Origin of the sequence: Sorangium sp. So ce375, from assembly GCF_051473855.1 — a bacterium.
Classification (GTDB): Bacteria; Myxococcota_A; Polyangia; order Polyangiales; family Polyangiaceae; genus Sorangium.
Genome location: NZ_CP150335.1, coordinates 4,339,903 through 4,397,573, shown reverse-complemented (window position 1 = coordinate 4,397,573; position 57,671 = coordinate 4,339,903). Strand labels below are relative to the sequence as shown.

The window sequence follows — 57,671 nt, the reverse complement described above, 5'->3', positions numbered from 1 at the left end:
GGAGCGCGGCCCGATCCGGCGCCTGCTCGACCGCCTTCGACAGCACCGCGATCGCCTCGTCCGGCCGGGCCGGCTCGTCCAGGTAGAGCGCGGCCAGGTTCAGCGCGGCGGCCTCGAGCTTGGGATCGCTCGCGAGCGCCTTCTTGTACGACGCCTCGGCGCCGGGGCGATCGTTCGTCTTCTCGCTCGCGAGGCCGAGGTAGTAGTGCGCCTCGGCGCTGCCCGGCTCGTGCTCGATCGCCTGGAGGAGGTGCGGCTTCGCCTCCTCGTACTTCTCGTTCTTGATGTACGCGATGCCCCGGTCCAGCTCCGTGGACGACGCGCCCTTCGACGCCGCCGCGTCGCTCCCTTCGGGCGGATCGGCCAGGAGCGGGTCGCGCTGGGGCTCCTGCGCCCCCCCGCACGCCGCGACGCACGCGGCGAGCGCCATCGCCGACAGGATCTGCCGCGCGGCGGGCCTCACCGCCGTCCACACCGCGCGCGTAAACCACCTCTCGTTCATCCGACACTCCCTTCGCCGTCCAGGCCCTGGAGGACGGCGTGCAGCCGCTCCTCCACCTCTTGCGTCCGCTTGCCGTTCGCGATCTTCGTCCCGTCCGCGTCGCTCACGTAGAACACGTCGGCCACGCGCGTCCCCTCCGTGTTGATCTTCGCGACCGAGATCGACAGGCCGAGCTGGTAGAGCGCGTCCGAGATCGCGAACAGGAGGCCGGGGCGATCGCGCGTGAGGACCTCGATCACCGTGTGGTGCGAGGCGCGATCGTCGATGGAGATCTGCGTCCGGACCTTCGGCGTCGGGCGCTCGCGCAGCGCGCCGCCCCGGCGCTTCTTGGCGAGCTCGGCGCCGGAGAGCTGCCCCGACAGCACCGCCGTGATGTCGGCGACGAGCTTCGGGATGGCGCGGGCCACCCCCCCTACCCCTTCGGCGCGGTCGCGCACCCAGAACAGGTCGACGGCCTGGAGGCGCACGCCCGCGGGCGGGGACGAGCCCGCCCTCGCGCGGATCACGCCGCCCTCGTCCATCCCCTCGTCGTCGCACGCGCGCGAGTGGATCTGCGCCGCGTGGACCTCGAGGCGCGAGGCCGCGAGCGCGGCCGTGATCGCCGCGAGCAAGCCGGGGCGATCCGGCGCCACCACGCAGACCTCCGCGGCCTCCGGGTGGCGCGACGGGACGAGCGCGACCGAGACGCTGTTCGCGCCGGACTGCTGCTGCCGGGCGAGCTCGGAGTGCGCGGCGATCGCGGCCGGGCTGTTCGCGAGCAGGTAGCGCTCGGGCATCGACGCGAGGTAGCGGGCCAGGAAATCCCGCTGCGCGCGCCGCTCGGCCTCGCTCGCGGCCGGGAGGTCCTCGAGGGCGCCCACCGTGCCGCTGATCGCGCGGGCCATGCGCTGGTCGTCGATGTCGAACGGCCCGGCGTCCTCGCGCGCGCCGCGCAGGGCCTTGTCCGCGGAGAGGTACAGCTCGTCGAGCATGCGCGCCTTCCACGACGTCATCGACGTGGGGCTCGTCGTCGAGAGGTCGGCGACCGTGAGCAGGTAGAGATCGCGCAGCCCCTCGCGGCCGTGCACCTCCTGGCAGAACTCCGAGATCGTCGCGGGGTCGTCGAGGTCGCGCCGGGTCGCGATGAGGTACATCACGAGGTGCTTCAGCACGAGGTGGCACGCCTCGTCGATGTCCTCCTGAGGGAAGCCGAGCCGCGCCAGGATCTTCCGGGCCATCTCGGCGCCGCGCCCGCTGTGATCGGTGCCCCCGATCGCCTTGCCCACGTCGTGCAGCAGCGTGGCGAAGAACAGCATCGTCGGCCGCGTCGCCTCGGCGGCGAGCCGGCACGCGAGCCCGAACTCGCCCGCGAGCTCGCCGCGCACGAGCGCCGCCAGCCGATCGACCGCGGCGACCGAGTGAACGTCGACCGTGTACACGTGGTAGACGTCGTGGTGGACGCGCCCGACCACCGGCAAGAACTCCGGGATCATCGCGAGCAGGAGGCCGAGGTCGTGCAGCTCGCGGATGACCGAGCCGCTCTGCAGCTCCGTCTCCTTGCACGTGGCGACGAGGGTCCGGAACCGCTCGGCGGCCTCGGGGCTCTCGCGGAGCGCCGCGCAGAACGCCGGATCGCCGGCGGCGCGGACGATCGCCCCGCGCGCGTAGGGCAAGAGCGGCACGCCGCGCTCGACGGCCTCGGAGACGAGCCGCAGCGCGATCGCCGGATCGGTCCTCAGGAGATCCGGATCGCTCATCGTGATGCAGCCGTCGAAGAGGCGGACCCCGCCGCCGAGGTCCTCGTCGCGGCGGCGGCGCCGCGTCAGCGTCGGCGTGGCGCGCGAGACGATCATGTCGAGGGAGCGCGAGATGGTCCGGGCGCTCCGGTAGTAATCGCTCATCATCCGCTCGATCGCCTCGGGCGACACGGCGGGCTCGTCGGCGGGCGGCGCGCCCTTCCGCCCGGCGTCGGCCGGACCGGCGCCCTTGCTGTAGCCGAGCACGCCCGCGCACAGCTCCTGCTCGTCGAACGTCAGCCGGTCGGTCCTCCGCCCGGAGTGGGCGTGGAGCAGGTTGCGGATGCGCCAGAGCATCTCCGCCGCGCTCCGGATCTCCTCCGCCTCGCGGGCGACGAGCGCGCCGAAGCGGACGAGCGCGTCGAACTCGCCGACGCCGTAGCGCGCCTTCGCGGCCCAGCGGGCGACGTCGAGATCGCGCAGCCCGCCCGCGCCGTTCTTCACGTCCGGCTCCAGGAGGTAGACCGAGCCGCCGAAGCGCTCGTGCCGCTGCGAGATCTCCTTCCCGAGCCGCTCGATGAAGCGGGGGAGCTCCGAGTGCGCGAAGATGCCCGAGGAGGCGCGCTGCCAGAGCGCGTCCGACAGCGACGCGTCGCCCACGACGTGCCGCCAGTCGAGCAGGCTCGTCGCGGTGGGCAGATCGTCCCGCGCGCCATCGATGAGGTCGTCGATGGTGACGACCTGGTGCCCCACCGCGACCCCCATGTCCCAGAGCGGGTAGAGCAGCGCGTCCGCGATGGCGCTGGCGCGCTGGGCGTTGCGGGCGAGGATGCGCAGATCGAGATCGCTCCGCAGCGCGACCGCGTCGCGGCCGTAGCCTCCGACCCCGGCGATCGCGACAGAGTCCCACTCGGCGCGGCTGGGTCCGCCGGACTCGCGCAGCAGGTGGAAGAGGCGCGCCAGGAGGTCGTCGAGCAGGCGCGCGTGGCGCCGCCCCAGCGCGACCCCGACGGCGGCCGGATCCGCGGCCGGGGTGGGGCCGCTCGGCACCGTGCGATCGAGCGCGGCGCGCTCGCGCGCGTAGGTGGCGCGGAGCTCGGCGAGCCCGCTGGGCCTGGACGTGGGGGAGAGGTCGACGCTCATGCGGTGTGGCTCGGCTTTCTCAGGCGCCGGGGGCGCGGAAGGCGGTGACGTGCGCGTTCACCTTGACCGGGGTGAGGCCGGCGCCGCAGAGGCGCGGCGCCTCGCTCGCGGCGGAGAAGAGGAGCCCGCCCGGACCGAGCTCGGCCGCGAGGCGGCGGGCCACCGCATCGCCCGCGGGCTGCGCGAGATACAGGAGCACGTTCTTGAAGAAGATGATTTGGAACCCGCCGCTCGGCACGGCATGGACCAGATCGCAGACCTCGAAGGAGACGACGTCGCGGAGCTGCTGGTTCATGTGCAGCGCTCCGCCCTTCACTTCACAGTAGCGCTGAGCGAAGGGCGGGGGCAGCTGGTCGACGGCATCGGCGGAGTAGACGGCCTCGCGCGCCGCCTCGATCGCCGGAGCGGCGCGGTCGACCCCGAGCACGCTGAAGCGGCGGCCCGCGCTCGCGAGCACCATCCCCAGGGTGTAGGCCTCCTCGCCGGTGCTGCAGCCGGCCGAGAGGCCGGCGATGGGCAGGTCGGGCGGGAGCCTCGGCAGCACCGAGGTGGCGATCGCCTCCCAGATGATCGGATCGCGGTAGAAGCGCGTCTCGCCCACGCGGAGCGCGCTGACGATCTCCTCGATGGCCGCCCTGTCGTCTCGCAGCCGTTCGGCGGCGGCGAGCGGGGACACGCCGTGGCGCGCGGCCACGGCGCTGAGGACGGCGAGGACGCGCTCGCGCACCCACCCTGGGGCCGCGAGGCTGCGGCCCAGGCCGAACCGGCGCTCCAGGTCGGCGAGCGCGAGGTCGACGGCCCGCTGGGCGGACCGCGCCGCAGGACCTGCTCCCGCTCTCGGCGATCGGGCCATGGGACGGTCGTCGCGATCAGCCGAGGAAGCCGGCCTTCCTGGCCTGGGTTCCCTTGCCGCCGCCGTCGAGGGCGATGGCGAACACGTCCTTCAGCGCGAGCACGAACGTCTCGCCCTTGGTGCTGCGCGCCTTGAGGAGCCCGCCCGCGCTCGACACGGCCTCGATCTTCGTCACCGGGAGCGACACGCCGTCGTGCGCGGCGTAGAGCGTGAGCATGCGCCCTTCGGGGAGCTCGGCCCAGCCATCCTTGTCGGTCTTCGCCTCTGCGGTCTCGAGGGCTGCCTTGAGTAGGTCGTCGGTCATGAGCAACGTTTCCGTCCCGCGCCCTGCCGCGTCAAGCACGTGCTCGCCCTTACTGTGATGCAAGGCGATCGGCGTCCTGGGGGGCCTCCTCCGTGGTACCGTACTGCGCGGATGTCGAGAAGGCCGCCCAGCCAGCCGCCCCCCCACCGCGGGGCCCCCCCTGAGGCGCAGCAGGTGGGCAACATGCCGCCTGGGTGGCAGGCGGGGGATCACCTCTTCGTCGACGACATCAAGAAATCGTTCGGGCCGACGAAGGTGCTGCACGGCATCACCATGCACCTGCGGCGGACCGAGACGGCGGTGATCATCGGCGGGTCGGGCGCGGGCAAGACCACGCTGCTCCGGCTGCTCATCGGGCTGGAGCGGCCGACCACCGGCCACATCTGGGTCGACGGCGTGGACATGGGCGCCCTCGACGACTTCGAGATGAACCGGATGCGCCAGCGGTTCGGCATGGTGTTCCAGTACGCCGCGCTGCTCGACTCGCTGACGATCTTCGACAACGTGGCGTTCCCGCTGCGCGAGCACCGGAAGCACATGTCGAAGCGGGACATCCGCGACAAGGTCGTGGGCATGCTGAACTCGCTCGGCCTCGAGAACAAGGAGGACCGGATGCCGTCGGAGCTGTCCGGCGGGCAGCGCAAGCGCGTGGGCCTGGCGCGCGCGCTGATGCTGGAGCCCGAGATCCTCATCTACGACGAGCCGACAAGCGGGCTCGATCCGCTGACGAGCCGGCTGGTCGACGACCTGATCGAGGAGACGCGGGCGCGCTTCAAGGTGACGAGCGTGGTGATCTCGCACGACATGGCGAGCACGTTCCGCATCGCGCACCAGGCGTTCCTCGTGATCCAGGGGCGTGTCGTCGCGTCGGGTACGCCGGACGAGCTGGCGCACGGCGACAACGAGCAGGCGCGCCAGTTCATCGCGGCGTCAGGGGTGGCGACGAATGAGGTGGCGCGGGTGAACCGGCCTACGCTGGCGGACAGCCAGGGTGGGCGGGTGATCGAGTTCAGGAAGGCGGCGGAGTAGCCAAGGGGGGCGCGGGACGGGAGGGTCTGCCGGGGCGCTCGGGCCTACGCTCTTCGTCGCTGGAACGAGACGCTCTACAGGCGCAGCAGCGCGACGTGGCGGCCGCGCGGCGTCGTGACGTCGCTGAACCGGGGCGCGGTCCGGGCGAGGCGCCCGCGCGCGTCGAAGATCACGAGCGTCCCACGCTTGTGGCGCAGGCGTGCGAGGTAGCTGTCGAGCTGCGCGAGGCCCTCGCGGAGCGGGTCTTTCTGGCCCTTGCGCCACACCTTGAGCTCGAGCGCGCGCCGCTGGACGGCCCGGGCGCCGCCGGGCTTCTGGTAGGGGAATCGGACGAGCAGATCGATGCGCCCGCGGCCGACGCCATACTCGCGATCGATGGATCCGCCGCCGTTGACCGCGCGCTGGAGGAAGGCCATCAGGACGAGCTGCGGGGCGACCTCCGGATACGGCATCCCGGAGGCGAGCACCTCGCCGTGCTCGTGCCAGAAGGCGGCGAACGCGCGGAGCAGGCGCCGGAACGCGAGGCGGCCGTCGGGCAGGCGGAAGCGCTCGGGCGGGGCGTCGATCCGCTCCTCCGCCGACGAGGACAGGACGCGGGCGATCACCTCGCGGTAGATGGGGTTCGCGACGCGTAGAGGCTTGCCCTGGGCGATGAGCCCGAGATCGCGGGCATAGGAGACGTCGTCGTCATACGTATCGCCGCCGCCCTCGTACGTCCCCGCGAGCATGGGCTCGATCACGCGGCGGACGCGGGGCTCGGCGAGCTTGCTGACAAGCGAGTCGAGGTGGGTGGCGCGCGCGAGGATGAGGTGCTCCTTGGCCTTCTCGACGTGCGCCGAGGTGACGGGCTCGCTCGGCGGGATGGCGAGCTTCTCGACGATCTCGCGGCCGAGGGCGTTGACGAGCCACGGCTGGCCGACGGTGAGGTCGAAGGCCCGGGAGAGCGCCGCGTCGAGGAAGACCTGGCCGGTGTCCTCGGTGTGCTGAGCATAGAGCGCGCGGAGCTCTTCCTCCGAGAAGTCGCCGAGCCGCAGCGACTCGAGCTTGATGTTGAACGGGCTCGCGGTGCCGAGGCGCTGGGGATCGCCCCCGCTCGCGGCCTTGTAGTCGCGCACGTCGCGCAGGCCGCAGAGGATGATCGAGGCGGGGAAGTGCTCGGGGCGGCTGGGAAAGCCGGCGCGGAGCTGGCGCAGGACGCTGAGGAGGCCCTGGCCACGCAGGGCGTCGATCTCGTCGAAGATGAGGGCGAGCGGGCGCGGGCAGGCGCGCGCCCAGGCGGTGAGCGCCGCGGAGAGGAGGCCCTCGTCGCCCTCGAGGGAGAACGGCGGCGGCTGGAGCTCGGGCGGCAGCGCGATCTGCGCCGCGCGCGTGAGCTCGCGCAGGACGGCGCGCTGGGCGGAGCCGTAGTCGTCGCCGGCGGCGCTTCCCTCCTCGCAGGAGAAGAGGACGGCGGCGTGCCGACCCGAGGCGGTGAGCCGCTCGGCGACGGCGCGCAGGGCGGTCGTCTTGCCCGTCTGCCTCGGGGCGTGGACGACGAAGTACCCCATCTGCTCGACGAGCCTCGGGGCCTCGGGCAGGCGGCTCTCGGCCGGGATCATGAAGTGCAGATCGGGGCGGCACGGCCCTGTCGTGTTGAAGCGGCGCTTCACCCGCGCCAGCGTTGGGCCAGCGGCGGGGAGGACGCAAGGGCGCGGCCGCCAATCACGATCGTCGCGACTCGAGCGAGAAGGTGAAACGAATGGATCGGTGGTTCTGGATCGGGCTCGGCGGCGCAGCGGGGACCCTCGCCCGCTACGGGCTCTCGACGTGGTGCCAGCAGCGCTTCGGCGCCGAGTTTCCGTATGGGACGCTCGCGGTCAACGTGATCGGGTCGTTCTTGCTCGGCGCCATCGGAGAGATCGCCGCGACGACGGAGCTCCTGTCGCCGACGCTCCGCCTCAGCCTGAGCACCGGCGTGATGGGCGGCTTCACCACGTACTCGAGCTTCAACAACGAGACGATCCGGCTCATCGAGTACAAGTCGTGGGCCGCCGGGCTCGCCAACATCGCGATCACGCTGGTCGTCTGCTTGCTCGCCGGCGTGCTCGGGATGGTCGTCGCGAGGCGGCTGATCGCGGGCTGAAGGCGTGGAGACGGGCCGTGGAAGGCGGGCGACAGGCGCCGCCACCGCTGGTCTGACGGACGAGGATCAGCCGTCGGCGTCGAGGCTCGGCGCCGTCTCCCCCCGCGCCGGGGGTACGTCTCCCTGCGTCCCGCCGCCGGACGAGGGCTTCTCACCACCGGACGAGGGCTTCTCTCCCGCGGGCGGGGGCTTCTTGCCGGAGCTCCCGGAGCGGGCCTCGAACATCCATGCCGCCTTGTTCAGCTCGGGGACCAGGATCGCTCCATCGACCCGGCGCGCCGCGCGGAAGGCGCGGAGGATCTTCTCGATCACCACCGCGACCCTGCCGTCCTGCAGATCGAGCGCGCGCTGGGTCACCCGTCGCCCCGCGGCGATCTGGACGCTGGCGACGCCGCGCACCCGCTGCGCCGTGGCCCGGAGCGCGGCCGCGCACTCGGCGCCGACGCCGTAGTCCTCGAGGAGCTTCGCGTCCTGCGCCGGATCGGCCCTCCTGGTCTCGTCGATGAAGCTCGCGAGCGCCTCGAGGCCCTTGGCGAGGCTCTCGGGGGAGTCCGCGCGCCCCACGACGGCGTCGACCCGCGCCATGCGGCGCGCGCCGAGCGCGTTGCGCAGGCCGTCGTAGCAGAGGTCGCGCTCGCCGATGCCGTCGCGCATCGCGCTCCGCTCCTGCACCTCGAGCGCGGCCCTCGCGCCGGCCGCCTCGGTCGCCGCCGCGTCGTGCGACCGCTTCATCGCCTGGAGCCTGCCGGCCTCGGCGACGAGCAGCGGCAACAGCGCCGCGGGCATGCGCACCTTGCCGCGCTGCGCCTCGGACAGCGAGCCCAGGATCCGCCGCGCCGAGGCGACGAAGTGCGGGGCGTCATCGATGAGGCTCTGCGAGTCGATGCGCGTCCCCTCGGTGACGAGGTCCTCCTCGGGGATGCCCGCGTAGGTGCGCGCGGCGAACGCGCCATCCGCGGGGCCGAGCTCCCTCGCGAGCGCGTCGAGGGTGATGGTGGTGGATGAGACGATCGGTACCTCGGCCGGCGATGCCGCCGGCGCGGGCTTCTTGGTCTTGGAAATGGCCATGAGAGGAAAAGCTATGAGAAGGCGTCAATGAAAGGAAAGGGAGCACTCCAGCGAGCACGATCACGTCACGACGGCCCGATCCGATGAGGCGCAGGGGCGCGGGCTCACCATGCCCGCGGGACACGGCGTACAGCCGCCGGCGGGGATGCGCATGGCGGGATGCGGCGCACGCGAAGCGCAGGGTGAGCAGCGCCAAAACGGCCGGGGATCATGCGCGAGGCCGGCGGGCGAAAGCGCGGGGCGGCGGTCGCACCAGCGCACGACGTGACGGGACGCGCGCACGACGTGACGGGATGCGCGCACGACGTGACGGGATGCGCGCACCACGGGCCGGGATGCGCGCGCTACATGATGGGATGCGCGCACGGCGTGGCACGACACAAGCTCGGGCCGGAGCGGGTGTGCGCACGATGCCGAAGAAGCGCACAGGAACCCTCACACGCCGCGCGCCAGAGATGCCACGAGCCCGCGCACGACGCGGTGGGAATGCGCACACAACGCGGTGCGTCTTTTTGCTCCTCCACCCTCACTACAGGCGACGGTCGCCCGCGGAGGTTCCCGGAAGGCGACGCTCAGCGTTCGCGTTCCGCCGCGCGCAGCAGCTCGTCCCACGCCGGCACATCGAGGTTTGCGAGCGGCTGAGCGAACGCGGCGGCTCGCTGCGCGGCGGCTCGCGCGTCCCCGCTGCCCGCCCCCGCAAGGCGCCGCGCGAGCTCGCGGTGCGCTGCCACGGCGAGCACACGGCTGATGTGATCCTCGGCCGTGTCGCCGAGGAGCGTCTCGGCCTGGCGGGTGAGGTCACGCGCGGCCATGACAGCGCCATCGCCCTCCGGGTGGAGCGCACCTCGAAGCAGCTCGGTGAAGAGCAGCGCGCGAAGGCGTGATCGCCGATCCAAGCCCAAGCGCCCCCAGTCGGCGATCGGACCGCGCGCGTTGTCAAACCACGTGGCGGCACCTCCAGGATCCCCCGTGACCATCGCGAGGAGCCCGGACGTCACCGCATGGAACGCCGCTGCCCGGTGACCCCCTTCTAGATCGAGCTCCGAGCGCAATTGAACCGCTGCATGCCTCGCTCGCCTGAGGATCTTCGAGGCCCGATCCTCGTTTCCCCGAACGATCTCGACGAGCGCCACGGCGATCTCGCGACGGCTAGCGAGGCTCGCGTGCTCCGCCGGCCAGGCAGTATCCTCGACAAGGGCTTGCTCAAGCTCCCGGAGCGACGAATCGATGTTGCCGGAGAGGAACTCGATATCCGCGCAGGTGATGCGCCAGACCGCACCCACTCCCTCGAGGTGCTTCTCGTGCAGATCTTGAGAGGCCAGCGCACGGCTGTGCGCCAGCGCTCTGGCGACGCGACCGCGCTCGACCCGCCGGAGAATGTGCGACAGAAGGTTGGCGAATGGCACGTAAGTACGCCATCGATGGGTCCCTCCCTTCGGCTCCATGACGAGCAGCTGGTCGAGCAGCTCCGCATGCTCGAGGTGACCGAGGCACCACTGCACGAACGCGCTCGCCTGCCGCACGTCCGGCAACTCGATCGCGCCGGCACCCCCTCCACCGGGCTCGACGCCGACGAGCGAAAACGCCCGGTTCGCATGGACGACGGCGGCATCGGCGCGATCCTGCGCGGCCACCGCGATGGCGAGGTGCGAGAGCGCCACGGCGGTAAGTCCCGCGTCGTCGGCCTCGATGAGAGCTAAAAGGTCGGAGTAGAGCGCCTCGGCCTCGCCGAAGCGCCGCTCAGCGAGCAGCGCATTGGCGACGCGCAGCATCCGCCGCGCCCGGAGGGGCGGCGCGACCTCGGAGAGGCCGCGCTGCTCCATTGCGTGTAGCTCGCTCAACAGAGCGTCGGTCCCGCTCTGGACAAGGAAATCACTGACCCACGGCTCGACCACCAGATCGCCGCCGAAGAGCGCAAGCGGTGAGATGGCGCGCACGAGCAACAGCACGTCGCCGACGCGGGCGTTCACGCTCCCCGACGCCGTCGCTGATAAGGCGGGAAGCGTCACGCGGGCAACACCCACGAACGACAGGGACCCCTGCGCGCCGCTCTCCAGGCCGGCATCGCGCGCGCCCGCGTCCTCCTCGATGACGTACTCCCCGCTCCGGATCGACCACACATCCGGCGCCGCCGTCGCAAACACCTGTACGAGCGCGGTCGGCAGCATCACCACGACCTCACCGCGGGACGAACCGAGGACGTTGCGCTTCTCGTTCCACAGCGCGAAGAAGCGCGCCCACGCCTCCTTGTCCGCGTAGGCCGCGCGTGACGCGTCGACCAGGTGGATCGCGCCACTGAGCTCCTCGGGCGGGTCGAGGAGCGGGAGCAGGACGCGATCCGCGAGCTCGCCGTCGGTGAGCGGTGCGTCCTCGGTCCGCGCGTTGTATGGATCCAGCCTGACGAGACGGACCTCGGCACGCCCGCCCCGCGGGAGCTCCGCGGAGAGCTCAGCGACCAACTGATCCGCAGCGCGAGGGCTCGCGCAGCGCGCCAGGTACAGATGGAACCGCCGCGAGAGGGTGAGCGCCCGGATCAGCCGCGAGCGCTCCCCGCCTGCGGCGCCGGTCATGCGCCCTGCTCCAGCGCGGCGTCCCTCGCGTCCGTGGATGGATCGGCGAGTTCACGCATTCCAGCAACGGACGGATGGACGTCGACCCACTCCTCATCGTTGAGGTAACGCAGGATGATGTTGTTCTGGAGCAGGTGGTCGGCGGCCTCGCGCTCCTGATCGCTCGTGGTGATGAGCCGCTTCGTGCGCTTCACCGTCGCGAGCCACGGGATCGCACCGCTGTCGTAGACGATGCCCCGGTAGGCGTTCCCCGCGCGGTGGAGCTCCCGCTCGAGCGTCTTCCCATCGACGGGGAACGTCTCCAGCTCGAGGAGCGCCTGCAGCAGCCGAATGATCTCGCGCGGGTAGCCGCCCGACCACAGCGCGATGTCGCGGATGTGATTCCGGAGCGCGGCTTGGCCGAAGATCTCGTCGAGCGCGGCCTCGTCGATGCGCCTCTTCACGAGCTCCGCGATCACCTCGATCCCCTCGGGGTGAAGCCTACCCTCGGCGTCCCGGACCTTGATCATCGGCAGGAACAACACGGACGGTTCGACCATGCGGCGCGCGAGCGCCGGCGGGATCGTGTAGAGCACGTGCACCGGCAGCTGGAGGTAGGGCGCACCGGTGGAGAAGATGCGCTCGGCGCTCTCGAGCACCGGCTTCCAGGTGAGACTCGTGCCGCGCAGCTTCTCCAGCGAGTCGAAGAGGATGACGATGCCGGAGCGACCGAGTTTACGAGCGCGCCACTCGAGCTCCCGCAGCTCATCGTGCACGAAGCGGACGAACGTGGACGGATGCCTGGCCACGATCTCGCGGACCCGGTGGTGTACGGTCGGGTTCGTCTTCAGGTTGAGCTCTACGCCAGCCTTCGCCCCCGCGTCGACGCCCGCGGTGAGCTTGCCGATCTCCACGTCGGTCCGCGAGAGCCACGCCCACAGCCGCCGGTGAGGCCCGCCCGCCAATGAGCTGGTCGCGTCGCCCCCCTCCGCGGCCAGGACAGCACGCTCGGTGTGGAGCAGCACGAGCGCGAGCACGTCCGAGATGTCGATCTCCACGGTCAGGTCGAGGACGTCGTCCGCGTCGATCAGGACCGTCAGGAGGTTGCGCCGCTCCGGATCGGAGAGCCTGGCCGCGAGGCGCTGGATCTCGGTGCTCTTCCCTGTGCCGCGGAGGCCGGTGAAGAGCTGGCAGACCGGCGTCCTAGAGAGCTCGATCTGACGCGCGAGCTTGTTCGTCCAGTGAGCCCCGCGGACGCCGCGGACGTCGATGTCCACGTTGCGCGCATCGCCCGGCGACAGCGGCTCGTCGGGGTTGCAGCGGTTATAGAGCTCCTGGAGGCGCTCGAACTTCATCGCCGGGAAGGTACCCGACGGCACCATGCTCGGCAGGAAATTCGGGTGCATGACCGGGTACCCGAACGGGAGCCCGTCGACACCCCGGTCAGGCGATGCCGTATCAGGCGACGAGCCCGCGCTCCCTGCTCGCCTCGTCCACCCGCACGAAGCGCGCCCCTTGCCGCCGGGTCTCCTCCACGAACGCCCCCCAGCGCCTCGATCCGCCTGCCGAGCGCGACGCGGAGCTCCGGCTGATGCGGCGCGAGCGCCCTGAGGCCGTCGCCCCGGTCGAGGAAGTCCATCCCGTCCAGTTCCAGGTTGACCAGCACCTCGTCGGCGCAGGCGCGCGCCAAGAACCGCGCCCCGGTCGCGTCCGCGAGCGCCACGCTCGTACCGATCACCGGCAGCCGCGGCCCGGGCGTCGCCTGGATCGGCAGCTGGACGAAGCGCCGTGCGCAGCGCCGGTACCACGGCGGCGCCGGCCGGTACGGCCGGCGCGGCGCCCCGAGCACGCGCGGCGTGTCCAGGATCGCCGCGAGCTCACTGATGGTGAGCGGTGAGTCCTCCGTCCGGCCGCTGTACGGCTCCAGCCGCACGAGGCGAACCTCGGCACGCCCGAACCGCGGGAGCTCGTCGGAGAGCGCCGCCACGAGCTGCCCCGCCGCCCGGGGGCTCGCGCACGGTGCGAGGTATCGGTGGAGCCGACGCGAGAGCGCGAGCGCCTGGAGTAACCACGAGCGCTCTCCGCCCGCGGCGCCGGTCATACGCCCTGCTCCGGCGCGGCGTCCTTCGCATCCGGGGATGGCTCGGCGAGCTCCCGCATTCCGTCAACGGACGGATGGACGTCGACCCACTCCTCATCGTTGAGATAACGCAGGATGACGTTGTTCTGGAGCAGGCGGTCGGCGGCCTCGCGCTCCTGGTCGCTCGTTGTGATGAGCTGCTTCGTACGTTTGACTGTCGCGAGCCACGGGATCGCACCGCTGTCGTAGACCACGCTCCGGTAGGCGTTCCCCGCGCGGTAGAGCTCCCGCTCGAGCGTCTTCGCGTCGACGGGGAATGTCTCCAGCTCGAGCAGCGTCAGTAGCAGCCGCACGACCTCCCGAGGATAGCCCCCCGACCATAACGCGATCGCACGGATCCTGTCCCGGAGCGCGGTCTTGCCGAAGATCTCGTCGAGCGCAGCCTCGTCGATACGCTTCTTCACGAGCTCGGTGATGACCTCGACCCCCTCGGGGTGGAGCGTTCCTTCCTTGTCCCGGACCTTGATCATCGGCAGGAACGCCACAGGTGGCTCGACCATGCGACGCGCGAGCGCCGGAGGGATCGTGTAGAGCACGTTGACCGGGAGCCGGAGGTAAGGCGCACCAGTCGAGAAGATGCGCTCGGCGCTCTCGAGCACCGGCTTCCAGGTCAGGCTCGTGCCCCGAAGCTTCTCCAGCGAGTCGAAGAGGATCACGATGCCGGAGCGCCCGAGTTTGTGCGCGCGAGCCTCCAGCGCCCGGAGCTCGTCGTGCACGAAGCGGACGAAGGTGGACGGGTGCCTGGCCACGATCTCGCGAACGCGCTGGCGCACGGTCGGGTTGGTCTTGAGGTTGAGCTCGACGCCCACCTTCGCGCCCGCATCGATCTCCGCGCTCACCTTGCCGATCTCGACATCCGTCCGCGACAACCACGCCCAGAGACGCCGGTGAGGCTTATCTGTTAGGGCATCCTCCGCATTGCCTCCCTCGGCGACCAAAACGTCACGCTCCGTGTGGAGCAGCACGAGCGCGAGGACGTCCGAGATGTCGATCTCGACGGTCAGGTCGAGGACGTCATCCGCATCGATCAGGACCGTGAGGAGGTTGCGCCGCTTCGGATCGGAGAGCCTGGCCGCGAGGCGCTTTATCTCGGTGCTCTTCCCCGTGCCGCGGAGGCCGGTGAAGAGCTGGCAGACCGGCGTCTTGGAAAGCTCGATCTGACGCGCGAGCTTGTTCGTCCAGTGGGCTCCGCGGACGCCACGGAAGTCGATGTCCACGTTGCGCGGGTCGCCCGGCGAGAGCGGTTCGTCGGGGTTGCAACGGTTGTAGAGCTCCTGGAGGCGCCCGAATTCCATCGCCGGGAAGGTACCCGACGGCACCACGCTCGGCAGGAAATTCGGGTACCCGACCGGGCTCACGGTCGGTGCCCCCCGGCGACTCCCTCGGTCACGCGATGAGCCCGCGCTCCCTGCTCGCCTCGTCCAGCCGCACGAAGCTCGCTCCCCTCCGCGCGATCTCCTCCACGAACGCCCCCAGCGCCTCAAGCCGCCTGCCCAGCGCGACCCGCAGCTCCGGCTGGTGCGGCGCGAGCGCCTCGAGGCCGTCGCTCCGGTCGAGGAAGTCCATCCCGTGGAGCTCCAGGTTGACGAGCGCCTCCCCGGCGCAAGCGCGCGCCAGGAGCCGCGCGCCCGACGCGCCCGCGAGCGCCACGCTGCCGCCGATGACCGGCAGCCGGAGCCCCGGCGTCACCTGGATCGGCAGCTCGACGAAGCGCCGGCCGCCGCGCCGGTACCACGGTCGCCCCGGCCGGTACGGCCTGCGCGGCGCCATGAGCACGCGCGGCGTGTCCAGGATCGCCGCCGAGCCCCTCCCCTTCGCGCGCTGCACGCCCATCGCGAGCGCCTTCGCGGCGTAGTACGGCGGGCACGGGAACACCGAGGAGTCGAACGCGACCCCCACCGCGTCGAGCGCGTCGAACAGCGCGTCGCTCACCGTGTACCCCGGCGCGCGGAAGCCCGTCGGACGCCGGCCGACCGCCTCCGCGATCGCCTCGGCGCCCAAGAGGACGTCCCGCGCGATCGCGGCGCGCGGGAGCCGCGAGAGGTCGTAGCGGTGCCCGTACGAGTGGTTCTCGACCGCGTGGCCAGCGTCGCTCAGGGCGCGCAAGGCCGCGGCGCTCTCGGGGCGCGCGAGGTCGCGGCCGATCGCGAACAGCGTGACAGGGATGCCGTGGGAAGCGGCGAAATCAGCGATGCGCGGCAGCGCCGTGTCGTAGACGGCGCTCAGCGCGATCGCCGCCCCGGAGCGATCCGGGACGGCGAGCCCGTGGATGGCGAGGTAGTTCGGGACCTCGTCGAGGTCGATCGAGACGGCGGCGAGGCGCCCCCGCATCGGACCGCGTCAGCTCGCGGCCATCTTCGCCACCTCGGCGGCGAAGTCGTCCTCTTTCTTGGCGATGCCCTCGCCGCGCTCGTACCGCACGAAGCGCGTGAGCGTGAGCTCGCCGCCGGCCGCCTTCGACGCCGCCTGGAGGAGCTTCTCGATCGTCTGGCCGCTCTCGCCGCGCGACGCGGCCTCCACCGACTCCTGCTCGAGGAGCGCGACCTCCGAGTACCACTTGTTGAACTTGCCCTCGATGATCTTCGGCCACGCCGCCTCCGGCTTCGGCTTCGGATCCTCGCGGAGCTGCCCCTCGAAGATCTCCTGCTGCTTGGCCTTCAGCTCCGCCGTGACCTCGTCGCGGCGGAGGACGAGCGGGCTCATCGCGGCGGCCTGCATCGCCGTCTCGTCGATGAACTTCTGCACCGCAGGGTGCTCCGCCACGGCCTGGCTCGACGCCTCGACCGCCACGAGCACGCCGATCTTGCCGCCGAGGTGCACGTACGCGTGCGTGACGCCGTGCTTGCCCGCCGGGATCGACACGCGGTCCCAGCGGCGGACCGCGACCTTCTCGCCGATGCGCGCGGTCAGCTCGGTGGCGGTGTCGGCGATCGACTTGCCGCCAATCGAGAGCTGACCCGCGTCCGCGCCCTCGGGCGCCTTCTCGACCGCAGAGAGCACGTCGCCGACGAACTGCCGGAACGCGTCGTTGCGGGCGGCGAAATCGGTCTGGATGTTGACCTCGACCATCGTCGCGCTGCGCCGATCGGCCGCGACCACGGCGCGGACCTCGCCCTCGGTGGCGGACGCCCCGGCCCGCTTGGCGCTCTTCGCGAGACCCTTCTTCAGGATGATCTCGACCGCCTTCTCCATGTCGCCCTCGGCCTCCGTGAGGGCGCTCTTGCAGTCGCTCATCCCCGCCTGGGTACGCTCACGAAGCTCCTTGATCGCCTGCGCATTGATGCCGGCCATGGCTCTTTCTCCTTCAACCTGAACCTAGATAGGAAGAGGCCGCGCCGAGCGGCCCCCGTTCACCACACGTCCGACTGGTGTTGCACGAACGGCCCGAGCGAGGGGCGGGTCGACCCGCAGAGGCACAGAAGGCGCAGAGGCGCGAAATTTTCATTTCTGTCCCTGCGCCCTCTCTGCTCTCTCGCGGCCTCCACCCCCCGGGCGACCGGCGACGTCGTCGTCACCCCGCCGCCCGAACGCTGGGCCGCTCCGGCGCGGCTCGCGCCGCGCTACGACGCCTGCTGCTGGCGCGGGCCGCCGCCGCCGCGGCCGCCGCGGCCGCCCTGGTAGACGTTGATCTCGTCGCGCTGGCCGCGACCGCCGCCCGCCTGCGGCTGCCCGCCCTCGCCGTGATCCTTGCGGCGCTGCGCGCCCTCGACGCACGCGTCCGCGACGCGGGCCGTGATCAGCCGGATCGAGCGGATCGCGTCGTCGTTGCCAGGGATCACGAAGTCGACGAGATCCGGGTCGCAGTTCGTGTCCGTGATGGCCACGACCGGGACGTTCAGCTTGCGCGCCTCGCTGATCGCGATCGACTCCTGGTGCGGGTCGATCACGAAGATCGCCGCCGGCAGGCCGCCCATCCCCTTGAGGCCGCCCAGGTACTTCTCGAGCCGCTCGCGCTCCTTCTCCAGGCGGACGACCTCCTTCTTGAGCAGCTGCTCGTAGGTCCCGTCCTCCTTCATGCGCTCGAGGGTGCGCAGGCGATCGAGGCCCTGCTTGATCGTCCGGAAGTTCGTCAGGGTGCCGCCGAGCCAGCGGTTCGTGACGAAGTACATGCCCGCCCGGCGGGCCTCTTCCTGCACGATGTCCTGCGCCTGGCGCTTCGTGCCGACGAACAGCACGTGGCCGCCGCGGCCGACGGCGTCGGTCAGGAAGTCGTACGCGCGCTTGAAGAGCCGCGTCGTCTGGTCGAGATCGATGATGTGGATGCCGTTGCGCGCGCCGTAGATGAACGGCCGCATCTTCGGGTTCCAGCGCTTCGTCTGGTGGCCGAAGTGCACGCCCGCGTCGAGCAGCGAGCGGAGCGGGAGCGGGAAATCTCCCGGCTGGGGGGCGGCGGCCTGCATGGTGTCGGCCGCGGGGACGGATGCGGAGAAGCTGGTATCGGTCACGGCAGTGTCCTTTCGGTTGTTCCGCCGCTCCCCCTCCCGAGACCAACCCCGTGCGCGGACAGGAGCGTCCGTGCTGCCGGGGCACCGGGTCGCGGAATGCCGTGGGTGCCAGGAGAGCGTGTGGATTCGGTCGCAGCGGCAGCGAAGGCGAGGATTCAGCCTCCGCTGTCCCCCTCGTCACGAGACCGTAAGAAGGGGGCGGTTTGCTACCCCGAGGCGCCTCGCTTGTCAAGCGACGAAACCGCCGGGTCGCCGGGCGGTGTTTGCGCTGGTTTGCGCTGGTTTGAGCGGGATTCCGCGTGCTCGCGCGTGTTCCCGTGTGCTTGCGGATGGAACGCGCGGAGCACGAGAGCGCCAGGGCGCGCCGTGGCCCGACATCCGCGATGGCGTACACTCGCCTCGTGCGAACCGCTTCACGAGGCTTTCTTACCGCACGTTTCGCTCCGGTCTGCGCAGGGATGGCGATCGTCTCCGCCTGCATCGCCTCGGCGCCCGAGGGCATCCGGCGGCAATCCGACGGCGACGGCGGCGATTTCGGCGTGGACCCGCAGGCCACATCGTCGTCCGCGGGCGCAGGGGTGCCCGGCGGCGATCCACACGCGCTGCTCGGCGCGGACCCGACGCACGGGCCGTTCAACGGAGGGCAGCGCGTCCTGCTCCACGGGAACGGCTTCAGCTCCAAGGTCCGCGTCTGGTTCGGCGACGTCGAGGTCGATCCGTCCGCGATCGTGGCCATCGATCCCGGCCGGGTGCAGGTCGCAGCGCCGCCCGGCACGGCAGGCCCGGTGGAGCTCGCCGTGCAGAACGGCGACGACACGTCGACCCGACGCGCGCTGCCGGGCGGCTACGTGTACGACGCGCTCTATGCGTCCCCGTCGAGCGGGCCGATCTCCGGCGGGACGACCGTCGAGCTCATCGGGCAAGGCACGCGCTGGGATGCGACGACGGTCGCGAGGATCGATCAGAAGCCGTGCACGTCGCTCGACGTCGCGGAGCCGACGCGGCTCGTCTGCACGGTGCCCCAGGGCACGCCGGGCGCGAAGACGATCTCGGTGACGACCGGCGACGAGACGATCCTCGTGCTGGACGGCTACACCTACGAGGACAGCGAGAACGGCTACAAGGGCGGGCTCAGCGGCGCCCCGCTCGCCGGACGGCTCAGGGTGCTCGTCTACAACAACTTCACGGGCGACCCGATCCCGGGCGCGCGCGTCGTCGTTGGCAGCGACCCGACGTCCGCGATCGAGGTCGATGCGTCCGGCGTCGCGGTGTTCGAGGACGCTTCGCTCGACGCCCCGCGGACCGTCACCGTGGCCGCGAAGTGCCATAGCCCGATCTCGTTCATCGACGTGCCGGTCGACACGGTGACCGTGTACCTGGATCCGGTGCTCACGCCCGCGTGCGGCGCGTCCGGCGATCCGCCGCCGCCGGTCGGCGGCAAGGTGGGCAGCGCGGGGGCGCTCGAGGGCGAGCTCGTCTGGGACCAGTCGCTGGATCCCGGGGGAGCCGAATGGGGCAACGTCCCGACCCCGCGGCGCGACACCGAGCGCAAGGCGGCCTACGTGTTCACGACGGGCCCCGATCCGCTGGCGCCCTTCAGGCTGCCGTCGGAGGTGCAGGCGCTGACGCCGGAGACGCCGGGAGAGCTCGGGCACAGGTTCACGATGTACCTCGCGCCCGGCAGCCGGACCGTCTACGCGCTCGCGGGCATCGAGGATCGATCGACGACCCCGCCGCGGTTCACCGCCTACGCCATGGGCGTGGTCCGCGGGATCCCGATCCTCCCGAACGAGTGGACGAGGGAGGTGTTCGTGCGGATCAACCAGCCGCTCGACCACGCCCTCTCGATGGACGTCAAGGCGCCGGCCAAGGGGCCGAAGGGGCCGGACCGGATCCAGGCGAACGTGTCGCTGATGATCGGCAACGACGGGTTCGCCACGCTCCCCATCGGCGCCCAGAGCCCGCTGATCCCGTTCGACGGGGGGCTGACGTTCGTGGGCGTGCCGTCGCTCGCCCGCGATCTGCTCGGCGCGCGCTACCACTCGTCGGCGCGCGCCGTGACCGGTCAGGCCGGGCTCGCGCCGCTGTCCGTCGTCGGGCGGGTCCTCTCGACCAGCACGAGCGAGCCGGTGCGCATCGGCGATTTCGTGGGGGTGCCGACGCTGGAGACGCCGGCGCAGAACAGCGCGTGGGACGGCGTCCACCTCGCGACGTCGTTCGGCGCGGGCGCGCCCGTCGATCTCAGCATCTACGACATCGCGAGCGGCAACGGCCTCATCCGGTGGACCGTGGCCGTGCCGGCGGGCTCGCGCGCCGTCGAGGTGCCGGACATCCGGCAGCTCGGGCTCGATCACGGGGCGCTGCCGCCAGGGCCGCTCACGATCGGCGTGTACGGGGCGCGGATCGGCGGCTTCGATTACGGTAGGCTCGTCTACCGGCAGCTCAAGCCGCAAGGGATGGACGCCTACTCCCTCGACAGCTTCAGCGCGCACCTGCAATGAGCGCGGCCCCCCACACGACGCGAGCGCGCACATCGACGCGCGCACGCAAGGAAAGGCGCCGCGCCCGATCGCGGCACGCTGCAGCCGCCGCGCTCCTCGCCGCCGCGGGGCTCGGGCTCGCGCCGAGCTGCTTCGACCGCGGCACGCGGTGGGGCGAACGGCCGGAGGAGCCGCCGGCTTGCGCGGCGGGCGAGGTGCGGTGCGGCGCGGAGCTCGCGCGCTGCGAGGAGACCGGCGCAGGGCTGGCCTGGGTGACGCTCGACGACTGCGCCGCTCGAGGGCTCGTGTGCGCGTCGGTCGAGCTCGGCTGCCGGGCGTGTGTGCCCTCGACGACGTCGTGCCGGGGGCAGGACGTCGTGGTCTGCGACCAGGACGGCAGCTTCGGGCGCGTGGTCGACACGTGCGACACGGACGCCGGCGAGGCGTGCCGGAGCGGGAGCTGCTTCCAGCTCTGCGCGGTCGCCGAGCTCGAGCGGAGCAACGTGGGCTGCGAGTACTGGGCGGTCGATCTGGACAACGCGCGGATCGACGCGACGAGCAACGCGGCGGCGCAGCAGTTCGCGGTGGTGATCTCGAACCCGCAGCCCGACGTCCCCAACGAGATCCGCATCTTCCAGGACGACGGCGCGCCCGGCGACGCGCCCGCGCCGGTGGAGATCGCGAGCGCGCTCATCGCGCCGCTCTATCTCCAGGTGTTCAAGCTCGGGCCGCGCGAGGTCGATGGCAGCCCGGAGGGCGAGTACAACACGGGCACGCACACGGCGCTCACGCGGCACGCGTACAAGATCACGTCGAAGTTCCCCGTCGTCGCCTATCAGTTCAACCCGCTGGAGAACGCCAACGTGTTCTCCAACGACGCCTCGCTCCTGAAGCCGCGCGAGGCGCTGACGTACAGCCCGGGCGCGATGGCGCTGGCGTACGTGGCCACCGGGTGGCCGCAGACCATCGCGGTCACGGACGATCCGGACACGAACTTCGATCCGCTGAACCCGATCGACCTGCGGGCGTTCTTGACCATCGTCGGGACGCGCGAGGGGACGACCGTGCAGGTGAAGACGACGGCCAAGGTCGTCGGAGGCGGGCCCGTCCCGGAGACACCCGAGGGGGAGTGGATCGAGGTCAAGCTCGGCGCGTTCGACGTGCTCAACCTGGAGACGGGCGGGTTCAACGCGGACTTCACCGGATCGATCGTGAGGGCCGATCAGCCGGTCGCGGTCTTCACCGGAGGCGAGGCCTCGGACGCGCCCCACTTCGACGAGCTCGCGGATCGTCGCTGCTGCGCCGACCACCTGGAGGATCAGCTCGATCCGATCCGGGCGGCCGGCAAGCGGTTCGCGGTGCCGCACACGCCGAGCCGGTCGCGGACCGTGAAGGAGGCCGGCGCGCTGATCGAGGTCGTGCCCGAGCCGGAGTACGTGAGGATCGTGGCGGCCAGCAGCGAGGGCGCGGTGATCGAGACGACCCTGCCGCCGCCGGACGATCGGATCACGCTGTCGTCGCTGGGCGAGTTCCGCGAGGTGACGGCGTGGGGCGACTTCATGATCGAGAGCTCCGAGCCGGTCATCGTGTCGCAGATCATGGCCAGCCAGAACGCGACGGGGGTCAAGCAGGGGCTGCCAGGCGGTGACCCGAGCCTGATCATCCTGCCGCCCATCGAGCAGTTCCGGCCGGACTACGTGTTCCTGACGCCGGACAAGTACGCGTTCGACTTCATCTCGGTGATCGCGCCTCGGCTGGCCGTCGTGCGGCTCGACGACGTGACGCTCGGGCCGGACGAGTGCGAGATCGCGCCCGCGGACGGGCTCACGGAGGAGCAGCGCGGGGGCCGCGCGCCGGAGTTGGTCGTCTACGACTGCCAGCTGAGCTTCGCGACGATCGATCCGGCGCGGCAGGCGCCGGACAACGTGCTGCCCGGGAGGCAGCGCGACGGCGTGCACCGGATCACGGCCTCCGCGCCCGTGGGGCTGATCGTGACGGGGTTCGACTCGTTCGTGAGCTACGCGTACGCGGGCGGCACCGAGCTCCGGGAGATCGCGCCGCCGAACTGAGCCGCGGCGCGGCCGCCGCCGTCAGCCGCCGCCGCCGAGCAGCCCCTTCAGCTTGGCCACGAGGCGCAGCGCGTCGAGCGGCGCGAGCCGATCGATGTCCACGGCGCGCAGGGTCTCGATGACGGCCGCCTGCTCCGGCGGCACCGCGGCCTGCGCCGGGACGAACAGGTCGAGCTGCGCGGCGCCGCCGCGCGTGCGGCCGCGGAGCGAGGCGTGCTTGCCGCCCGGCAGCGCGGCGCCCGACTCCAGCGTCGCGAGGATCGCGCGGGCGCGCGCGAGCACGCCCTCGGGGACGCCGGCGAGCCGCGCGACCGCCACGCCGTAGCTGCGGCTCGCGGGGCCCGCCTCGAGCTTGTGGAGGAAGATCACATCGTCGCCGTGCTCGCGCGCGGCGACCGAGTAGTTCGCGATGCCCGGCGCGCGCGCCGAGAGCTCCGTCAGCTCGTGGTAGTGCGTCGCGAACAGGGCGCGGCAGCCGATCGCGTCGAACAGGTGCTCCGCCACGGCCCAGGCGATCGCGAGGCCGTCGTACGTGCTCGTGCCGCGGCCGATCTCGTCGAGGATCACGAGCGATCTCCGCGTCGCGTCGCGGAGGATCTCGGCGGTCTCCCGCATCTCCACCATGAACGTGCTCTCGCCGCGCGCGACGTTGTCGCTCGCGCCCACCCGCGAGAGGATCCGGTCGACGAGGCCGATCTCCGCCTCGCGCGCGGGGACGTAGCTGCCCATCTGCGCGAGGACCACGATCAGCGCGACCTGGCGCATGAGCGTGGACTTGCCCGCCATGTTGGGGCCCGTGATCAGCCAGAGCCGCTCGCCCGAGAGATCGAGGCGGGTGTCGTTCGGCACGAAGTGGCCCGCGGCCGCGTAGCGCTCGACCACCGGGTGGCGGCCGTCGCGGATCGCGAGCGCCTCGCCGTTCGTGACGTGCGGCCTCACGTAGTCGTTGCGGTGGGCGACGTCGGCGAGGGCGGCGGCGACGTCCCACGCGGCGAGCTTGCGCGCGAGCGCGCGCAGCCGGCCTTCGCTCTTCGCCACGAGGGCCCGCAGCCGGTCGAAGAGCGCCGACTCCCGCTCCAGCGCGCGCGCCCCGGCGTGCTCGATCTTGTCGGCGAGCTCGTCGAGCTCGTCGCTCGTGTAGCGCTCGCCGGTCGCGACGGTCTGCTTGCGGCGGAAGGTCTCCGGGACCTTGGCGATGTGCGCGCGCGTCACCTCGATGTACCAGCCGAAGACGCGCGTGTACTTGACCCGGAGCGAAGGCGCGCCCGTCTGCGTGCGCAGCTTCGCCTCCAGCGCGAGGATGAGCTCCGTCGCGTTCTTCTCCACGGCGCGCGCCTCGTCGAGCTCCTTGTCGTAGCCCTCGCGGAAGATGCCGCCCTCGCGCGTGTTCGGCGGCGGCCGCTCGACGAGCGCGGCGGTGAGCTCGGCGCACACGTCGGCGACGACATCCAGCGCCGCCGCCTCGGCGAGGAGCGGCTCCGCGCCCGACTCGGCCGCGGCGCCCTCCTTGCTCCGCGCCGCAGCGCCCTCCTTGCCCCGCGCCGCGGCGCTCTCCTTGCCCCGCGCCGCGGCGCCGTCGTCTCCCCGCGACGCTGCCTTGCCGAGGTCGGGGATCGACCGGACCGCGGCGATCGCCGCCGGGGCCGCGGTGAGCCCGTCGCGCAGGAGGCCGAGATCGCGCGGCGTGGCCTCGCCGAGGAGCGCGCGGACGCTGAGGCGCTCGAGATCGCCGACGCCGCCGAGCGCGTCCCGCAGCTCGCCGCGGGCGCGCGGGTGCGCGACGAAGAGCTCCACCTCGTCGAGGCGCCGGCGGATGCCGGCCAGGTCCGCGAGCGGCGAGAGCAGGCGGCGGCGCAGGAGCCGGGCGCCGCCCGGGGTGACCGTGCAGTCGATGACCTCGAGCAGGGTGCCGCGGCGGCCGCCGTCCGCGGCGCGCACGAGCTCCAGGTGCGCCTGGGCCGTCTCGTCGATGCGCAGCGTGCCCGAGGTGTCGTGCGGGGCGATGCGGCGCACCGGGATGCGCGCGCCGGGGCTGCAGCGGCGTGCGAAGCGCAGCGCCCGCGCCGCGGCGCGCACCGCCGGGAGCGGGTGCTCGGCCAGCGCCGCCGCCGAGATCGGCTCGATCGCGGCGTCGTCGAGGATCGACGCGACCAGCGCGCTGTCGAGGTCCTCGTCGTCGCGCAGCGCCGCGCGGCAGGCGAGCGAGGCGGCGGCCGCGCGGACGTCCGGGAGATCGCGGGCGATCAGCGCCTCGCGCGGGTCCGCCCGGGCGAGCTCCGCGAGCAGGGTCGCGGCGTCCGGGACCGAGGTGGCGGAGAGCTCGCCGGTGGAGAGATCCAGCAGCGAGAGGCCGTACGGGCCCCCGGCCCCGAGGGCGTCGCCGCGGGGCACGCCGCCCCCGTCGACCGCTGCCAGGTAGTGGTTGGCGCGCGCGTCGAGCTGCTCGGTCTCGGTGACGAGCCCCGGCGTGACGACGCGCACGACCTGCCGCGGGACGAGCCCCTTGATCTTCGACGGATCGCCGCACTGCTCGCAGATCGCCACCTTGTGGCCGAGCGCGAGGAGCCGCGCGATGTACCCGTGCGCCGCGTGGTGCGGGACGCCGGCCATCGGGGCCTCCTCCGGCTCGCCCTTGTTGCGGCTCGTGAGGGTGAGGTTCAGCGCGCGCGACACGAGGACCGCGTCGTCGTTGAACATCTCGTAGAAGTCGCCCATCCGGAAGAAGAGGATGGCGTCGGGGTGGAGCGCCTTCGCATCCTCGTACTGGCGCATCACCGGGGTCAGCTTTTTCCTGGCCGCAGGCTGCTCGGACGGCTGCATCGCCGGCGTCTTAGTCTCGACCGCCGGTGAGGTCTACGCGGGATTCGCGCGTTTGTTCCGCTGTTTTCGTGGAAAACTCGGCGCGGAAACCGCAATGCCGAGGGGCGAGCTGCTCAGCGGTACCGGCGCGAAACCGCGACGTCGCTTGAGCTCAGCAGGAACAGGCCCTGGAGCGCGCCGTCGGTGACGGCGAGCTCGCCCGTGGCCGGGACGAGCTGGATGGCCTGCGGCTGGAGCTCCGCCGTGTCGCTGATGTCCGCGAGGTCCAGGCGGAGCGGCGTGAACGCCCCCTGGGTGGTGAAGCGGAAGTGCATCTCCTGCTCGGGCACGCCGCCCGTGACCGCGAAGCGGAACATCGGGTTGATGAAGGCGCCCAGCTCGCCGTCGGTGACGCGCCCGTCGCGCGGCGTGTGGACGACGCGCCCGTTGAGCCGCGAGAGGCGCGCGTCGCACGAGTTGCGGCAGGCGCCCGTCGCGGGATTGGCGATCACGTGGTGCAGGAAGCCGCCGCCGTTGCTCCGGACGACCCACTGGCCCCCGGCGCGGATGCCGAGCTGCACCGAGCCCGCGAAGCAGCACGCCGCGAACTCGACCGCGTCCCTCGGCTCGAGCTCGAGGTGGTCCTCGTAGGCCTCGACGATGCGCAGCGCCGGGCGCGACGGGACGACGCTGCCGTACTTCGCGTTGCACGCGTCGAACGAACACGCGGACGCGCCGTCGGTCTTCCAGTAGACGTCGTCCTCGTCCGGGAGCTCGGAGGTGATCTGCGCGAAATCGGCGAGCTGCGCGGAGCGGGCCTCGATCTCGCTCTCCGGGACGCCCGCGGCCGTGAGCTGCGCCTTCACGCTGGCCAGGCTCTGCACGCCGCGGCGGCAGAAGCGGGCGTCGGTGCCCCTCAGGTTGAGGTCGTCGTCGAAGGTGACGAAGGGCCGGGTGAGCGACGCGAGCACCCCCTCGTAGGTCACGGTCCACGTGTCGTTGGCGACGTGCACCCGCGGGTCCTCGAGGTTCATCGTCAGCGCGTGCTGCGGCCCGCCGGACCTCAGCACGAGCCCCTGCTCATCGAGCTCGCTGTCGGCGATGTCGCTCGACGCGATCGACTCGCGCTGCACCCCCACCGCGAGCGTGAGGTCAGGCGCGGACGGCTCGGGCGAGAACGTGGCGCGCATCTTCGGGCTCTCCTCGGAGAGCTGCACGACCGCGCCGTTGCGATCGTAGAGGATCGGCAGGCCCTGCACGCCGGGCTCGATCTGGCCGGAGCCGTCGCTCGCCACGATGTAGCTCTGCGAGCGCACCGCGTGCGGGAGGACGACGTTGCACGACGCCTCGTCGCTCGTCTCGAGCGGCGCGGCGCTCGGCGACGCGTCCTCGGCGCAGCCCGCGCGGACGCTCTCGCGCTCGGGCCCGCGGCAAGCGGCGTCGAGATCGTCGATGTCGACGATCGCGACCTGGCCGTTCGTGAGCGCCAGGTAAGCGAACGTGCCCCGGAGGTTCCGCGGGCCGGCGCCGGAGTCGCGATCGGGCGACGTGCGGTACCGCGTCGCGATGTCGCACGAGGTGACGCTGCTGTCGCACGTCTTGAGCCCCGGCGTGGGATCGCACCGGATCCCCTCCGGCACCACGCCCGTCGCCGGGAGGCTCCTCGGGACGTCGCGCTGCACGATCGCGAGATCGCGGACGGGCGCCGCCAGGCGGATGCGGTCGGGCGGCTGGAACGGGTTCCAGTCCGGATTCGGGCGAACGAGCGGCGACCGGTCCGACGCGCCGTCGCTGACGTCGAAGACCATCAGGCTGCCGTCGCCGGCGTCGACCGCGTAGAGGTAGCGGTTGAAGTCGGGGGGCGACGCCTGGCTGACCGCGAGGCGGCTCGTCGTGACGACGCGCCCTGGGTCGAGCGTCGACGCGGGCAGCAGCGGGGGCAGCTCGCGCGGCTCGCAGGGCGTCTGGAGGTCGACGACGTGGATCACCGGCGCGTCGAGATCGGCGACGTACAGCCGGTCGCCGGAGAGCGCGAGCCCCGCGGGCCGGGGCTTCTCGATGGCCTGCTCCGAGCTGGCCGTGGCCGCGGGCTGGGCGCACTCCTCGCCGTGCGGCGCCTCGTCGGGCGCCGCTGGCGGCGGGAGGGAGACCTCGAGAGGGACCCACCGCTCCACGTCGCACGGCTTGAAGCCGCCATCCTGGAAATCGTCTTGCTCGAGGAGGTTCTGCGCGTCGATCACGGCGATGCCGCCGAGATCGGGCAAGGTCACGACGAGCTTCTGCCGGCCGCGGCCCTCCATGTCCAGATCCCCGTTCGACGTGGAGCAGACATCGTCCACGAACGCGCTGGGGTCGCCGGGCTTGGTCGGCTCGACGTCCTTTGTCGCGGCGTCGCACGAGAGCCGTATGTTGCCATCGTCGTCCGCCGGGTCCGCGACGAGCAGCATCGCGCCCGGCGCCGAGGGGAGCGAGCAGGCCGGCCAGGAGCTGAGCGACGGGACCGAGCAGCCCTCGCGATGCAGCACCTTCGCCGAGGGGAGCGCGAAGATCCCCGCGCGCCCCGGCTCGGCGACGGCGACGAACGATGCGGTCCCCCCGGGCGTCGCGACGATGTCGACCGGCTGCGCGCCCACCGGGAGCAAGTTCGCGGTCGGCGTGCCCGGGTCTCGATCGAGGACCGCCGCGGACTCGGTTGTCATGTCGACGACCGCGACCTCGCCGGTCGTCGTCTGCGTCACGAGGCCGTAGAGGTGCGGGAGCGTGGCCCTACCCCCGTTCGCGGCGTCGACCTCGTAGTCGGTGCGCGATTCGACGGTGTGGTACGAGCAGTCCGTGATCGGCAGCGAGCGCATCACGCCCGGCTTCGCCGGATCCGGCCGGTCGATGGCGAGGCAGACGAAGGCGCTGCGGCCGGACTGCCTCAGGACCTCGACGGGGATAGGCGTGGCCTCCTCGGCGCACCCGGCGAGCGCGAGGGCGGCGGGGGCGAGGAGCGCGAGGCGCGGCTTCACTGCGACTCCCGGGGCGGAACGGGCGTGCCCACCGTGAGGATCATCGTGTTGAGCGTGTTCGCCTTGCGCATGTCGAGGTCGACAACGCCGAGGTACGAGTCGGTGAAATGCGCGATGTACATGAGGGAATAGGGTTCGCAGTCGGCGCTGCCTGCCTCGCAGACGCAGCGCGCCTTCTCGGGGCCGCACGTGGTGCCCGTGTCGAACGCGAGCGCCTGCGGTCCACGCCCGGTGGTGATGACGTCGTCGAGGCGGCGCGCTGCCGGGTCGTAGGAGAACGCGCGCCCCGCGTCGAACGCGAGCGCGAAGACCCTCCGGCGAGGCACGCCTTCCAGGTCGATCACCTGGCCGATCTCGACCCGGGACGGGTAGGCGTCGAGCGTGACGGCGCCGTGGATCGCGATCGCGTCGAACACCGAGACGCGCTTCCCGGAGGGCGCTTCCTTCTTGATCAGCGTCGTCTTCAGCTCGCCGATGAGCAGCGCGTTCGGGACGCGATGCGCCACGTACACCGCGATCGGGATGTCCACGCACCGCTCGAGGCACGCGTCGGAAGCGCCCCCGCAGTCCGCCTTGCAGTCCGCCTCGCACGCCTCCGGGTCGCTCTCCGCCTCGCAGGCCGGCGCGCAGTCCGCCTCGCACGCCGTTTTCGCCGGTCCGCACGCCGCTTCGCACGCCTGCCGCTCGCTCGCGTCGAGCGCGATGCCACGGGAGTCGGTGCCCCTCGCGAGCGCGGTGATGTCGGTCGGGGTCGACTCGAACAGGCGCGGCGGCGTTCCTGGAGCGGCTTGCTGATAACGAAGCAGGCCGAGCTCCGAGTCCGCGAGGTACGTGAGCGCGAACGCGGGCTGGTAGTCGCTCGCCCACCCTGCCTGCTCCAGCGCCACGAGCGCGCCCGGGCGCGGCACGGCCGCGAGCTCCGTCGGCCCGAGGGAGAGATCCGTGAGGACGTACCCCAGCTGCGGCCTCTCGGTCGCGCCCCAGGGGTTCACGATGACGCTCGCGGCGTTCTCCGTCTGGTGCGAGACGACGACGCTCGCCCCGTCCGGGCCGGCGGCGATGCCGAACGGCTCCAGGGGCAGCTTGTGCCGGTTGAGCTCCTGGCCCGGGTCTTCCCCGATGCGGTGGTCTCTGCCGCAGCGCCCGCCCGCCGCGGCCGCGCCGCAGTCCAGCTGAAAGCAGGCGTCGCCCTCGCCGCAGCGCTGCGTACCGGCCTCGTCGAACCGATCGTCGGCGACGTTGAACCGATCGTCGGCGACGTCGAAGAAGGTGACCGAGGGGTCGCCGCGCACGGGCACGAACAGGCGCGCCTGCCGCGCACCCGCGTCGGGGTCGGCGCCCTCACCGCTGAGCGGCCTGTGCACGAGGAGGAGGTTGGACGCGAACGCGCCGATGACGGCCGAGCTCCGGACGACCGCCTCGTCGCCCTCGAGGGCGGCGAGGTCGAGCGGCCCGCACGGCCCCGGGTAGAGCTGCGGCGCAGCGTTGGTCCCGAGGCCCACCGCCTTGCACGCGGAGCTCACGCTGGCGCCAGCGTCCGCGAGCGACGCCTGAAGCGCGAGCGCCCGCTTGCGCAGCCGCTGCAGATCCAGCGCCTGGACCGTGCCGCCGTTGTACTGGAGATCAAAATCCGAGTTCGCGACGTAGAGGACCCGTCCGCCAGGAGACGCCGCCAGGCCGGTCGGGAAATAGAACCCACCGACCGGCGGCGGGAGGCCCTCGCTATCGACGAAGCAGCCCACAACGCCGAGCCCGCCCACGATCGAGGCCGCGAGGCACAGGCCAACGATGCGAGGTGTCTGGAGAAGTGTGCGGGCGAGCTTCATGCGGGCGCGGAGACTAGTCAGCACCACGAGCACTGGCAACCCGCTCCGCTCGACGGGTTCGTTTGCGGCGGACGCGCGCCGAGCGCGGGGCGCTCGCGGCAGTCCTCCCGACGAACGAGCGGCGGGCCCCACAGGGCCCTCGTCTCTCGCGCGCGCCTGCCGCGGCGCAGCACGGCCTCCCCGGGCGAGCGCACCCAGCACGAATCGCGCGGCCTCCTTCGAACGAGGCGCTCTGCGCCGAGCCGGGCGAGGCGCTTTGCAGCGGCCGCCCGCCAGGGGGGTGGAGAGCCCTGCGGCGGGGTGCGATGGCGCTCCCCTGCGCCGGCCGGTGCCCAAGGTGCGCCCCGCGCTGCGTGGGCTCGGCAGGCCGAGCCCGACCAGGATCGATCGCCGTCGTCCGTCCCCCTGCACGTTGATCTCGGAGACGCGGCGCGCCTTTGCTACGTTGGTCGCCGGGACATGGCCGATCTCGCAGCCGCCCTTGTCATGGGAATCGCCCTTCTCGGGCTGATCTATTGGTATTTTCGCTCGAACAACGGCGACCGGGCCCGGCCTCGCGCGGTGACGACGCCGACGCAGGGTGGCCTGGGAGCCCAAGCCCTCGACGAGGGAGAGGGAGATTTCGAAGGTTCAACGACGAGACAAGACGCGGTCGGGCTGCGGGACGGCACGCACGTGCCCGCGGGCGAGGGCGCCCACGCGAAGTCCACGGGAGGTCACGGCCGCTCCGAGCGCGTCTCGAGCGCCGACTGGAAGCGCTCGAACGGCCCATCTCGCCGCGACGACGACGAGGATGCCTTCGACGACGATGACGACGACCTCACGCTGATCACGCTGGCTCCGCCGGAGGTGCTGCAGAGCACGATCAAGCGCGCGAACGCCCCGTCGTATGGCGGCGACGATGACGACGACGTCGATGACGACGAGGGGCACGAGCGCGAGGAGCCCTCCGCCGTCCCCATCATCTACGACGACGAGGCCGCGGTCGACGAGCCGACCAGCTCGTCGCCGCTCCTGCTCATCAGCGCCGTCGGGCAGACGGACCCGGGCCAGAAGCGCAAGAAGAACGAGGACTGCTACCTCTGCCTGGACGAGCACTACCTGTTCGCCGTCGCGGACGGCATGGGCGGCCACGCGGGCGGCGACGTCGCCAGCCGCCTCGCCGTCGACACGATCGCGCGGGCGTTCAAAGATCAGTCGTTCGTGGACACCGACACGGAGAGCCCCTACCCCGACGTCCCGCGTCGCGGCAGCGAGCTCGCGGTCGCGATCCAGCGGGCGAACCAGGCGATCTATGAGCGGGCCCACGCCGAGCGGAGCCTCACGGGCATGGGCACGACCCTCGTCAGCGCCCGGTTCTCCCCCAACAAGCAGCGCCTCTACATCGGCCACGTGGGCGACAGCCGCTGTTATCGCCTCCGCGACAACGAGCTGACGCAGCTCACCACCGATCACACGATGGGCGCCGCGGGGATCACCGGGCCGATGGCGAACCACCTGAGCCGGGCGATCGGGATCTCCCCTGCAGTCAAGGTCGATCTGATCATCGCGCGCCCCCACCCGGGCGACGTCTACCTCCTCTGCTCCGACGGCCTCTCGAAGATGACGAGCCACGAGGCGATCCGCGACATCCTGCTCGCCGAGCCCGATCCCGAGAAGGCGTCCCAGGCGCTCATCGAGAAGGCGAACGCGGGCGGCGGGCGCGACAACATCACCGTCATCCTCGTCCGCGTGAGCGATCCCAAGGACCTCGCGCGGCTCGCCTCACGCGCCGGCGCCACCGCCAGCGCCAGCGCCGGCTGACCGCTCGCCGGCCCCTTCCCGCCTCTCCCTTCCCCCCTCTCCTCCCTCATCCGGCGCGATCGACCGCGCACGGCGCTGGCCAGCGGTCCGCGCGGCGCGGTGGAGCACGCCCGCTGCGCGGAAGCCATTACAAACAGCGTATCTGGATTGCCACGAATTCCGCCCGACTCTCATGATCGGCGCGGTTGGCTGCATACGGAGGGGTGGTCACGCTCGTCACGGATCCGGACACCGCTCAACGCGCCATCACGATTTCGCGGCCATTACCATTCACCGGCTTCGATTATCACGTCATTCGACGCCTTCCTCGTTCGCACAAAGAAGCGACGTGGGCTCTTGACGTGCTTTGCCTCGAGGCCACTCCATGGCCGCCACGAATGGCTCGCCCCGCGGAGCCGCTGTTCGGGGATATGGCACGCTCCTTTCTCTGCATGATCGTCTTTGCCTCGTTGCTGTTCAGCGCCGCCGTTCGCGCGGACGAGCCGACGCGCCGCGCGCTGCGTCTGCGCTACAGCGAGGACGCGCAAGTGGCCTCGTGCCCTGGAGAGCGCGCGCTGCGCGAGCGGATCCGCCTGCGCATGGGGTACGATCCTTTCCGGGAGGACGCGATCGAAGAGGTGGCCGTCACGATCAGGCCACACGGCGCGCACGTCGTCGCGACGACCACCTACCGGAACGCGGACGGGCGGGTCTCCGCCCGAGGCTTCGACATCTCCCACGGAGACGCTGCCTGCGAGCAGCTCACGAGCACCGTCGCGCTCGCGATCTCCTTCGCGCTGACGCCGTTCGCGAGCGACGAGCGACCGCACGTCGAGGCGCCGCGTGGCCCCGAGATCGCGCCGGCGCGCCCGGACCCTGGGAGCCAGCCTGCCGAGCCATGGCGCTCGATGCTGGTCGGCGCTGGCGCGATGACGCGGGTCGGTGTGCCCGAGGGGCTCCTCGGCGGCGTGTCCTGGCTCGTCAGGGTCCGCTGGTCACAGAGCCTCTCCCTGTCGCTGGAGAGCCGGTACGCATTCGTCCTCTCGAAGAGAGGCACGCGCGGCGACGGCGAGGTGTCGAGCCCGGACACGCCGAGCTCCGGTGGGCGATCGAGCGAGAGCTCACCGTACATGCGTTCGAACACGAGCGTCGCGCTCGCCCCGTGCGTTCACACGGGCGACCTGCTCGTCACTTGCGGCCTCGTCGAGATGGGCGTGGAGCGAATGGGCGATCGGTCCGGCGCCGCCGCCGACGTGTCCCTGCTGTCCATGTCGCTCGGGCTCCGCGGTGGGATCGAGCTCGCGCTCAACGGCACGCTCTCGTTCTATTCCCACGCCGACGTCCTCGTCGCCTTCGGGCTCGACGACAACCGCCCCGCCGGCGCCCTGAGCCATCCCCGCCCGAGCGCAGCCATCGGCGCCGGGATACTCGCGGCGTTCTGAGCGCACGGAGGATCGCGCCGTCAGGATGGTGCGGACGGCGGAGCGGCACGGAGGCTGGCTGGAATTTTCGAGCGCCGGCCCTTCCTCGCCCCGCGCGGGGAGGTGCGACGCTGCGGAGCAGCACGGCGAGGGTGCGCGCTTCGCGCCTCGGTCCAGCCTCGGTCCAGCCTCGGTCCAGACCGCCCGCCGGCGCCCCGCGCGGCGCAGAACGCCTTCTCACTGGCACGAAGCCGCGAGATTCGCGTAGCCTATCCGGACGGTGCTCCTGGAGTCCACCGACCCGACCGACCGCTTCATGATCGAAGCCCGCAGCCGAAGCGGCGGCATGGGCGATATTTTCAAGGGCACGGATCAGACCTCCGGCGCGCCGGTCGCGCTCAAGATCCTGCGCGCCGCCGCCTCGCCCCAGGAGCGCGCCCGCTTCGCGCGCGAGATCTCGATCCTCGCCGATCTGCGGCACCCGAACATCGTCCAGTACATCGCTCACGGCACCTGGCTCGACGGGCGCCCCTTCTTCGCGATGGAGTGGCTGGACGGCGAGGATCTCGGGCAGCGCCAACGGCGCGCGCCGCTCGGCATGCGCGACTCGGTGGAGGTCGTCCGGCGCAGCGCCGCCGCCATGGCCGCCATCCACGCCCGCGGCGTCGTCCACCGTGACCTCAAGCTCTCCAACATCTTCCTCGTCCGCGGCAAGGGCACCGCGATCAAGCTGATCGACTTCGGCGTCGTGAAGCTGGCGGTCCCGGACGACTGCCCCACCGAGCGCGGCACGATCATCGGCACGCCGCACTTCATGGCGCCCGAGCAGGCGCGCGGCGAGACGGTGGACGCGCGGGCCGACGTGTACTCGCTGGGCGCCGTCCTGTTCCGCCTGGTCACGGGCAGGAACGTGTTCGAGACCGAGCACGCGATCGCCCTGCTCGGCCGCCTCGCGCTCGAGGATCCCCCGCGCGCGCAGCAGCTCCGCTTCGACGTGCCCGACGCCCTCGACGAGGTGATCACGCGCGCCATCGCCCGCGATCGCGAGCAGCGGTACGAGAACGGCGGCGAGCTGGCGCGCGCGCTCGCGCGGGTCGGGGAGCTCAACAACGATCCCCCCGCGACCGAGAGGTCCGCGTCGATCATCCGGCGCGCGGCCGCGCCGGAGATCGCGCAAGGCCCCGCCGAGCCGGGCGACGAGCGGCCGCAGGTGCGGCTCGCCGCGACCGAGCGGCGCGTGGTCGCCTGCGCGCTCTTCGAGCTGGGAGCCGGCCCGCTCCGCCCCGAGGTGGAGGCCGCGCTCCGCGAGGTCCTCGGCGACGACGCGCGGCTCGAGGCGCTCCTCGGCGGCAAGCTGGTCGCGGTGCTCGGCGTGGAGCGCTCGCGGGGCGACGAGGCGATGCGCGCCGCGCGGGCGGCGCTGACGGTCGCCCGATCGACGCCGGGCGCGCGGGTCTCGGTCGCGGTCGGGCACGCCGTCCGCGGCCGAGCGAACCTGACAGGCGAGGCGCTCGATCGCGCGGCGGAGCAGCTGGAGCACGCCGTGCCCGGCGCGGTCCGGATCGACGCGTGCGCGATCGCGGCGCTGGAGGGGCGGTTCGTGGTCCAGGAGGACGCGCGCGGCGGCGTGCTCGTCCACGAGGACGCGACCGGCTTCGACGCGCGCGGGCTCGTCGGACACCCCACGCCGACCCTCGGGCGCGAGCACGAGCTGGCGAGGCTCCAGGGCATCTTCAGCCAGATCGCCGAGGACGGCGCGCCGCGCGCGGCGCTCGTGACCGGCCTCGCCGGCATCGGCAAGAGCCGCGTCCGCGCCGAGCTGATCCAGCTCCTCGAGACGGCGCCGCACGCGCCCGTCATCCTGCTCTGCCGCGGCGATCCGACGAGCCAGGGCTCGGGGCCCGCGGCGCTCGGGCGCGCGCTGCGCGCGCTCATGGGCATCCGCGACTGCGAGCGCCTCGAGGATCAGGTGCAGAAGGTGAACGCCCACGTGGCGATGCGCCTGGCCCGGCCGCTCCGCTTCCTCGCCGGCTTCATCGGGGAGCTCGCCGGCGTGCCCTTCCCCGACGAGGGCAACGAGCCGCTGCGCGCAGCCCGCGAGAGCCCGCAGCTCATGGAATCGCGCACGCGGATGGCGGTGGAGGCGTTCTTCCGCTCGAAGTCCGAGACCACGCCGCAGATCCTGGTCATCGAGGACATGCAGTGGGCCGACCGCACCACGGTCGAGCTCGTCGACTGGCTGCTCGGCTGCGCCGATCTCCGCTTCGGGGTCTTCGGCTTCGCCCGGCCCGAGCTCTCCGCCCAGTTCCCGTCGCTGTGGGAGCACCGCGACGTCACCCGCCTCTCGCTCTCCCCGCTGTCCCCGCAGGCGGCGGATCGTCTCGTGGCGGCCGCCCTCCCGCAGGCCGACGCGGCCACGCGCGGCGCCATCGTGCAGCGCGCCGGCGGCTACGCGTTCTTCCTGGAGGAGCTCATCCGGTACGCGGCGGAGGGGCGCGACGGCGTGCCGCTCACCGTGCAAGCGCTCGTGCAGTTCCGCGTCGACCGCATGTCGAGCGGGGTGCGCGAGGTGCTGCGCGCCGCGTCCGTCTTCGGCCAGATCTTCTGGACCGCAGGCGTCGCGGCGCTGCTCGAGCGCGCCGTGGGCGCGGAGCTCGCCGAGCTGGAGGCCGGCGAGCTCATCGCGCGCCAGCTGGAGCCGCGGGTCCCAGGGCAGGTGCAGTGGACGTTCCGGCAGGCGCTCGTGCGCGACGCGGCGTACGCCTCGATCGTCGAGGAGGACCGCGCCGCGCTCCACCTCGCCGCGGCCGCGTGGCTCGAGTCCGCGGGCGTCGACCCGGGGCTCATCGCGCGCCACGCCGAGGCGGGCGGCGACAAGGCGCGGGCCGCGCTGCTCTACGCCCGCGCGACGCGGGACAGGGCGGCGAGCAGCGCGGAGCTCGACGAGGCGCTCGAGCTCACGACGCGCGGGCTCGACTGCGGGGCCGAGGGGACGACGCGCGCGGCGCTCCTCGTCCGCCGGGGGGAGATCTGCGAGCTCCTGGGCCGCCTCGGCGAGGCGCTCGACGCGGCGGAGCAGGCGTCGCGCCTCGCGCTGCCCGGCTCGGATCTGTGGGGCGAGGCGCAGGTCGTCACGGCGACGTGCATGATCGAGGCGGGCCAGAGCGCCGAGGGCGACGCGCGCGCCGCGTCCGCGCTCTCTCCGCACTTCGCGGCGGCGCTCGCGCCGTCGATCCGCGCGAGGCTCCACGCGTCGCGCGCCCGCGCCCTCGTGGACCTGAGCCGGCCCGCCGAGGCGCTCCGCGCGGCGCAGACGGCGATGGAGGTCGCGCGCGCGAGCGGCTCGACCGACGCGCTCCTCCACACCCGGGAGGCCCACCTCGCCGCGCTGATGCACGCCGGCGACCTGTCCACCGCCGCCGCTCTGGGCGCGTCGCTCGCCGCGGACGCCGACGGCGAGGGCGACGCCGTCGTCGCGGCCAAGGCCCGCCTGAACACCGGCTCGGCGCTGAACCAGCTCGGCCTGTTCGAGGAGGCGCAGGCGCTGCTCGAGCGCGCGCTGCTCGACGCGCGGAGCCGGAAGCTCCGGGCGATCGAGGGGTTCGCGCTCCACAACCTCGGCATGTCGTACGCGCGGCTCGGCGACATCGAGGAGGGCATCGCGTGCGAGCGCCAGGCGAGCGACATCGCCGATGCGTGCCAGATCTCGCGCCTCAGGATCGCCGGCCGGCTGTACGAGGCGCTCTTCCTCGTGTGGCGCGGCGCGCCCGGCGACCACGCGACCGCCTACGCCGTCGCGCGCTGGCTCTCCGAGGAAGCGGCGCGCCGCTCGGCCGCGCTGCAGGCGATGGCGAGCTTCGCGCTGGCCCGCGTCCAGCTGGCGCGCCGCGAGCCGAGGGCGGCGGTCGACGCGGCGCGCGAGGCCTCGCGCCACCTCGCGGCTGGGCCCATCGAGGAGTGGAGCGACGCGATTCGCCTCACGCTCGTGGAGGCCCTCCTCGCGATCGGGGACGAGCGGGAGGCGAACGCCGCGCTCGACGCCGCGTTCTCCGCCCTGGCCGCGCGCGTCGAAGCCCTCCGGGATCCCCGACAGCGCGACGCGTTCTTGCGCGGGAACGACGACGTCGGGCGGCTCATCGCCCTCGCCCGCGAGCGCCTCGGCCGGTCGCTGTCCGCGTCCTCGACGCCGCGGCCGCCGCAGGCGGGGGACCTGTCCGCCCAGCGAGCCGCCGCGGCGCCATCGCGGAGCAAGGTCACGAAGGCCGCCGCCTTGGGATGGAAGGAGCGGCCCGAAGCGCCGAGCAACGACCCTGCAGCGCACCGCGGCGCGAGCCCTGCGCAGAGCAAGGACGTACACGCCGAGGGCGCGGCGGCAGCAGCGCACGAGAAGGGCGCGCCACGTTCTTGACGTTGGGTGGCCAGGTAGCTAAGGCCATCCGCGATGCAAAACAACGCTCCTGAGCGGCCCGTCGCCCGCTGCTCCACGTCCTTCACCCCCGCGCGTCCGGCCGGCGCGAGCCAGGGTGCTGCGCTGGCAGCCCGCCCGACCCCGGGCCGGCGGCTCACGGCGCGCGTCCTGCCGCTGCTCGCCGCTGCGGCGCTCGGCGGCGCGGCGCTGCTGTCGGCCGCGCCCGCATCGGCGCAGTCGAAGATCGCCGTCGTCGACGTGCGCCGCGCCATGCTGGAGACCGAGGAGGGGCTCCGCGTCCAGGCGACGCTCAAGAAGCTGTTCGACAGCCGTCAGGTCGAGCTCGACACGAAGCGGCGCGCGCTCGACGACGAGCGCGACAAGCTCGACAAGGAGGCGCAGGCGGGCAAGACGCCGAAGGACGCGCTCCAGCGCAGGTTCGAGACCTGGCAGCGCCAGGCCGCCGAGTTCCAGGCGACGACGGTCGACTATCAGCGCGAGATGCAGCGCAAAGAGGGCGAGCTCACCACGCCGATCCTGCAGAAGGTGCTCGGCCTCCTCCGGCGCCTCGCGGCGCAGGAGGGTTACGACCTCATCCTCGATAAGTCGGCCGTGCCCTATTACCGCGCCGATCTCGAGCTCACCGATCGCGCCATCCAGATGTACAACAGCGGGCAGACCGGCGAGGCGCCGCCCGCGAAGGCCGCGCCGCCGGCTAAGGGCGCGCCGCCCGCCGCCCCGGCGAAGCCGGCCGCGCCGGCCAAGAAGTAGCGGCGCCACGTCGCGATCGCCCTGGAGCGGCCCGCGCGCGGCGCCGCTCCGCCCCTCCGCATCTCCCGCCCGCCTCCGCGGGTGCTCCCCCTCGATACGATCGCGCAGGATCGCGAACGCGCGCTGCAGCGTCTTCCTGCCAGCGTGCGACGGCTCCTCCGTCTCCGGGGAGCGCCCCTGCGTTGCCATCCCGCAGCGGAGACGTAGAGTAAGCCGCTCGGCAGGCGCTCGTGGCTCGCCGCGCGGATCGAGCTCAACTGTGCGGGGGCACGAAGCGCGAGCGCCGCGCGGCGGGACACCCTCGCACGGAGGTGGTTCGGTGGGCTCTTTTCTCGTCGGCCGGGGAGCGCGCCTCACGGCCTGCATCGGGCTCGGCGCCGCGGGCGCCCTCGCTGCGCCCGCGGCTTGCCTGTACCCCGAGTACACCTTCGATGAGCCCGAGCCTGCCGGAGGCGCCAGCAGCGGCTCCGGGGCGAGGGTCGAGGACTGCGCGAACGGCGACGACGACGATGGCCGGATCGACTGCGCAGATCCAGCGTGCGGCGACTTCGCGTGCACGGCGGCCGTGCCGGAGGGCTGGAGCGGCTACTTCGCGCTGTTCAACGGGGAGCCCGCGATGGACCCGGGCTGCCCACCCGAGTTCGCCGCGGGGCAGCCGTTCGCCGGCAACCGCGGCCTGTCCGCGCCACCGGCGAGCTGCGCGTGCTCGTGCGGTCCAGCGGAGGGGCAGGCGTGTGATCCGGTCGACGAGCTCACGATCACCGTCGCGGACGCGCCGTGCGGGTCGGAGCCACACTGCCTCTTCCCGCTCACGACGCCCGGCTGGCAGGCCGAGGTGTGCAAGGGCCCCGATGGAGTCTTCGGCGACAGGCTGACCTGCGGGCCGAGCAGCAACGCGGAGTGCTCGACGACGACCGGCGCTCCGTGCGCCGTGTCGGTCAGCGTGAGCCCGCTCGGTGCTTCCGGCGGCGAGTGCGCGCCGAACGCCGTGCAGGTTCAGAAGCAGGACCCCAGGTGGACACGGCTCGGCCGCGCGTGCGCGGCGGCCGAGCCGCTCGGCCGGGGCTGCAACCTCGGACAGGTCTGCGCGCCGAGGCCGGCGGCGCCGTTCGAGCGCGGCCTCTGCATCGCGAAGGACGGCGACGCCAACTGCCCGCCGGGCCCCTACACGGAGCGGCACGTCTTCTTCACCGACGTCGAGGACACCCGCAGCTGCGACGACGACTGCGCGTGCGGCGCGCCGTCGGGCGGGGCGTGCCCGACGACCGTCTCGCTCTACTCCGACGTGCAGCTGCACACCTGCTCGACGCAGGTGACCGAGCTTCTCGCGGGCAGCTGCGTGGACCTCGAGGCCCATCCCTCCGTCGTGGGCCGCAAGGTGACATCGCTCGGCGCGCCCGCCGGCGGCGCGTGCACGCCGAGCGGCGGCACGCCCAGCGGGGAGGCCCGCGGCGCGAACCCGCGGACGTTCTGCTGCGGCACCTGACGCGCCCACGACCCCCGAGGGCGCCCGGCCTCAGAAGCTGCCGGCGACGCTGAGGCCCGCGAGGTCGGCGCCGGGCGCTCGCGGCAGGACCTCCGCGCGCCGGACGCCCGCGCCGGCGCGCCGCCCGGCAGCAGCAGCGGCCGCGCGGGCGCCGGTGTCCGGCTCGGCCGCGGCTGCGCTGCCGCTCAGCACGAGCAGGGTGATCCCCGCGGCGACGCCGGCGACACCGAGCCCGATCGCCGCCTCGGCGACGCCCGTGTAGAGCCGGCCGCGCTCGGCGACGGGCCTGGCGGAAGGAGGGCAGCTCCTGTCGCCGCCGCAGCGCGCGTCGAGATCGCTCAGCGTGCCCGCGCGGAGGCCGAGGAAGACCCCACCCACGGCGCCGCTCGCGATCCCGGCGCCGAGCACCACGAGGCCCGGCACCTTCGATGGACGCGGCGCCGGCGCGCCCGTCGGCGGCGCCTCCGCTTTCGCGCCTCCCGGCAGCGGGCTCGCGGGCTGCGGCGCCGCGGGCGGATCGGCGATCGTGATCTCCACGGTCTTCGCGTCCCGCTCTTCCAGCGTCACGATCTCCCGCGCCACCTCGCGATCGCCGATCCGGGCCGAGATCACGTGCGGCCCGGGATCGACCGGGATGTCGGCGCTCATCTCCGAGGCGCCGAGCGCGGCGCCGTCGAGCAGGATCGTGGCGGTGAGCGCCCCCTCGCCGCGGCGGATCGCGAGCTTCGGGATCCGCGCCTCGAGGTCGTCGATCCGCGCGCCGACGTGCGCGCTGACGTCGTTCGCCCGGGGGTCCCCGTCGGCCGCAGCCGCGGCGATGCGGTAGTTGCCGAGCGCCGAGACGAGCTTGCCGAGCCGCGCCTCGCACTCCGCGATGTTGAACAGCACCTGCGGCGTCCGCCGGACGCTCGCGACCGCCTGGAACTTCGCGAGCGCCGCGGCGCAGTTGTTCGCCGCGCTCAGCGCGACGCCCTCCTGGAAGAGCGCCCGCGCCTCCGCGAGCTCGTCCTTGGACTGGGCCCTCGCCGAGGGAGGCGCGATCAGCGCGACGCCGAGCGCCGCGGCCGAGGCGACCCGCTGCCAGCTGCTCCTCCGAAGTCCCCGTCGCTCCATGGATCCCCCTGGCGGGCGCGGCGCCCCGCTTCGCCCTCGGCCCGGCGCGCCGACGTCCGCGCGCCGACGAGCTGCTTACCCTACGCGCCTGCGGGGCCGCGTCCAGCGGCCCGGGGCGCTGGACGCGCGCGCCGCGATGGGCCGCCAGGCCTGGATCGCCTCCTCCTGCACCACCACGAAGTCGTGCGGATCGAAGCGCACGAGCTGCCCGGTGCGGATGATCAGCTCGCGCTGGAGCTGCCGGCGCTCGCCGGGGGTGACCCGCCCCGTGTCGAGCTCGTCGAGCACGACCTCGGGCGTGTAGGGGCGCCCGCGGCGGTAGCGCGCGCTCATGTCCCAGCCCTGGCAGCGCTCGCGCCAGAAAGCCCGCCAGCGCGCGGCGTCCACCGTGGGCTGCTCCGCCATCTCAGGCGCCGGCGCCTCGGGCAGATCGTTGGGATCGCTGACCAGCTGCGCGAGCTTGAGCTCGCGAGGCTCACCCACGTCGGGCTCGGGCGGATCGGACACGAAGATCTCCTCGTCCTTCACCGCGACCTCCTCCCACATCCCCGCGCCGGTGATCCGCTCCAGCGCATAGGCCGCGGCGAGCTTGACGTCCTCGTCCACGTCGCGCTCGAGCAGATCGATGAGCAGCGGCACGGCGGCGGCCGCGCCGGCCCAGCCCACGGCGAAGATCAGGCCGCGGCGCGGCGCCTCGACGGCGCGCGAGGCGAGGAGCCGCGCGTCCGCCTCGTCGCCCGCGAGCGCCAGCAGGAGCGCCGCGGCGTCCGCGCCCTCCGCCTCGTCGAGCGCGGCGCGCAGCGCGAGCGGGGCGTGCGGGTGGTCCGAGAGCGCCATGGCCGTCCAGGCGGCCTCCCGGAGCGCCGGATCCGGCGCCGCGAGGGCGCGCTGGATCAGCTCGGGCAAGCGGGGGCCCGGCGTGCAGCCGAGGTGGTGGAGGGCGCACGCCGCGACGGGGACCGCGTCGTCCGACGCCGCCGCGACGAGCTCGTCCTCGGTCGCGAGGCCGCGGTAGGCGAGGACGTCGATCGCCATCGCGCGGACCAGCGGCTCGGGCTCGCGGAGCAGGCTGCGGAGCGCGAGCGGCAGGAGCTCGTGCGGGACGAGCTTCAGGGCAGCGCCCAGCGCGTCGATGAACGCCCTGTCCTTGCCGCTCCGGAGCAGCGCGAGCTCCGCCGCGGCGAGCGCGTCGCGGCCCGCGAAGCAGCCGAGCACCATCGCGCTCGCGAAGCCGACGCTCGCGTCCTTCACGGGGGCGTCGGCGACGAGCCGCGGCACGTGCTCGATCGCCGGCGCCCCGATCGCCGCGATCACGTCGATGGCCGCGAGCATGCGCCGCTCGAGAACCAGCGCCCCGCGGAACGGATCGCCGAGCAGGGGCGCCCGCTGCATGCCGACCATCGCGACCTCCTCGAAGCACTCGCGGGCGCGGGCGCGGAGGAACGCGAGATCGTCGATCGCGGCGCCGATCTCCTGCGCGAAGCCCGGCGGCGCAGGGTGCGCCGCGCCCTCGTCCGGGCGCGCCGCGGGCGGCCGCACCTCGGCGGCGGCGGGGAGCGCGCCGGGCGCGGGCGCCTGCTGCTTCAGCGCCTCGACGGCGGCCTTGAGCTCCTCGAACGTCCGCGGCGGCGGGATCGGCGGCGGCGGCTTCGCGACGAGCTCGGCCGGGGGCGGCTCCGGGACCTTGATCTGCGGCACGATCGACGCCCGTTGGACGGCGTGCAGCCGAGGCCGGTCGCGGCTCGCCAGGATCGGCGGCAGGTCGATCGGCGGCGCGGGCGGCACGAGGGCGAGCCGCGCCGCGGCTTGCTCGAGCCAGCCGCGCGCGGTCCGGAGCGACTCATCGACCGCCGCGAGGCCCGCGTCGAGCCCCACGGCTCCCCCGATCTGGGCGGCGACGCCGTCGACTTCCGCCAGGGCGACGCGCGCGGCGCCGGTGCGCTCTGCGCGGCCGTCGAAGGCGTCGTAGATCGCGCCGAGGGCCCGCTCCAGGGCGCGCGCCGGCCCGGTCAGGTCGGTCACGGGCTCGACGTCGTGCTCGAGCGAGAGCGCTGCGCGGCGGAGCGCGGCGTGCGCGTTCTCGAGCGTGTCGTGGGCGAGCAGGTCCGCGCCGGCGGGCGCGGAGGGCTGCCCCTCCTGACCGCCGGGCGCGACGAAGGGCAGGTACGAGAAGGACACGCGCCATGAATACACCTGCGCGAAGGAGGCCCCAAGGCGCGTGCTGAGGTAGCCTGGCCGGGCGATGAAAGCTCCTCCGCAGGGCGTCGACGACGTCGAGGCTTACGCGACGCTGGCCGCCCAGCTCGCCGACCCGAGCGCCGACCGCGCGGCGCTCCTCGCGGAGCACGGGCTCGACGAGGCCGGATGGGAGGCGCTCGACGACGCCTGGCAGGCGCGGCTCTCCGAGGCGGACGACGAGGACGGGGAGGACGTGGGCGTGCCGCCGCTCGTCGTTGCCTTCGCCGAGGCGTTCGCGAGGGCCCAGCGCGCGCGCGCGAAGAGCGAGCTGTCGTTCGAGCGCTTCCTCGAGGCCGCGCGCGAGTTGAAGCGGGGCACCGACATGGCGACGGTGCTGAGCCGCCTCGATCTGACGCTCGAGGACTACCTGGGCGCGCAGCAGCGATGGACCGCGGCGATGCTCGAGGACGAGGCGCTCATGGCGCAGTTTCAGCGGGCGATGAGGTAACGAGGACGGCCGCGCGGCGACGTCGGCCGGGCTGCCCAGCGCGCGGCCCGGCGGCGACGAGGGGGTATGTTCGTGGACATGGTGGAGGGCGAGGAGGAGATCCGATCGATGCCGCTCGAGGAGCTCGCCGCCGTGGCCGGGGCCCTCGAGGCGGGCCTGCCGCGGGACGAGGTGCTGGCCGACGCGGGGCTCTCGGCCGCGGCGTGGGAGGCGGAGCGGGAGCGGTGGATGTCGAGGCTCGCCGCGCAAGCCGCGCAGGGGCAGCTGGGAACGAGCCGGCGATACCTGGAGCTCGTCGCCGCGCAGAAGCGCCGCGCCGAGGAGAAGGCGCGGCGCGCGCGCAGGAAGCTGGAAGGGCCGATGCCGGTGGCGCCTGCGGCGCGCATCGCCCCGCTGCAGGGGGCGCCTCGGGAAGGGGCGACGCCGCTGCCTGCCGCGGGCGTGAGCGACGAGGGGGCTGCGCGCTCTCCCTGGGCGAGGCCGAGCGCCGTCGCACCGCCGCCGCCCGGGATGGTGCAGCCGTCGCCGCTGCCGGCCGTGCCGCAGCCGCTGCCGGCCGTGCCGCAGCCGCCCGTACCGGCGCCCTCGGCGATCCTGACGCTGCCATCGAAGCCGCCGCGAAGCCGCATGACGCTCCTCGGCACGACGGGCGTCCCGACCCGGGATGCGCTGCCATTCCGTCAAGACGTGTCGAGCGCGCCCGCAGTCGAGGGTACGGCGACGTCAGCGGAAGAGAGCCTGGAGATGGACATGACGAGCATCGGCAGGGTCATCGCGCCGGCCGACAAAGGCCTGCCGTTCTCGCGCACGGCCGCTGTCCCTCCGATCGATTCGGCCCTGCCCTTCTCCCACACGGCACCTGTCCCTCCGATCGATTCGGCCCTGCCCTTCTCGCGACCGGCCTCCTCCTCGCAACCGGCCGACAACGCCCTGCCCTTCTCGCGACCGGCCTCCTCCTCGCAACCGGCCGACAACGCCCTGCCCTTCTCGCGACCGGCCTCCTCCTCGCCGCCGCCCAACAACGCCCTGCCCTTCTCGCGACCGGCCTCCTCCTCGCCGCCGCCCAACAACGCCCTGCCCTTCTCGCGACCGGCCTCCTCGCCGCCGGCCGACAATGCCCTGCCCTTCGCTCGTCCAGCCCCGTCTCCCGCGCCATCGGAGCCCGTCAGGGGAGAGATCGCCCCGCAGCCACCTCAGATCCAGACAGGGCGCTGGGCACTGCCCTTCCTTCAACCGAGCTCCGTCCTGGATCCGCCCGCGAGCCCGTCGCCCTCGGAGCCAGCCACGCAAGCGCACGCCGGCGCGGAAGACGAGGAGACGATGCGCCGCGTGGAGCGGATCTCCCTCGCGCGGTACGCGCGCCTCTGCGCGGACGTGCGCGACCATCCGAATCACATCCCGCAGATCCAGAGCCACTACGGGTTGACCCCGCAGAGCTGGATCGCCCTCCACAGGTTGTGGAACGAGCGCTTCCAGTCCGATCCGGCGCTCAAGGCGCAGTGGCAGGCGCTCGTCGCGCAGAGCGCGCAGAGCTGACGGCACATGCGCGCGGACTGGCTTTCGGGCACATGCTGGATAAACGACTTGCCGTGAGATGGGTAATGCCTCGGCAGACGCGAGCCGTGCGCGCCGTCAATTCAGCCGCAAGAGCCTCCCCACGATCCGGAACAGTCCCCGCGACGCGGCGCTGATCCGGCTGCCCACGACCTCGATGTCGCCGTCCTGACGGATGCGGACCGCGCCGCGGCCGGAGCGGAGCAGCAGCTCCTGCTCCGCCTCGATGGCGACGGTGGTCGCCTTGAGGTGGAGCGTGTGCGGCCGCTGCGTCGTCAGGGCCGCGACGATCAGCGGGGGCTCGCCCTCGCAGAGCTCGACGAGCACGGCGTCGCCGCGGGCGCGGGCGTCGGCGATCACCTCGGGGTCGACGTCGGGCGCGATCTGGGCGTCGACGGGCCCCTCCGCGCCGCGGACGTGGATCGACGCCTTCCGCCCCGCGATCGAGGCGACGCGCGCGGTCCGCATCGCGGCGCCGAGCGGCTGCGCCTTCCGCGCCGGCAGCGGCGCCGCGGCCGGCTCGGCGAGCACGTCGTCCAGGGTCACGCGCGGCGACTCGGACGCCTCCTCGGCCGGGGACCCGGCGTCCGCCTCCTCCAGCGAGAGCGGCGCGCCGGCCTCCCGCGAGCCACCGTCGAACTGGGCCGCCATCAGACCTCCGAGACCTTCTTCGGCAGCTGGATCTTCGGCGCCAGGATCGTCACGAGCGGAGACGTGATGGTGACGCCGCCGCCGTCGATCACCACCTCGCTGGCGCCGCACTTGAAGACGATGGCGCCCTTCGCCTCCACCTTGTGGAACGCCCCGATGAACGTCGCAGGGCCCACGGCCTGCACCACGTGAGACCCCTTGAGCTTGTCGACGACCGCGCCGCCCACCATCGCCGTGCGCGAGCCGGCGATCGTCTCGCTCTCGCCCGCGTTGCTGAGGACGATCAGCCCCGTCGCCTTCTCGTTCTTCGAGCCGGTGACGCTCTCCGCGTAGCTGCCGAACGCGACCTGCACCGTCGCGGCGCCGACGTCGATCGTCTTCTTGCCCGTCACGTTGTTGTCGATGTCCTGGATCGCGCCCAGGATCTTCATCGAGCCCACGTCCTCCTTGTGGGTGCCCGTGACCTTGGCGGTCGAGTGCCCCGACCCCTTCTCGCGATCGGTCGCGTCGACGCCATCGACGGCGCCGTCCGGCCCGCCGGCGTTCTCCATCGACGAGCCGCCGCCGCCGCCCCCGTCCATGCCGAGGGCCGAGGCGAGCGCCTCCGGCTTCACGAAGACCTTCCCGGCGAGGCTGCTGTGCGCCACGTTCGACGCGATCGCGGCGAGCATGTTGGGCGGGCCGGAGCCGCCCGGCGCGCCGCCGGCGGCGCCGCCCCCGCCTCCGCCCCCGCCGCCGCCCATCGAGGCCGCGAGCTGGCCCGCGCCGGGGATGCCCGACGCGCCCGCGATCATCGCGGGCATGCCGCTCATGTCCCCGCCGGCGACGGCCTGCATCGCGCCCGAGACCCCCGCGACCTTCTGGGTCAGCCCGTTGATGGGCGCCATCACCTGGTTGATGGCGCCGTCGACCTGCCCCTGGATCGCCGAGATCGCGTTGTTGGCCATCACGCTCGCGAACTGCACCGCCGCCTGCGCCGCGAGCGCGAGCATCGCCTCGAGCGGGTTGCCGTCCATCTCGAACTGGTTCCCGCCGACGGTCGTCGTCGCGTTGCCCTTCGCCGTCAGCGCCGACACCGCGTTCACCTCGACGCTGCGGTTGCCTCCCACGGTGATCGTCTGATCCGCGCCCACCGTGCTCGACGAGCCCTTCGTGACCTTCGTCGTCTGGTTGCCGCCGACCTCGAGCGACGCGTTGTTCCCGACCACCGTGGTCTCGTTGTTGCCGATGTTCCGCTTGGCGTTGTTCGCCGCGACCGTCTTCATGTCGCGCTGGGCGTGGACCATGATCTCCTCGGAGCCCGCCTTGTCCTCGAAGCGGATCTCGTTGGCCCCGCCCCCGCCCGGCGTGCTCGAGGTCTGGATCGCCGTGCGGGTCTTGCCCTCCGGCAGCGCGTACGGCGGCATGGTGACGCCGTTGTAGAGGCGGCCCGTCACGATCGGACGATCCGGGTTCCCTTCGAGGAACTCGACGATCACCTCCCAGCCGATGCGCGGGAGCATCATCGAGCCGGACGTCTGGAGCTGCGCGACCCGCATCCAGCACGACGCCTTGTCGTCGGTCACGTCGCTGCGATCCCAGTGGAATTTTACCTTGCAGCGAGCGAACTCATCGGTGTGGATCGCCTCGGGCTGGGAGCCGGCAGGCGCCACCACCGTCGCGGTCTGCGGCCCTTCGATGAGCGGGATCGGGGTGATGCGCCGCGGCCTGTACTTCACGTCAGCCGGCACGAGGCGCGCCCGCACCCTGGAACGCGGCGCGGCGCGCTCGCCGCCCTGCGCGCCCTCGTCCCCGTGGACGTAGGTGTGCGTCACCGCGAAGAGGAAGTACTCGCCGTCGAGCTCGCCGGAGTCCGTGATCTTGAGCTTCTGGCCGACCGCGAGGCGCGGGCAGACCGCGTCGATCTCGATCGTGCGCCGCTCGACCTGCTCCTCCTCCAGCCGGATCTGCGCGAGCCGCTCCCCCTCGCTCGGCTCGAAGTAGCCGCCCGGGTAGTCGTAGCGCTCCAGCGCGTCGTTCTCGCCCGACGCCGCGCTCACCGTGAGATCGAGCTTCGGCCGCTTGAAGTCGAAATCGCGGAGGACGAACTTGCCGGAGCGCACCCGCTCGAGCTCGCGGATCGCGTAGATCGCGTCGCGCTCGTCGGCCGCGATGAGCCCGGTGCGCCGGCGGAACGGCAGCGCAGGGTCGCCCGGGATCGGCCCGGCGGCGGTGCTGTCGTCGTCGAAGACGAGGAGCTCGCCCTCGGAGTCCACCTCGACGAAGCTGTAGATGCCCTCGTGCTCCATGAGCCGCGAGATGAACGCGAGCGCGCTCTCCTGGTACTGCACGCAATATTCACGCTTCGGACAGTCGCCGCTCAGCCGCCACGCGATCCGGGTGATCCCGTGATCTTCGAGGACCTGCGCCACGATCTCCTTGGCGCTCATCTCCTGGAAGATCCGCGAGTCGACGCTGCGCGCGAGGAGCGCGAGCGAGGAGACGACGCGCACGGCATAGCGGACGCCCAGCAGCCCCTCCACGCCGGCCTCGGTGGAGCCGATCGAGGTCGCGGCCTCGACCGTGCCCGCGATGACGCGCGGCGCCTCTCCGGGCGCGCCGAAGGCGAGCGCCGCGGGCTTGCCGATCATCGCGTCGAGCTCCTGGTACGCGTGGAGGTACACCTCGACGTCGAGGACGAGCGGCCTGCCCGCCTCGTGCATCGACTCGAAGCGGAGCACCCGGGCCGCGGGGACCTCCTCGATCGTGAAGTGCGCAATCGTCTCGCGTGCCACGTTCGCCTCCTCCTCAGTTGTCGAGCACCAGCGCGGCGGTGTCGGAGACGTCGCCGTCGAGCTTCGCGGACACGCCGATGATCGCGACGCTCGCGGGCGTCAGCGAGAGGATCGACGCGCCCATGACCAGCGTGAGCGCCCCGCTCGCCTCGAAGACGGCGTTGTTCGCCTTGACGATCTGCGCGCCCCCCGCGAGCTCGGTGTAGGTGCCGAGCGAGCTCTCCACGCGATCGCCGTTCGCCACGTTGACGATCGCACCGCCGACCTTCACGTTCATCGATCCGCCGACCTGGACGCCGCGGCCCGCCTTGACCGCGATGACCTTCGCGCCGGTGGCCGTCTCGCTCCGGTCGCCCTGGACCGTCACGGAGCGGTGCCCCAGCGCGAGCTCGACAAGCGCCGCGCCGACCTCGTGGTTGAAGGCGGCCAGGGTCTGATCCGTGACCGAGCCGACCACGAGGTCGATCTGGTTGCCGGACACCGTGAGCGCGCTGTCGCCGGTGACGTCGCGCTTGTGATCCCCGCCGATCTTCATGTCGCGGTTCCCGCCGATCGAGAGCGTGTGGTCGCCGCCCACGTCGTCCACGTGGAAGGTCTCGATCTTCATCGACTGGTTGCCGGCGACCAGGATCGTCTGGTTCGACCCGATGCTCGTCGTCATGCTGTTCGTGACGTTCGTCGTCTGGTCGGCGCCGATCTTCTTCGCGTGGTTGTTGCCGATCGACTCGGTCGCGTTGTTCTTCACCTCGGTGGACATGTCCTTCGAGGCGTTGATGAACATCTCCTCGCCGCCCTTCGCGTCCGACATCCGGAGCTCGTTCGTGCTGCCCCCGCCCGGCGTCGTCGCGGTCTGGAGGGAGCTCTTCCCGGCCTCCTTCGGGAGCGCGTAGGGCGGCGGCGTGAGCGCGTTGTACATGCGACCCAGCACGAAGGGCCGATCCGCGTCGCCCTCGACGTGGCGCACGGTGACCTCCCACCCGACGCGCGGGAGCAGCATGGATCCGCCCGTCGGCACCTGGCTCGTGCGGATCCAGCGGCTCGACGTGTCGTCCTTCTTGCCGGAGCGATCCCAGTGGAAGGAGACCTTCACCTGTCCGCCCGCGTCCGTGTGGATCTCCTGCCCCGAGGGCCCGGTGGTGATCGCGGTCTGCGCGCCCGGGATGACCTGCTCGCGGGCGCGCCGCGGGGGCCGGTAGCGGGTGGTCCCGGTCGGCACGCCCCAGAACTCGCAGCTCGACCGGAGGTCGCGCGCGCCGTCGTCCGCGCCGGCGGTGCCGGAGAGCTCGAAATTCCGCGGCCGGCTGCCGGCGATGCGCGCGCGGACCACGAGGTACTCCTGGTTGAGCGGGTCGTAGGGGTGGCCGTCCACCGAGAAGCGCCGGCCCGGGAGCAGCGCGAGCGAGCCGGTCTCGCCGTGCACGACGTCGCGCTCCGCCTGCACCGAGTCGAGCAGCACCTTGGCGAGCCGCTCCGCCACGCTCGCGTCGACGGTCCGCGCCGGGTGCTCGTAGATCTCGAGCACGTGCTGCCCGGGATCGCTGCCCTCGGCCGACGCCTCCGGCCGGACCGCGGGCGCCTCCGGGTCGTAGTCGCGGACGAACACCTTGTCGCTCCGCACGGAGACGTCGCGCGAGAGGCGGACGATGCGATCCGCGAAGCCCTCGACGCCGAAGTCCTGGAAGAACGGGAGCGAGGTCGCGCCCTCGATGTCCTCGAGGCCGGTCGGCGAGTCGCCGAAGACGACGATGTCCTCGTCGCCCTTCGTGTGGATCGCGAAGTAGATCCCCTCCTCGGCGAGGAGGCGGTGCACGAAGTCGAGGTCCCGCTCCCGGTACTGGACCGTGTAGACCCGCGTCGGGTGGGGCTCGGTGACGCGCCAGTCCTGCTGGCCCGCGGGCACGCCCGCGCCCTCGAGGACCTCCTTCACGATGTCGACAGCGCTCTTGTCCTGGAAGATCCGGCAGTCGGAGCGCTGCCCGAGGTTCCATAACGCAGGCGCGACCTCGATCCGCAGCGTGGGCACGTCGTCGGGATCGGGCACGAGCTCGGCGACGACGATGGTCCCGGCGAAGGTGCGCGTCTGCGTGTCGTCGCTGCGCGACAGCGTGAAGACCGCGCGCTTGCCGAGGACCTCCTTCGGCCTGGGCAGCGCCGCCTCGTCCTCGAGCAGCTCGCACTCGAGGCGGGTGAGCGCCGAGAGCTGCTCGGTGAGCTCGAAGCGCAGCACCCGGTAGATCTTGCCCTCCACGCTGACGGAGGGGATCGCGAGGACATGATGTTCAGCCACTCTTCACCTCACTAGCGCCCGTGGACCTCACGATCCGAGCTTCATCGACGCGCCCATCTTGACCACCAGCGCGCCCTTGACCGCGATCTTGGACCCCTTGATCACGACCGGCCCGCCGCCGAGCTTGAGCTCGCTGCCGCCGCCCTTGAAGGAGCCGACGGCGCCGAGGAGGGTGATGAGCGGCGCCTGCACCACGAGATCGCCGTCCAGCTTCTGATAATGGAGGCCGCCCACCATGTTGGTGACGCCCAGCGCCACGTGAGAGAGGGAGCCCTTCGTGAGGTGGAGCTCGGCGGCCAGCGAGGTCTGGTCCTTGTTGGCCGTGATCTGCTCTCCGTGGCTTCCGTTGATGATCTGCGCCTTCACGGCGCCCACCGTCTCCGTCATCCCCCCGAGGACGTTGTCGTTGATCGAGGCCAGGCTTCCGGAGAGCTGAAGCGCGCCGACCTTGCGGCTCATGTCCCCGGTGATGGACTGCTCGATGCCGTTCGAGATCGTGATCTGGTTTCCGCCCACCGTATAGGCGCGGTTGCCGGTGATCTTCTCGACGTGGTTGCTGATTGCGTTGGTCGTGTCGTTGCCGCCGATCAAAATGCTCTGATTGCCGGTGATCTTGTGCGAGAGCACCGCGCCCACGTCGAGCGATTGATTGCCGGCCACGGAGATCGAGTCGTCGACCTTGACCGAGCGGGAGCCGTTCACGCTGATGTGCTGCTCCTCGTTGACGGTGACCTCCTCGACCTTGTCGTTCTTGATGGTGACGTTGAGGTCCTTCTGGGCGTGGATGCCGAACCCCTGGCTCCCCGCGGTGTCGGACATGCCGATCTGGTTGTGGCCGCCCGCGCCCGGCGACGACATGCTCTTGAGCGTGCCGGACGCCTTGGCGGCGGGGAGCGCGTCGGGCGGCGTCTTCTCCGCGTTGTAGGTCCTCCCGAGGACGAGCGGCCGGTCCGGGTCGCCGTCGAGGAAGGCGACGGAGACCTCCCAGCCGACGCGAGGGAGGATCATCGAGCCGCCCATCGCGATCTGCGAGACGCGCAGCCAGCAGCTCGACGTGTGGTCCTGCTGGCCCTGCCGGTCCCAGAAGAAGCGGACCTTGATGCGGCCGTATTTGTCCACGTGGATCGCCTGCTCCTGCGTGCTCGACCCCGTGACGACCGCCGTCTGGATGCCGCGGATGCGCGGCCGCCGCGCGCGGCGCTCGGCCGCGAAGGGCGCGCCCTTGGGGACGCCGCGGAAATGGTTCTCGACGTCGTAGTTCGTCGCGCCGCCGGTGAGCGTCTGGTTGCCGCGCGAGACGAGGTGGGTGACCACGAACTCGCCGTTCAGGCACGGCTCCGCGGCGCCCTCCACGGCGAACGGCTCGCCGACCTTGAGCCGGGCCGCGCGGCTCTCGCCCTCGCACACGTCGGCGTCGGCGGAGAGCTCGCGCAGGCGGGCCTCGGCGCGGCGGGCGCCCACGCTCCCCTTCGTGAAGCCGGCGGGGTACTCGAAGTAGGGCAGCGCGATTGCCTCCTTGCGGGGCAGCGCGGACTCCGGCTTCACGTCGGGCTTCTCGAAATCGTAGTCCCGGAGCTGGACGCTGCTCGTGCGCAGCGCGCGCGTCCTCGTGAGCTTGGCGAGCGGCAGGCTCCCGGGCAGGCCGCCCTGGGCCATGCGGAAATTCACCGGCATCCCCTCCTCCACCTCGAAGGCGGCGGGGTCGTCGGTGATGATCATCGTGTGCCCGGCGGCCTCGTGCCGGAAGTAATAGAAGAGGCCGTTGTCCTCGAGGAGCCGCGAGACGAAGTTGAGGTGCGACTCGCGGTACTGGACGATGAACTCGCGCGGCTCGTATTCCTTCGCGATCCGCCACTCGACCTTGTCGCCGAAGCCAGCGTCCTCGAAGACCGACTGCGCGACCTGGACGATGGTCTTCTCCTGGAAGATGCGGCACCCCTCGCGGTGCGCGAGCGCGGCCAGCGCGGGCCGCAGGCGGACGTCGAACTGCCGGCTCTCGCCCACGATGTGCGCGAAGCCGGCGCGATCGACGATGCCGTCGAAGAGGCGCTCCTCACCCGACGTGTCGACGACGCGCAGGCAGAGGCGGCCGCGCAGGCAGTCCTCGACCCGGAACGAGGCGTCCAGCGTCGCGAAGCGCACCTCGACCGTGTAGGGGGTGGAGATCGCCTCGACGGCCTCGAAGCGCGTCACGGAGACGTCCGCGGGGAGCTTGTCGCCCTCCAGGGAGAAGGTGGCGAAGGTGGCGGCCATTGGCGGCATGGTAGGCGATCGGCGGACGGCGCCAAGCCCCGGCGCTGGAACGCGACGCGAGGCCGACGCGGGGAGAGGGGCGTGGGGACGGGTCGTGCGGACCTATCGACAACGGATCCATGCAGCGACGATGAAGCAGCCCTCACGCCGCAGCCTGCGGGCGCGTCGAAGCCGTGCCCTCGATCCACGCGAATCGATGAAGCCCTGTGGCCGGGCATCGAACACGACGTTAGCCGTGCGCTCCTGCGCCGGCGCGGGCGGAGGGTGAACCGGTATCCAGGAGCGCCGATTACTCGATCACGATCGGCCGCGCCGGGACGACCGCGCGCGGCAGCTCTTCCTGCGCCACCCGGGCCTGCGCCTCGGGCGCAGTCACCTTCCCGGCGAGCGCGAAGCGCACCGGGATCTCCACCAAGGTCGAGAGCCGGCTCGCCTCCAGGGAGGCCCGCACCGCGAGGACGCCGTTCACCTGACGCACGCCCCCGAGCGGCGCGGCCAGCGACACCCCCGGGGGGAGCGGGATGCGCACGTCGACCTCGACCGGGCGGCCCAGCGAGTGGCGCAGCGAGACCCCGAGCTTCCCCGTCGTCCCCGCGCGCGGGCGCTTCGGCCAGGAGATCTCCGCCTGCACGGGGCTCGACGCCGCGGGCGGCGGTCGGCTCCAGCGCCGGAGCGCCGGGCGCTCCAGGCGCGCCACGACCGCGGACCCGGCCACCGCGAACGCCACCTCCGTCGCGCCCGCGTCGAGCGGCACCACGAGCCGCCCCGACGGCCCGACCTCCACGTCACGGCGCGCGCCGCCCGACGTCACCGTGACCCGCGCCGCCCCTCGCCCCTCGCCCCCGTGGGCCAGGAGCGCGCGCACCACGGCGAGCGTGCTGGCCGGCGCGCCGTAGCCGCCGCGCACGTCCCGCTGCACGCCCACCCAGCCGAGGAGCTTCGCGGGCGGCGCCTCGCTCCGGCCGAGCCCGGAAGCGCGGAGGAGCGCCGCGTAGACCACCGCGCGGGCGCTCCGGTCCTCGGCCTGACCCGGCGGCAGCGTGATGCCGCCGGTCGGGAGCAGCGCCACCCAGGCGCGCAGCCGGTCCGCCACGTTCGCGGCCAGCGCAGCCCGGTGCGGCCGCTCCGCGAGCGCGAGCAGGACGCGGGCGAGCGCCACGCGATCGCCGCTCCGGATCACCCCGTCCAGCGTCCTCGTGACGAGCGCGTCCCAGCACGCGTTCACCGCGCCCCCCGCCGGCGAGGGCTCGACATCGAGCGCGTCGAGCGCCACCGCGGGCTGCATGGGCTCGGGCGGGCAGTCCACGTCGATCTTCGGCAGCTCCTCCGCCACGGCCGCGGGCGCGAACGTGCGCGCCCGGAGCGCCGGGGGCCAGGAGGGCAGGTCCTTCTTGCTGCGCCTGTACGCGAGCAGCCGGCCCACGGCGCGGCGGCCGACGTCCTCCGCGCGCGCGACGAGCGGCGCGCCGTCGCCCCCCCGCGCGGCGGCCCAGCGGCCCACGAGCGCCGCGACCTCCACCGCGTCCGCCAGCGCCCCAGCGGACGAGAGCCGATCGGGATCCATCGCCTCGAGCGCCGCGGTGAGCGCGCCCGCGAGGCCGCGCTCGACGACGAGCCGGGGGCGGCCGGTGAGCTGGTAGCGCTGCGCGTCCGCCGAGACGCGCAGCGTGGCCGCGGCGCCGCCCTCGACGAGCTGCGCGATGTTCAGATCGGTGGGCTCGCCCGCCGGGCGCACGTCCCACGCGTGGACGAGCGTGTCGCCCGGGGTCCCCTGCGCCTTCACGGCGACCGCGAGCTCCGCCCGCCCCGCGCGCGGGGCGCGCACCCGCGCGCGCACCGGCGCAGCGCCCCCCGCGGGCACGTCGACCGCCACCGCCCGGCGCCGCGCGTCCGCGAGGGCGACCGCGCCGCGCGCCGTGAGCTCCACCGTCGCGCGGAGCGGCCTCGGCGAGCGGTTCCGGACCGAGACCTCCACGTCGACATCGTCGCCCTCGACCCACGCGGCGCCCGCCTCCACGCGCGCCGAGAGCGGCTGCGCGGTGGGCACGTCGAGCGTGGCCGTGGCCGGCGTGGCGCCGTCCGGCACGCCGACGAAGACGAGCCGGAAGGTCGTCTCGACGTCGCCGAGCGGAACGCGCATCCGCAGCCGACCATCCTTGTCCGTGCGCTGGGGCGGCGACCAGAAGAACACGCCCCGCGGCGCGCCATACGAGGTGCGGTGCGATCCGCCCAGGCGTCCGTGGCCTGAACCGAACCCGACGCCGGAGCCCACGCCCCCGCCGCCGGAGCCGATGCCGCTCAGGCCCAGCCCCTCGCCCAGCGACGTGCCCGTGAGCTCCTCCAGGAGGCTCTCCCACGCCGACACCGTGGCGTCGCCGACCTCCATGTCGAACTTCGCGTCGACGAGGCGGTCCTCGCCGACCGCCCTGGCGTACGGCGTGCCCGAGCGCAGCACGCGCTCGAACGGATCGCGCACGTCGTCGCCCGTGCCGATCCGGCCGTCGGGCCCGGGCGCCTGCAGGGCGAAGCCGCGCCGCACCGTGAGGAACGGCGTGGGCGGCGCGGTCGTCGCGGTGAACTGGATCGTGCCGCCCCACGGATCGAGCAGGAGCGACTCCTCGATCTGCTGGTCGCGCACAAGGCGGCGGAGCAGCGCGTTCGGATCGCGGAGCGCCGGCTCGTCGGCGTCGAGCAGCCGCTCGCGCCGGAACGCGCGCGCCGCGGCGAGGATGCGGAAGAGCTTGAGGCGGGTGACGCGGCGAGCGACGTGATCGAACGTGACCTGCGGGTCCACCGACAGGAGGTCCGCGAGCGAGAGCGGCTCGCCGCCGGGCGTCTCGGGGGGCGCGTCCATGGCGGCCGTGACGAGGGTCATCAGCTCGGGGTTCCACGAATAGGCGCCGCCGCCCGGCCCACGGCGGCGCACGTCGCTCAGCCGCTCCGGGTCGCTCGTGGCTTCGAAGACCGCCCCCTCGAGCGAGTGGAGCACCTGGCCGAACGCCTCGTCGAGCGCCGCCCGCGCGGAGCCGGCCGGATCGTTCGCCGGCGCGATCGCCCCGCGCGCCCGCGCGCCGAGCTCCGCGCGCCGGAGCGGATCGAGCGCGGGATCTCCCTCCAGGAAAGCGCTGCAGCGCTCGGGCTCGACCAAGCCCTGGCAGAGCCGCGCGCGCGTGTCGAGCGCCGCGAGGCCATCGACGCTGCCACCGCCGTGCAGGTCCACGACGACGGCCGCGACGGTCCCGGGCAGGCCGCGGCCGCCCCCGTCGGTGAGCGCGAGGTCCACGTCGACGGCGCCGCGCGGGGCCGCGCGGCCGCCGCCGATGCGGGCCTCGAGCCGAGGGAGGACGCGCGGCGTGACGAGCACCGCGCCGCCGACCTGCCGCGCGGCGGCGCCCGATCGGGGAGCGGCGGCGCTGAGCGACCAGACGCCGGCCGCGCCCTCGGGCAGGCCGAGCGCGCCGCCCTCCGGGCCCCCGGCGATCCAGGCGCTCGCCGCGCGGGCCGCGTTGTCCGCCTGGACGATCACGCTCCAGCCGGCGCCGTCCGCCGCCCTGCCGCCCTCCCGCCGCCGGTCGGCGCGCGCGTCCGCGCTGCCGCCGTGGATCGCGCGGGGCGCGGGCGCGTCGATCACGCGGAGCCCGAGCGCGTCGCCGGCGCGGGCGACGAGCCGCTCGGGCCGGAGCAGCGCCGTCGCCTCGCGATTGACCGAGACGCACAGCGCGAACGGCTCGCGCCGCGACGCGAGCGCCGGGAGCTCGCCCGCCGGCCGCACGCGCACCGCCGCCGCGACGCCGCCGGCGCACGGCCCCACGTTGCGGAACGCCCCGAGCTCGGCGGGCGCGTCCCAGGTCACCTCGGCCTCGCCGTACGCGTCGGTGGTCACGGTGGCCTGGAGCCCGTCGCCCTCGACGGTGAACGTGCCCTGCACCGGCTTCCACCGGGCATCGCGGACGCGCAGGAGCATGCGCTGAGCGGCGCCCGGGACGATCGCGCCCGCCTCGGGGAGCAGCGCCGCCTCCGAGGTGGAGCTCTCCACGGAGACGGCGGCCTCGCGCTGGAGCTCGTGCCCCTCGAACGTCGCGCGCGCGACGACGCGCAGCGTGGTCCCTGCGCCCTGCACCACGGTGGTGGGCGCCGCGGCCGAGCCTCGGATCTCGCCGGCCGCGTCGGTGCGCGCGAGCGTGCCGAGCTTCTCCCACGCGGCCCTGTCCTCGGGCGGGCTCGTGCCCTTCGGCCCGACCCAGGTCCGCACCGGCAGCCCGGCGACGGGCTGGCCGGCGCCATCGCGGATCCGGATCACGTAGGTTGCGCGATCCCCGGCGCGCAGATCCTGCTCGGACCACTCGGCCAGCATCTGCGGGGCGCCAGGCGTCTCCTCGCGCGGCGAGAGGGAGACCTGCGCGGCGTTCGACGAGGCCCCCGCCGCGCCC

34 protein-coding genes (2 of these 34 only partly in view) are annotated in these 57,671 nt (G+C 72.9%); 11 read left to right on the top strand and 23 right to left on the bottom strand.

Annotated features, from left to right (window positions below; genetic code table 11):
- The 4 genes in view from WME90_RS16365 to WME90_RS16350 are tightly spaced (at most 19 nt apart) and all read right to left on the bottom strand, a layout consistent with a single transcriptional unit that may run on beyond the window.
- Window positions 1–502 carry the 5' portion of a tetratricopeptide repeat protein gene (locus tag WME90_RS16365; RefSeq protein WP_437282058.1) on the bottom strand. 551 nt of this gene lie to the left of the window's left edge, so only the first 502 of its 1,053 coding nucleotides appear in the window; the start codon lies at window positions 500–502; the stop codon falls past the left edge of the window.
- Window positions 499–3,360: a [protein-PII] uridylyltransferase gene (gene glnD, locus WME90_RS16360; RefSeq protein ID WP_437282057.1), complete on the bottom strand. Its 2,862-nt coding sequence runs from the start codon at window positions 3,358–3,360 to the stop codon at window positions 499–501. Before glnD ends, WME90_RS16365 begins: the two co-directional genes overlap by 4 nt.
- A gap of 19 nt (window positions 3,361–3,379) precedes the next feature.
- A complete protein-coding gene (locus WME90_RS16355) occupies window positions 3,380–4,213 on the bottom strand; it encodes a CheR family methyltransferase (RefSeq protein ID WP_437282056.1) in 834 nt (277 codons plus the stop codon).
- 16 nt (window positions 4,214–4,229) lie between these two features.
- Window positions 4,230–4,517 (bottom strand): hypothetical protein, encoded by a 288-nt coding sequence (locus tag WME90_RS16350; protein WP_437282055.1) that lies wholly within the window; start codon window positions 4,515–4,517, stop codon window positions 4,230–4,232.
- 183 nt (window positions 4,518–4,700) lie between these two features.
- Here WME90_RS16350 and WME90_RS16345 point away from each other — a divergent pair, with 183 nt between their 5' ends.
- A complete protein-coding gene (locus WME90_RS16345; protein ID WP_437282054.1) occupies window positions 4,701–5,546 on the top strand; it encodes an ABC transporter ATP-binding protein in 846 nt (281 codons plus the stop codon).
- 74 nt (window positions 5,547–5,620) lie between these two features.
- Here the strand turns inward: WME90_RS16345 and WME90_RS16340 are convergent, their stop codons facing one another.
- Window positions 5,621–7,195: an ATP-binding protein gene (locus WME90_RS16340; RefSeq protein ID WP_437282053.1), complete on the bottom strand. Its 1,575-nt coding sequence runs from the start codon at window positions 7,193–7,195 to the stop codon at window positions 5,621–5,623.
- 89 nt (window positions 7,196–7,284) lie between these two features.
- Here WME90_RS16340 and crcB point away from each other — a divergent pair, with 89 nt between their 5' ends.
- Window positions 7,285–7,668 (top strand): fluoride efflux transporter CrcB, encoded by a 384-nt coding sequence (gene crcB, locus WME90_RS16335; protein WP_437282052.1) that lies wholly within the window; start codon window positions 7,285–7,287, stop codon window positions 7,666–7,668.
- A 66-nt stretch (window positions 7,669–7,734) separates the two neighbouring features.
- Here the strand turns inward: crcB and WME90_RS16330 are convergent, their stop codons facing one another.
- The 8 genes from WME90_RS16330 to rpsB all read right to left on the bottom strand — a co-directional run bounded on the left by WME90_RS16330 (window position 7,735) and on the right by rpsB (window position 17,870).
- On the bottom strand, window positions 7,735–8,736 hold the full coding sequence (locus WME90_RS16330; protein WP_437282051.1) for a hypothetical protein: 1,002 nt from the start codon (window positions 8,734–8,736) through the stop codon (window positions 7,735–7,737).
- A 572-nt stretch (window positions 8,737–9,308) separates the two neighbouring features.
- The gene (locus tag WME90_RS16325) at window positions 9,309–11,306 is read right to left on the bottom strand and encodes a hypothetical protein (RefSeq protein ID WP_437282050.1); all 1,998 of its coding nucleotides are present in this window, start codon (window positions 11,304–11,306) and stop codon (window positions 9,309–9,311) included.
- A complete protein-coding gene (locus WME90_RS16320) occupies window positions 11,303–12,691 on the bottom strand; it encodes a hypothetical protein (protein WP_437282049.1) in 1,389 nt (462 codons plus the stop codon). Before WME90_RS16320 ends, WME90_RS16325 begins: the two co-directional genes overlap by 4 nt.
- The gene (locus WME90_RS16315) at window positions 12,637–13,386 is read right to left on the bottom strand and encodes a hypothetical protein (RefSeq protein WP_437282048.1); all 750 of its coding nucleotides are present in this window, start codon (window positions 13,384–13,386) and stop codon (window positions 12,637–12,639) included. The genes WME90_RS16320 and WME90_RS16315 overlap by 55 nt, the downstream gene beginning before the upstream one ends.
- The gene (locus tag WME90_RS16310; protein WP_437282047.1) at window positions 13,383–14,783 is read right to left on the bottom strand and encodes a hypothetical protein; all 1,401 of its coding nucleotides are present in this window, start codon (window positions 14,781–14,783) and stop codon (window positions 13,383–13,385) included. Before WME90_RS16310 ends, WME90_RS16315 begins: the two co-directional genes overlap by 4 nt.
- Window positions 14,784–14,811: 28 nt before the next feature.
- A complete protein-coding gene (locus WME90_RS16305) occupies window positions 14,812–15,756 on the bottom strand; it encodes a polysaccharide deacetylase family protein (RefSeq protein ID WP_437282046.1) in 945 nt (314 codons plus the stop codon).
- A gap of 9 nt (window positions 15,757–15,765) precedes the next feature.
- Complete coding sequence (tsf, locus tag WME90_RS16300; protein WP_437282045.1) at window positions 15,766–16,716, bottom strand: translation elongation factor Ts; 951 nt, start codon at window positions 16,714–16,716, stop codon at window positions 15,766–15,768.
- Between the two features lie 269 nt (window positions 16,717–16,985).
- Window positions 16,986–17,870, bottom strand: coding sequence for a 30S ribosomal protein S2 (gene rpsB, locus WME90_RS16295; RefSeq protein WP_437282044.1), 885 nt, complete (start codon window positions 17,868–17,870; stop codon window positions 16,986–16,988).
- Window positions 17,871–18,328: 458 nt separating this feature from the next.
- On the opposite strand from rpsB, the gene WME90_RS16290 reads away from it, so the two are divergent.
- Window positions 18,329–20,371, top strand: coding sequence for an IPT/TIG domain-containing protein (locus WME90_RS16290; protein WP_437282043.1), 2,043 nt, complete (start codon window positions 18,329–18,331; stop codon window positions 20,369–20,371).
- Window positions 20,368–22,419 carry an IgGFc-binding protein gene (locus tag WME90_RS16285; RefSeq protein ID WP_437282042.1) on the top strand — a complete coding sequence of 684 codons (2,052 nt, stop codon included), beginning with the start codon at window positions 20,368–20,370 and terminating at the stop codon, window positions 22,417–22,419. The genes WME90_RS16290 and WME90_RS16285 overlap by 4 nt, the downstream gene beginning before the upstream one ends.
- Window positions 22,420–22,440: 21 nt before the next feature.
- Here WME90_RS16285 and mutS read toward each other — a convergent pair whose 3' ends face one another.
- From mutS to WME90_RS16270, 3 genes are all read right to left on the bottom strand, one after another.
- A complete protein-coding gene (gene mutS / locus WME90_RS16280) occupies window positions 22,441–25,239 on the bottom strand; it encodes a DNA mismatch repair protein MutS (protein ID WP_437282041.1) in 2,799 nt (932 codons plus the stop codon).
- Between the two features lie 113 nt (window positions 25,240–25,352).
- The gene (locus tag WME90_RS16275; protein ID WP_437282040.1) at window positions 25,353–28,229 is read right to left on the bottom strand and encodes a hypothetical protein; all 2,877 of its coding nucleotides are present in this window, start codon (window positions 28,227–28,229) and stop codon (window positions 25,353–25,355) included.
- Entirely contained in the window at window positions 28,226–30,055 is a 1,830-nt protein-coding gene (locus WME90_RS16270) for a hypothetical protein (RefSeq protein ID WP_437282039.1), read from the bottom strand. The genes WME90_RS16275 and WME90_RS16270 overlap by 4 nt, the downstream gene beginning before the upstream one ends.
- A 486-nt stretch (window positions 30,056–30,541) precedes the next feature.
- On the opposite strand from WME90_RS16270, the gene WME90_RS16265 reads away from it, so the two are divergent.
- The 5 genes from WME90_RS16265 to WME90_RS16245 all read left to right on the top strand — a co-directional run bounded on the left by WME90_RS16265 (window position 30,542) and on the right by WME90_RS16245 (window position 39,923).
- The gene (locus tag WME90_RS16265) at window positions 30,542–31,858 is read left to right on the top strand and encodes a PP2C family protein-serine/threonine phosphatase (protein ID WP_437282038.1); all 1,317 of its coding nucleotides are present in this window, start codon (window positions 30,542–30,544) and stop codon (window positions 31,856–31,858) included.
- Between the two features lie 410 nt (window positions 31,859–32,268).
- Window positions 32,269–33,279 (top strand): hypothetical protein, encoded by a 1,011-nt coding sequence (locus WME90_RS16260; RefSeq protein ID WP_437282037.1) that lies wholly within the window; start codon window positions 32,269–32,271, stop codon window positions 33,277–33,279.
- Between the two features lie 259 nt (window positions 33,280–33,538).
- Entirely contained in the window at window positions 33,539–37,666 is a 4,128-nt protein-coding gene (locus WME90_RS16255; protein WP_437282036.1) for a serine/threonine-protein kinase, read from the top strand.
- 33 nt (window positions 37,667–37,699) lie between these two features.
- The gene (locus WME90_RS16250) at window positions 37,700–38,437 is read left to right on the top strand and encodes an OmpH family outer membrane protein (protein WP_437282035.1); all 738 of its coding nucleotides are present in this window, start codon (window positions 37,700–37,702) and stop codon (window positions 38,435–38,437) included.
- Between the two features lie 319 nt (window positions 38,438–38,756).
- Window positions 38,757–39,923 carry a hypothetical protein gene (locus WME90_RS16245; protein ID WP_437282034.1) on the top strand — a complete coding sequence of 389 codons (1,167 nt, stop codon included), beginning with the start codon at window positions 38,757–38,759 and terminating at the stop codon, window positions 39,921–39,923.
- 30 nt (window positions 39,924–39,953) lie between these two features.
- Here the strand turns inward: WME90_RS16245 and WME90_RS16240 are convergent, their stop codons facing one another.
- Both WME90_RS16240 and WME90_RS16235 read right to left on the bottom strand, forming a co-directional pair.
- Window positions 39,954–41,036 carry a PEGA domain-containing protein gene (locus WME90_RS16240; protein ID WP_437282033.1) on the bottom strand — a complete coding sequence of 361 codons (1,083 nt, stop codon included), beginning with the start codon at window positions 41,034–41,036 and terminating at the stop codon, window positions 39,954–39,956.
- A gap of 75 nt (window positions 41,037–41,111) precedes the next feature.
- Entirely contained in the window at window positions 41,112–43,214 is a 2,103-nt protein-coding gene (locus WME90_RS16235; protein ID WP_437282032.1) for a hypothetical protein, read from the bottom strand.
- A 64-nt stretch (window positions 43,215–43,278) separates the two neighbouring features.
- On the opposite strand from WME90_RS16235, the gene WME90_RS16230 reads away from it, so the two are divergent.
- Both WME90_RS16230 and WME90_RS16225 read left to right on the top strand, forming a co-directional pair.
- Window positions 43,279–43,722 carry a hypothetical protein gene (locus WME90_RS16230; protein WP_437282031.1) on the top strand — a complete coding sequence of 148 codons (444 nt, stop codon included), beginning with the start codon at window positions 43,279–43,281 and terminating at the stop codon, window positions 43,720–43,722.
- A gap of 66 nt (window positions 43,723–43,788) precedes the next feature.
- On the top strand, window positions 43,789–45,258 hold the full coding sequence (locus WME90_RS16225; protein ID WP_437282030.1) for a hypothetical protein: 1,470 nt from the start codon (window positions 43,789–43,791) through the stop codon (window positions 45,256–45,258).
- 96 nt (window positions 45,259–45,354) lie between these two features.
- Here WME90_RS16225 and WME90_RS16220 read toward each other — a convergent pair whose 3' ends face one another.
- The 5 genes from WME90_RS16220 to WME90_RS16200 all read right to left on the bottom strand — a co-directional run.
- Complete coding sequence (locus tag WME90_RS16220) at window positions 45,355–45,927, bottom strand: hypothetical protein (RefSeq protein WP_437282029.1); 573 nt, start codon at window positions 45,925–45,927, stop codon at window positions 45,355–45,357.
- Window positions 45,927–48,701 (bottom strand): type VI secretion system Vgr family protein, encoded by a 2,775-nt coding sequence (locus tag WME90_RS16215; RefSeq protein WP_437282028.1) that lies wholly within the window; start codon window positions 48,699–48,701, stop codon window positions 45,927–45,929. The genes WME90_RS16220 and WME90_RS16215 overlap by 1 nt, the downstream gene beginning before the upstream one ends.
- A gap of 13 nt (window positions 48,702–48,714) precedes the next feature.
- Entirely contained in the window at window positions 48,715–50,988 is a 2,274-nt protein-coding gene (locus WME90_RS16210) for a type VI secretion system Vgr family protein (RefSeq protein ID WP_437282027.1), read from the bottom strand.
- A gap of 27 nt (window positions 50,989–51,015) precedes the next feature.
- A complete protein-coding gene (locus WME90_RS16205) occupies window positions 51,016–53,241 on the bottom strand; it encodes a type VI secretion system Vgr family protein (RefSeq protein ID WP_437282026.1) in 2,226 nt (741 codons plus the stop codon).
- Window positions 53,242–53,530: 289 nt separating this feature from the next.
- On the bottom strand, window positions 53,531–57,671 hold the 3' portion of the coding sequence (locus WME90_RS16200) for an alpha-2-macroglobulin family protein (protein ID WP_437282025.1). Its footprint extends 683 nt past the window's final position; 4,141 of the gene's 4,824 nt are visible here — the last part of the coding sequence; its start codon lies off the right edge, out of view — the gene reads right to left on this strand; it ends in the stop codon at window positions 53,531–53,533.

What these genes read in the sequence shown, in the direction of transcription:
- WME90_RS16230 (WP_437282031.1), top strand. Translation starts at nt 43,279, where the DNA reads ATGAAAGCTCCTCCGCAGGGCGTCGACGACGTCGAGGCTTACGCGACG.
- WME90_RS16250 (WP_437282035.1), top strand. Translation starts at nt 37,700, where the DNA reads ATGCAAAACAACGCTCCTGAGCGGCCCGTCGCCCGCTGCTCCACGTCC.
- WME90_RS16260 (WP_437282037.1), top strand. Translation starts at nt 32,269, where the DNA reads ATGGCACGCTCCTTTCTCTGCATGATCGTCTTTGCCTCGTTGCTGTTC.
- WME90_RS16285 (WP_437282042.1), top strand. Translation starts at nt 20,368, where the DNA reads ATGAGCGCGGCCCCCCACACGACGCGAGCGCGCACATCGACGCGCGCA.
- WME90_RS16220 (WP_437282029.1), bottom strand. Translation starts at nt 45,927, where the DNA reads ATGGCGGCCCAGTTCGACGGTGGCTCGCGGGAGGCCGGCGCGCCGCTC.
- WME90_RS16290 (WP_437282043.1), top strand. Translation starts at nt 18,329, where the DNA reads ATGGCGATCGTCTCCGCCTGCATCGCCTCGGCGCCCGAGGGCATCCGG.
- tsf (WP_437282045.1), bottom strand. Translation starts at nt 16,716, where the DNA reads ATGGCCGGCATCAATGCGCAGGCGATCAAGGAGCTTCGTGAGCGTACC.
- WME90_RS16305 (WP_437282046.1), bottom strand. Translation starts at nt 15,756, where the DNA reads ATGCGGGGGCGCCTCGCCGCCGTCTCGATCGACCTCGACGAGGTCCCG.
- WME90_RS16325 (WP_437282050.1), bottom strand. Translation starts at nt 11,306, where the DNA reads ATGACCGGCGCCGCAGGCGGGGAGCGCTCGCGGCTGATCCGGGCGCTC.
- crcB (WP_437282052.1), top strand. Translation starts at nt 7,285, where the DNA reads ATGGATCGGTGGTTCTGGATCGGGCTCGGCGGCGCAGCGGGGACCCTC.
- mutS (WP_437282041.1), bottom strand. Translation starts at nt 25,239, where the DNA reads ATGCAGCCGTCCGAGCAGCCTGCGGCCAGGAAAAAGCTGACCCCGGTG.
- glnD (WP_437282057.1), bottom strand. Translation starts at nt 3,360, where the DNA reads ATGAGCGTCGACCTCTCCCCCACGTCCAGGCCCAGCGGGCTCGCCGAG.
- WME90_RS16315 (WP_437282048.1), bottom strand. Translation starts at nt 13,386, where the DNA reads ATGACCGGCGCCGCGGGCGGAGAGCGCTCGTGGTTACTCCAGGCGCTC.
- WME90_RS16345 (WP_437282054.1), top strand. Translation starts at nt 4,701, where the DNA reads ATGCCGCCTGGGTGGCAGGCGGGGGATCACCTCTTCGTCGACGACATC.
- WME90_RS16265 (WP_437282038.1), top strand. Translation starts at nt 30,542, where the DNA reads ATGGGAATCGCCCTTCTCGGGCTGATCTATTGGTATTTTCGCTCGAAC.
- WME90_RS16225 (WP_437282030.1), top strand. Translation starts at nt 43,789, where the DNA reads ATGTTCGTGGACATGGTGGAGGGCGAGGAGGAGATCCGATCGATGCCG.
- WME90_RS16330 (WP_437282051.1), bottom strand. Translation starts at nt 8,736, where the DNA reads ATGGCCATTTCCAAGACCAAGAAGCCCGCGCCGGCGGCATCGCCGGCC.
- WME90_RS16205 (WP_437282026.1), bottom strand. Translation starts at nt 53,241, where the DNA reads ATGGCCGCCACCTTCGCCACCTTCTCCCTGGAGGGCGACAAGCTCCCC.
- WME90_RS16355 (WP_437282056.1), bottom strand. Translation starts at nt 4,213, where the DNA reads ATGGCCCGATCGCCGAGAGCGGGAGCAGGTCCTGCGGCGCGGTCCGCC.
- WME90_RS16240 (WP_437282033.1), bottom strand. Translation starts at nt 41,036, where the DNA reads ATGGAGCGACGGGGACTTCGGAGGAGCAGCTGGCAGCGGGTCGCCTCG.
- WME90_RS16270 (WP_437282039.1), bottom strand. Translation starts at nt 30,055, where the DNA reads ATGAAGCTCGCCCGCACACTTCTCCAGACACCTCGCATCGTTGGCCTG.
- WME90_RS16320 (WP_437282049.1), bottom strand. Translation starts at nt 12,691, where the DNA reads ATGCACCCGAATTTCCTGCCGAGCATGGTGCCGTCGGGTACCTTCCCG.
- WME90_RS16350 (WP_437282055.1), bottom strand. Translation starts at nt 4,517, where the DNA reads ATGACCGACGACCTACTCAAGGCAGCCCTCGAGACCGCAGAGGCGAAG.